Annotated in this window: 43 protein-coding genes (2 of these 43 cut by a window edge); 30 read left to right on the plus strand and 13 right to left on the minus strand. The window is 52.0% G+C overall.

Annotated elements, in window-relative coordinates:
* The 3 genes in view from B5X72_RS15785 to B5X72_RS15795 are tightly spaced (each overlapping or abutting the next) and all read right to left on the minus strand, a layout consistent with a single transcriptional unit that may run on beyond the window.
* Positions 1–413 carry the 5' portion of a hypothetical protein gene (locus tag B5X72_RS15785; protein WP_079717890.1) on the minus strand. The gene continues 364 nt to the left of window position 1, outside the view, so 413 of the gene's 777 nt are visible here — the first part of the coding sequence; its start codon is at positions 411–413; its stop codon lies beyond the left edge, outside the window.
* A complete protein-coding gene (locus B5X72_RS15790) occupies positions 413–1,120 on the minus strand; it encodes a hypothetical protein (RefSeq protein ID WP_079717891.1) in 708 nt (235 codons plus the stop codon). The genes B5X72_RS15785 and B5X72_RS15790 overlap by 1 nt, the downstream gene beginning before the upstream one ends.
* The gene (locus B5X72_RS15795) at positions 1,117–2,868 is read right to left on the minus strand and encodes a HEPN domain-containing protein (protein WP_079717892.1); all 1,752 of its coding nucleotides are present in this window, start codon (positions 2,866–2,868) and stop codon (positions 1,117–1,119) included. Before B5X72_RS15795 ends, B5X72_RS15790 begins: the two co-directional genes overlap by 4 nt.
* 108 nt (positions 2,869–2,976) lie before the next feature.
* Between B5X72_RS15795 and B5X72_RS15800 the strand changes: the two genes are divergently transcribed.
* The 19 genes from B5X72_RS15800 to B5X72_RS15895 all read left to right on the plus strand — a co-directional run bounded on the left by B5X72_RS15800 (position 2,977) and on the right by B5X72_RS15895 (position 30,555).
* The gene (locus tag B5X72_RS15800) at positions 2,977–3,204 is read left to right on the plus strand and encodes a helix-turn-helix domain-containing protein (RefSeq protein WP_079717893.1); all 228 of its coding nucleotides are present in this window, start codon (positions 2,977–2,979) and stop codon (positions 3,202–3,204) included.
* Positions 3,205–3,710: 506 nt separating this feature from the next.
* Positions 3,711–3,914, plus strand: a complete 204-nt coding sequence (locus B5X72_RS20640; protein ID WP_139378734.1) for a hypothetical protein — start codon at positions 3,711–3,713, stop codon at positions 3,912–3,914.
* 155 nt (positions 3,915–4,069) lie between these two features.
* Entirely contained in the window at positions 4,070–4,822 is a 753-nt protein-coding gene (locus B5X72_RS15810; RefSeq protein ID WP_176146237.1) for an ABC transporter permease, read from the plus strand.
* Between the two features lie 68 nt (positions 4,823–4,890).
* Positions 4,891–5,145, plus strand: coding sequence for a DUF6364 family protein (locus B5X72_RS15815; protein ID WP_079717896.1), 255 nt, complete (start codon positions 4,891–4,893; stop codon positions 5,143–5,145).
* Complete coding sequence (locus B5X72_RS15820) at positions 5,142–5,549, plus strand: PIN domain-containing protein (RefSeq protein ID WP_079717897.1); 408 nt, start codon at positions 5,142–5,144, stop codon at positions 5,547–5,549. The genes B5X72_RS15815 and B5X72_RS15820 overlap by 4 nt, the downstream gene beginning before the upstream one ends.
* A 203-nt stretch (positions 5,550–5,752) precedes the next feature.
* Positions 5,753–8,203 (plus strand): FtsX-like permease family protein, encoded by a 2,451-nt coding sequence (locus B5X72_RS15825; protein WP_079717898.1) that lies wholly within the window; start codon positions 5,753–5,755, stop codon positions 8,201–8,203.
* A 58-nt stretch (positions 8,204–8,261) separates the two neighbouring features.
* Positions 8,262–10,712, plus strand: a complete 2,451-nt coding sequence (locus tag B5X72_RS15830) for an FtsX-like permease family protein (RefSeq protein ID WP_079717899.1) — start codon at positions 8,262–8,264, stop codon at positions 10,710–10,712.
* 30 nt (positions 10,713–10,742) lie between these two features.
* Positions 10,743–12,200 (plus strand): ABC transporter permease, encoded by a 1,458-nt coding sequence (locus B5X72_RS20645; protein ID WP_139378736.1) that lies wholly within the window; start codon positions 10,743–10,745, stop codon positions 12,198–12,200.
* Positions 12,197–13,150, plus strand: coding sequence for an ABC transporter permease (locus B5X72_RS15845; RefSeq protein ID WP_176146238.1), 954 nt, complete (start codon positions 12,197–12,199; stop codon positions 13,148–13,150). Before B5X72_RS20645 ends, B5X72_RS15845 begins: the two co-directional genes overlap by 4 nt.
* Positions 13,151–13,211: 61 nt before the next feature.
* Complete coding sequence (locus B5X72_RS15850; protein WP_245826959.1) at positions 13,212–13,445, plus strand: type II toxin-antitoxin system Phd/YefM family antitoxin; 234 nt, start codon at positions 13,212–13,214, stop codon at positions 13,443–13,445.
* A gap of 8 nt (positions 13,446–13,453) precedes the next feature.
* Positions 13,454–13,840, plus strand: coding sequence for a type II toxin-antitoxin system VapC family toxin (locus B5X72_RS15855; protein WP_255539781.1), 387 nt, complete (start codon positions 13,454–13,456; stop codon positions 13,838–13,840).
* 197 nt (positions 13,841–14,037) lie between these two features.
* Entirely contained in the window at positions 14,038–16,401 is a 2,364-nt protein-coding gene (locus B5X72_RS15860) for an ABC transporter permease (RefSeq protein ID WP_176146239.1), read from the plus strand.
* Between the two features lie 67 nt (positions 16,402–16,468).
* Positions 16,469–18,931, plus strand: a complete 2,463-nt coding sequence (locus B5X72_RS15865; RefSeq protein WP_176146240.1) for an ABC transporter permease — start codon at positions 16,469–16,471, stop codon at positions 18,929–18,931.
* Positions 18,932–18,940: 9 nt separating this feature from the next.
* The gene (locus B5X72_RS15870; protein ID WP_079717906.1) at positions 18,941–21,322 is read left to right on the plus strand and encodes an ABC transporter permease; all 2,382 of its coding nucleotides are present in this window, start codon (positions 18,941–18,943) and stop codon (positions 21,320–21,322) included.
* Positions 21,323–21,504: 182 nt separating this feature from the next.
* Positions 21,505–23,841 (plus strand): ABC transporter permease, encoded by a 2,337-nt coding sequence (locus B5X72_RS15875; protein WP_079717907.1) that lies wholly within the window; start codon positions 21,505–21,507, stop codon positions 23,839–23,841.
* A gap of 69 nt (positions 23,842–23,910) precedes the next feature.
* Positions 23,911–26,310 (plus strand): ABC transporter permease, encoded by a 2,400-nt coding sequence (locus B5X72_RS15880; protein WP_079717908.1) that lies wholly within the window; start codon positions 23,911–23,913, stop codon positions 26,308–26,310.
* Between the two features lie 20 nt (positions 26,311–26,330).
* Positions 26,331–28,766 carry an ABC transporter permease gene (locus tag B5X72_RS15885; RefSeq protein ID WP_079717909.1) on the plus strand — a complete coding sequence of 812 codons (2,436 nt, stop codon included), beginning with the start codon at positions 26,331–26,333 and terminating at the stop codon, positions 28,764–28,766.
* Positions 28,767–28,887: 121 nt separating this feature from the next.
* Positions 28,888–29,091, plus strand: coding sequence for a hypothetical protein (locus B5X72_RS15890; RefSeq protein WP_139378737.1), 204 nt, complete (start codon positions 28,888–28,890; stop codon positions 29,089–29,091).
* Complete coding sequence (locus B5X72_RS15895; protein ID WP_079717911.1) at positions 29,092–30,555, plus strand: hypothetical protein; 1,464 nt, start codon at positions 29,092–29,094, stop codon at positions 30,553–30,555.
* Positions 30,556–30,607: 52 nt separating this feature from the next.
* Here B5X72_RS15895 and B5X72_RS15900 read toward each other — a convergent pair whose 3' ends face one another.
* The 5 genes from B5X72_RS15900 to B5X72_RS15920 are packed head-to-tail and all read right to left on the minus strand — an operon-like array spanning position 30,608 to position 35,459.
* Positions 30,608–31,525, minus strand: coding sequence for a phosphate/phosphite/phosphonate ABC transporter substrate-binding protein (locus tag B5X72_RS15900; RefSeq protein WP_176146241.1), 918 nt, complete (start codon positions 31,523–31,525; stop codon positions 30,608–30,610).
* Entirely contained in the window at positions 31,512–32,666 is a 1,155-nt protein-coding gene (locus tag B5X72_RS15905) for a serine hydrolase domain-containing protein (RefSeq protein WP_079717913.1), read from the minus strand. The genes B5X72_RS15900 and B5X72_RS15905 overlap by 14 nt, the downstream gene beginning before the upstream one ends.
* Positions 32,666–33,268, minus strand: coding sequence for a hypothetical protein (locus tag B5X72_RS15910; RefSeq protein WP_090974364.1), 603 nt, complete (start codon positions 33,266–33,268; stop codon positions 32,666–32,668). Before B5X72_RS15910 ends, B5X72_RS15905 begins: the two co-directional genes overlap by 1 nt.
* Positions 33,269–33,308: 40 nt before the next feature.
* A complete protein-coding gene (locus B5X72_RS15915) occupies positions 33,309–34,124 on the minus strand; it encodes a hypothetical protein (protein ID WP_139378738.1) in 816 nt (271 codons plus the stop codon).
* A 6-nt stretch (positions 34,125–34,130) separates the two neighbouring features.
* Positions 34,131–35,459: an OmpA family protein gene (locus B5X72_RS15920; RefSeq protein ID WP_176146243.1), complete on the minus strand. Its 1,329-nt coding sequence runs from the start codon at positions 35,457–35,459 to the stop codon at positions 34,131–34,133.
* Between the two features lie 220 nt (positions 35,460–35,679).
* On the opposite strand from B5X72_RS15920, the gene B5X72_RS15925 reads away from it, so the two are divergent.
* Positions 35,680–37,002 (plus strand): hypothetical protein, encoded by a 1,323-nt coding sequence (locus tag B5X72_RS15925; RefSeq protein ID WP_217698154.1) that lies wholly within the window; start codon positions 35,680–35,682, stop codon positions 37,000–37,002.
* A gap of 24 nt (positions 37,003–37,026) precedes the next feature.
* Positions 37,027–37,791 (plus strand): carboxypeptidase-like regulatory domain-containing protein, encoded by a 765-nt coding sequence (locus tag B5X72_RS15930; protein ID WP_079717918.1) that lies wholly within the window; start codon positions 37,027–37,029, stop codon positions 37,789–37,791.
* Here B5X72_RS15930 and B5X72_RS15935 read toward each other — a convergent pair.
* Entirely contained in the window at positions 37,786–38,502 is a 717-nt protein-coding gene (locus B5X72_RS15935) for a LytR/AlgR family response regulator transcription factor (RefSeq protein WP_079717919.1), read from the minus strand. The two genes, B5X72_RS15930 and B5X72_RS15935, sit on opposite strands and share 6 nt — an antisense overlap.
* 229 nt (positions 38,503–38,731) lie before the next feature.
* Here B5X72_RS15935 and B5X72_RS15940 point away from each other — a divergent pair, with 229 nt between their 5' ends.
* Together B5X72_RS15940 and B5X72_RS15945 are read left to right on the plus strand one after the other, a co-directional pair.
* Positions 38,732–40,666, plus strand: coding sequence for a tetratricopeptide repeat-containing sensor histidine kinase (locus B5X72_RS15940; RefSeq protein ID WP_079717920.1), 1,935 nt, complete (start codon positions 38,732–38,734; stop codon positions 40,664–40,666).
* A gap of 80 nt (positions 40,667–40,746) precedes the next feature.
* A complete protein-coding gene (locus tag B5X72_RS15945) occupies positions 40,747–41,376 on the plus strand; it encodes a response regulator (RefSeq protein ID WP_079717921.1) in 630 nt (209 codons plus the stop codon).
* A gap of 2 nt (positions 41,377–41,378) precedes the next feature.
* On the opposite strand, the gene B5X72_RS15950 is transcribed toward B5X72_RS15945, so the two are convergent.
* Entirely contained in the window at positions 41,379–41,972 is a 594-nt protein-coding gene (locus tag B5X72_RS15950; RefSeq protein ID WP_079717922.1) for a Crp/Fnr family transcriptional regulator, read from the minus strand.
* Between the two features lie 133 nt (positions 41,973–42,105).
* Here B5X72_RS15950 and B5X72_RS15955 point away from each other — a divergent pair, with 133 nt between their 5' ends.
* Entirely contained in the window at positions 42,106–42,834 is a 729-nt protein-coding gene (locus B5X72_RS15955; RefSeq protein ID WP_176146244.1) for a LytR/AlgR family response regulator transcription factor, read from the plus strand.
* Here B5X72_RS15955 and B5X72_RS15960 read toward each other — a convergent pair.
* A complete protein-coding gene (locus B5X72_RS15960) occupies positions 42,831–43,637 on the minus strand; it encodes a hypothetical protein (RefSeq protein WP_079717924.1) in 807 nt (268 codons plus the stop codon). The two genes, B5X72_RS15955 and B5X72_RS15960, sit on opposite strands and share 4 nt — an antisense overlap.
* Positions 43,638–43,867: 230 nt before the next feature.
* Here B5X72_RS15960 and B5X72_RS15965 point away from each other — a divergent pair, with 230 nt between their 5' ends.
* Complete coding sequence (locus B5X72_RS15965; RefSeq protein WP_079717925.1) at positions 43,868–44,635, plus strand: hypothetical protein; 768 nt, start codon at positions 43,868–43,870, stop codon at positions 44,633–44,635.
* A 91-nt stretch (positions 44,636–44,726) separates the two neighbouring features.
* On the opposite strand, the gene B5X72_RS15970 is transcribed toward B5X72_RS15965, so the two are convergent.
* Together B5X72_RS15970 and B5X72_RS15975 are read right to left on the minus strand one after the other, a co-directional pair.
* Complete coding sequence (locus B5X72_RS15970) at positions 44,727–45,296, minus strand: PhnA domain-containing protein (RefSeq protein WP_079717926.1); 570 nt, start codon at positions 45,294–45,296, stop codon at positions 44,727–44,729.
* A gap of 138 nt (positions 45,297–45,434) precedes the next feature.
* Entirely contained in the window at positions 45,435–46,208 is a 774-nt protein-coding gene (locus B5X72_RS15975; RefSeq protein ID WP_079717927.1) for a DUF4197 domain-containing protein, read from the minus strand.
* A 353-nt stretch (positions 46,209–46,561) separates the two neighbouring features.
* Between B5X72_RS15975 and B5X72_RS15980 the strand changes: the two genes are divergently transcribed.
* The 5 genes from B5X72_RS15980 to B5X72_RS16000 form a co-directional block, all read left to right on the plus strand.
* Positions 46,562–48,967 carry an ABC transporter permease gene (locus B5X72_RS15980; protein ID WP_176146245.1) on the plus strand — a complete coding sequence of 802 codons (2,406 nt, stop codon included), beginning with the start codon at positions 46,562–46,564 and terminating at the stop codon, positions 48,965–48,967.
* Between the two features lie 48 nt (positions 48,968–49,015).
* A complete protein-coding gene (locus B5X72_RS15985; protein ID WP_079717929.1) occupies positions 49,016–51,496 on the plus strand; it encodes an ABC transporter permease in 2,481 nt (826 codons plus the stop codon).
* Positions 51,497–51,551: 55 nt separating this feature from the next.
* A complete protein-coding gene (locus tag B5X72_RS15990) occupies positions 51,552–53,426 on the plus strand; it encodes a CocE/NonD family hydrolase (RefSeq protein ID WP_079717930.1) in 1,875 nt (624 codons plus the stop codon).
* Positions 53,427–53,606: 180 nt separating this feature from the next.
* Positions 53,607–56,012 carry an ABC transporter permease gene (locus B5X72_RS15995; RefSeq protein WP_079717931.1) on the plus strand — a complete coding sequence of 802 codons (2,406 nt, stop codon included), beginning with the start codon at positions 53,607–53,609 and terminating at the stop codon, positions 56,010–56,012.
* A 248-nt stretch (positions 56,013–56,260) separates the two neighbouring features.
* Positions 56,261–57,671: the 5' portion of an ABC transporter permease gene (locus B5X72_RS16000; protein ID WP_079717932.1), read on the plus strand. 1,004 nt of this gene lie beyond the right edge of the window; only the first 1,411 of its 2,415 coding nucleotides appear in the window; the start codon lies at positions 56,261–56,263; its stop codon lies off the right edge, out of view.

Raw genomic sequence — 57,671 nt, forward strand, 5'->3', positions numbered from 1 at the left:
ATTTTGGTTTCCTCGTCATAATAAACCACGTCCTTTATTTCCAAGCCGGCAGAAAAAGTGTCAAACAGCTTCTCGGCAAGCACTTTGCCTTTTTTCCTGCGCGTGGATTTACTGTAATTGCGGTTTGTGGCTGTTCCCACCATTTGCCTTAACAACCGGATGAATCGTTCACGCTGACTTTCGGACAGGTGCGTTGCCGGCTTAATTTCCTTTTCGCCCAATTGGCGATCTGCCTCCAGAAATGCCTTCGTTGCCATGTCAAATTCGGACGTATCACCCATATGTGCGTGGATGAAACAGCAGTGATCGACAATCAATTGTAAGAATCCGGGTACAGGTATTCCGAACAGCCCACAGGCCACTTCAAAGTCCCGCGGAACGTCCAGGTGTGCCGTCTCGATGTTCATGTTCATTATTTGTTGAATTTATCCGTAATGAAATCCAAAGCCGCCGCCAGATTTACACCGGGATGCAACACATACCGGTAGCCGAAACTTCTGCGCTTGGTGCGTTTGAGCGGTGCTTTTCCCTTACGGCCGACCAGTTTGTCGAGTTCGGTCTTGAAATGGACGGGGTCGACCCCAACTCCAATTAAAGATTCCAGCTGCCGATAGAGTCTATGCGGCTCGATGGGCTTGTCGAAACACTGATGAACAAACATTTCGGTTATCCCGTCCTGAGCTGCTTGCTGGCGGTCCTTGACCGAATTTTCGTAACGGTACTTGCTCACTGCCGGATCCTCTTCGCATAACTGGAACAATACAATGCTTTCATAATCGCTCTTGTAACACTCCATGCGGTAAAAGATCGTGTCACCCGCTTTCCAGCTATGCATTTCATGGCGGAGCGACGGCTCCCCGTGGTGTTGGTGCTGTAGAAAATTCGTATGGCAAAAAACCCTGCATAGCTGCCCATACAGTTCAATGCTGAAATCCATCACTTCAAACCGTTCCATATTTCGGATAAAATCATCGTCCTGCCCTAAAAGGAAAGATAATTCCAATGCAGAATACCCACGGCTGAGCCGGTTCAGCATCATGCAGTAGATAAAACTGGAATACGTAAGGGAGCATTCGGCTGTGTATTTCTCCACGTTGCTGTCTTCAAACAACACACTCATGCCTCAGTCCCCTCTTTAATAGCCGTGCCCGCCTTCCCCTCCAGTTCCTTCACCGCCCCCTCGCAAAGCGTTTCGAAAAAGTGAACCATTTCCTTCGCCCGAGTTCGGTAAAACGCTTGAGATTGACCCGACAGACCGATCTCCATATTCTGCCACCATACGGCATGCGGACTCAGCATCAACCTCATTCTCGTTTTTTCAATTTCACTCGTCGGATATAAAACGTCTAAGAGTTGGCGGCCCGCTACGCCACTCCAATCAATCAACTCCGCCAGATGCACGTCAAAAGGCACAAAGCCCACGGCACACCGCAAATAGGTATTGACACCGATTTCCAATAGGTTACCCAGCAGCAACATGCAGGTGTCGAGCTTCAACGATCCGGCGTTTTGGATCAGCTCATTCAGATTACCCATGCAGGCTTTAGCATTCCGCCACGTCTGCTCTGCCCGTTCATATTCGGCTTTCCAGTCCACGGAAGCCACCTCGAATGATGGTTCAAAGGTTGCCTTCCTGCGCAAGGTGCGCCCCTTGGTCCACATCGTATGGAAAAAGCGGTGGCCTTCCGCCAGGTTCCTCTGCACGGTTTTCACGTTGAGGTACACCACCATGGCGCTGGCTTCCCCTACCTCCATGCAACGGAAGTGGAACGGCCCTTTGTTTTTCATCAGTACGACCAGGTAAAGTTCAGTTTTCGAACCTTCCCGTTCTTCCACCTGTTCTTGTTGGAACGGGCTCACTCCCGAAAAACCGCCTGTGTGATAATTCAGCATCATCACCTGCTCAGGCCGGTGCGTTTGATGGATACGATCCAGCAACGCGTTGACATCCTTTTTGTATTGCTCCGGCCATGGAAAGCCGGAAAAATCCTCGCAGATAAGCTGGGTAGAAGCCATTGGCGGAAGTGTGGCAGCATTGGGAGCCTGCCGTGCTCCGTCAGCCGCCTGCTGCGCCGCCGCGGCCTCCAGCTGCCCGCGATACGCCGTGATCCGTTCAACCATAGCGGCAACCATGCCGTCCATCACCGTCCGCGCACGCTCGCATTGCTCCAGGAGAAGGTTAAAATCGTCCAGGCTGATAGCAATCGTCTCCTGCTTCTTGGCTTGGGTATATGCTTGATCCAGCATGCGGAAAAGTTCAGCTGACGGTCCGTCACAGGGAAAAATTTCCAACAGCTGCGGCGCCACATTCCGCACGGATTTCATCAGCTGCTGAACGTTATGGGATTTACCGCCGTTCATGCCCAAAGCAGCCTGGAAGCCTTTGAGGCGGAGCTCCATGAATTGGTGTAGCATGAACGTGGCTTGGCTGTAGTCGTCTTTGGCAAGGAAGTTATCGGCCGCCTCCCGGAACTCGTCTGACTGTTTCCGGCTTTTCTTGTAGTTGAGCTGCGAGAGTTCCAATAAGCCGGTAACGGTTTTCCGGGAAAACAGCGGATTTTTTTTCGTTGATGCGGCATGTAGCTGGTGCGGTGGCAGTGACGCATACGTGTAGTACAGACTCCCCTGCTTCAACTGGTTCTGCCATTCACCGGTAAGCACCATGTCAAACGGGATTTCGGCGGTATCTGACATGCAGAGGGAGACAATGGGTGCCATAGCTTTGGGGGAAAGCCCTTTAACTGGATTGACCACCAGCAGGAGCTGCTGCTTCTCCTTTTCAAGGAAAGGATATGAAAACAGAAAAATGCGATCGAGATCCATACGCTGGACCAATCGGTCGACCAAAAGTTGAATATCAGTATTCATATTGTATAGATTTTCTATACAAACGTATACATAATATTTAAATTATCAAAAACTTATGCATAATTTCTTTACATATAGTAATTTTACCTAAACAAATGAACAGCATATATGACCAAACTGGGTGAAATTTTGGCCAAACGGTCGGTCAATAAGTCGATGGTGGCCAGACGGACGGGATTGAGCAAAGCCCGGATCAATGAACTCACGCTTAACCCGTCGGCCAAACTACGCGCGGATGAGCTTTACCTCATCGCGAAAGCGATAGACATGGAGCCGTGTGACCTGCTTAATCTTTTGTACGGGCATTTGACCTTACAACACGATGCATCGCACTAAAATCTTCGTACATATTTATCGTTCTTAGCGGCAAAGCTACCCGAGCTGGTGCAGGTGCTGTACCTCATTGATGGTTCTTGGTACCCGTCAAATATCAACTTTTTACAGCTAAAAGCTAATTGCTTTTTCTTCTTTGGTAGCGTATCAGGTTAAATGATTTTGGACGGATAATGCCATTGCCGATTTGGATGATATCGGCGCGGCAGGTGGTGAAACTTAAACAAAAGGCTCCCTGCTTGTATGAAAATGGAAACGACAAAAACCGTGTTCAGGTTGTCGTCGAGCCAGTAGATGATGACAAATGGAAACTTTTTCAGCAAGGAAAACGTAGGTTTCCATTTCCCCGTATTTGATACAGTTTAGCGGGCTAATCAGCTCGATGCCAACTCAAAGCCAGCTCCTACTGGACTCGTACTGGCGCGGCCAGTACGAGTCCAGTTCAAGTCCAGTAGGAGTGCAGTACAAGTCCGGTCTGAGCTTCGAAGCCATCTCCGGAAAAACTTACGATGTGTGCAGACCCTTGCGCAGGCCCTCGCCCTCCCCGGGCGGGGCCGCGCAATTGGGGTAGTAGGCAAAAGGGGGTGGAGAAAGATATCAGCAAAGGGTTGTCACTCACCAAAATCGCCAAGCTCGAAACCGTGGCTACCGAGCTTTACCTCATCGCGAAAGCGACTCCGGCAAGCCAAGACATGCTGCTTCACATTTTTTAACATCTAGGCATCCATTTACCGGGTAGTTTTGTATGAATGATCAGGAACTACCTCAAAATCGCTTGGCGAAACTTGTATAAACACAAGCTGTATTCGCTTATCCATATTGCAGGACTGTCCACAGGGGTAGCTGCTTGCTTATTGAGGCTGAGTTGTTGGAAGGCAGAAATTTATCAGACAGCCTCCCGACCGACAAAAAGGCGGCCTTTCTGGTGAATGAAGCATTTGTACATACCATGGGCTGGTCAAACGCCGGTGCGATTGGCCAGCCTATTGAAGGGTTTGACCGTAAGGGGAACGTAGTCGGCGTGGTCAAAAATTTCTATTACAAGTCGATGCACAACCTTGTGGAGCCGCTGGCGATGATTTACCACACCGGCGCCCCTTGGTTTATTTCCGTGAAAGTATCGCCCAGCCACCTTCCGAAAATAAAAGCGCTATGGCAACGTTTTTTCCCCGACAAGGTATTTGACTATTCGTTTCTGGATGAGGCCTATGCCGCTCAATACCGCAAAGACACCGTTACGATGTACCTATTTAGTTGCTTCACGGCATTAGCCATCCTGATCGCCTGCCTGGGCCTGTATGGACTAGTGGCACTGATGACGGCCAGACGTACAAAGGAAATTGGTATCCGCAAGGTGCTGGGCGCGTCGGTGCAGGGCATCGTGAAGCTGCTGTCCAAGGATTTTGTGAAGCTGGTGTTGGTGGCGGTGGTTGTAGCCTCCCCCATTGCGTGGTGGGCGATGGACAAATGGCTGGAGAATTTTGCGTACCGCATCGACATCGAATGGTGGATGTTTGCCGCGGCAGGTGTGGCGGCTGTAATGATTGCGTTAGCGACGGTAAGCTGGCAGGCCATCCGCGCGGCGGTAGCTAATCCGGTGGAGTCTTTACGCGATGAGTAAATCGCGTAAAAGTGATGGATTGCATGTTACGTATCTTTTTATTATCTTTGTACGTACGGAGGTTAACTATGCCAAGCACGAAACTTACGTTGAACATTCAGGAAGACGTCATTAGCAGGGCAAAGGCTTATGCCAATCAGCGGCATACCAGTTTATCTAAGATTGTGGAGAATTACCTCGCCACGCTTACTGATCGAGAAGAAACAAATGCCGAGGTTTCTCCTTGGACGAAAGAATTAATCGCTGTAAAAAAACCAACTCCAGATTTCGACCATAAAGGTGAGTACCGCAATGCGATATTGAAAAAATACGCAGACCGATGACACTCTTTATTGATTCGGATATATTGCTTGATGCCGTATTAATGCGTGACCCCTACCATGATTTTGCCCTCAGGACATTGTCGTTGGTAGACCGGGAAGACCACTCCCTATGTATTTCTGCCCACAGCCTCCTCAATGTATATTACTTTACTCGAAAAATTGCCGGCAAACCCGCAGCTACTAAATCAGTGAATCTCCTGGAAAGTAGATTACTTGTTTTGCCCACTACCGCTGAAGCAATCCGAACGGCCATCACTACAGCATTTACAGATGTAGAAGATGCTGTTCAGTACACAATAGCGCTGGCCAATCACTGTGATATCATCATTACCCGAAACTTGAAAGATTACAAGTATTCGCAGCTTCCGGTAATGACTGCCGAACAATATCTTAAAACTCATTAACCATCCCCCGATAGCTATCATTGCCCGCTTTCGAACAAAAGGTGTTCGAAAGCGAACACCTTTTGACAGCAAACGCTCCGGCATCTTTCTGAATATAAACAACTTATAGTTTTGGCGCAATTACTGTATTTGGAAATCGGAAGTCATAAGCCGAAAGCCCGGGATCGTGGATAAAAGAGCGACGAATTAGGAAGCAAGAAAAAATGATCAAACACCACCTCAAAACCGCTTGGCGTACGATGGTCAAGGACAAGACCTACGCCACCATCAATATTCTTGGGCTCACCATCGGCCTTGCGGCCTGCATGCTGGTCTTTACCGTGGTGATTGACGAATTGTCGTATGATAAGTTTTGGAGCCGGTCCGATGATTTGTACACCGCCTATGAAGATCGGAAAATGGGTGATGGCTTATACCAAAAACATCCCCATACGACCGCCCGGCTTGGCAAAGCCTTGAAAGACAATTTTCCAGAGGTAGAACAGTTTTCCGAAATCTCGGCCCGCGAACAACGCTTCCGCATCGGCCCGGAAAACCCAGATGGCATTCTTGCAAGGGTACTGGAAGCCGATACCAATGCCCTTGCGATGTTTGACTTCGAATCCGTCGACGGTCGCCTGCCAACCTTCGTATCCGGGCAAAAGAACTTACTAATTACCGAAAGTTTCCGCGACAGGCACTTCAATGGCCAGGATCCCACCGGGCAAATCATCGACGATGTACCCTCATGGAGTGACGAAAAGGAATCCTTCCTCATCACGGGGGTCATTAAAGACATTCCCCAGAATACGCACCTCCGCGCAGACGCCATCGCACTCACCAAACCCACCAGCACCCAATTAAGCAAAGACGGGGTTTGGGGAGGCCAAAAGGTGTACTACCTGCTCAAGCCCGGAACGGATGTACAGGCATTTACCCAAAAAATGAATGATTGGGTACAGCAATATATCGACAATCCGAAACAAAAGGAAAAAATATTCGGTTTGCAACCGCTCACTGAGATTTATCTCAACTCGGACCACGACAGCAATATCGCCGTAAAGGGCAACCGCAATACCATCTATATCCTCACTGGGGTGGGTGCCTTACTCCTACTTATCGCCTGCATCAACTTCGTGAACCTGAGCACCGCGCGGGCGATGAAACGGCTCAAAGAGACGGGCGTACGCAAAATCCTTGGTGCACAACGTGGTCAACTGGCGGGGCAGTTCCTTACGGAATCGCTCCTGTTTTTCTTGGTAAGCACGCTACTGGCTATTGGACTGTATGCACTGGGGCTGCCCGTAGTGGAAAGCTTCATCGGACACCCGTTGGTGCATTCGCTGCTGGCCAGTCCGGGCATCTTCGGCGCCACATTGCTGCTCATTTTCTTTATCAGTATCATTACCGGCGCCTACCCCGCCTGGTTATTGTCCGGCTTCAACCCTTCGAACACCTTGAGAGGCAGACTCTTCCAGGGCACCATTGTCAGTGCAGGCAGTCTGCGGAAGGCACTCGTGGTGATTCAATTTGCTATCGCTGTGGTGGTATTGATAGCACTGCTGGTCGTAACGAACCAGGTAAATTACTTAGCCAATAAGCCGATTGGTTATAACAAGGAAAACTTGCTACATATCAGTATGCGCAATTGGGATAACAAAGGAGAAACATTTAAGACCGAACTGAAAAAATTGCCCGGTATAGAGGCCGTAAGCTTCGCCGGCTGGAATCCCGCAAACGGCAATGCGACCATCACGTTGCAACAACTGGATCACCCGTTTAAAGACGGTGAAAAGATTGATATACAGTTTCTGGTAGCCGATTTCGATTTTGCGGAGACCATTGGCCTCGAATTGCAGTCTGGCAGGTACTTAGATGCAGCTTTTGGAGCTGACGTGTATGACGTATGGGCCCCGATCAAAAAGAACATGGATCGAGCGGAGACAAGCACGTACATGAATTCACGTTCGTCTATTATTACAGCTACTACGGCAAAGATGTTCGGTGTCCAAGAAACGGGGGCTCTTATTCCGAAAATCGGATTTCCACCTGTCGGTATCGTCAAGGATTTCCACCGAGAGTCGCTACATCATGCCTTAGGCCCATTATTCATTGTCGGGCGTGACAGCTCGGAACACTCGCTGCAGATGTTCATCCGCACCACACCCGGCATGGAACGACAGGCACAAGAATCTTTGGTGACATTGTACCGAGATTTTTATCCTGATCGCCTACTAGGTGCCGAATGGGTGACGGATATCCTCGACAGGCAATACGAGGCCGAGCAGAAACAGCAAACGCTGTTTTCCTTTTTCAGCGGACTGATGCTGTTCCTTTCGACCATGGGGGTATTCGGATTAGTCGTACATGCCGCCCAGCAACGCGTGAAAGAAATTGGCATCCGTAAGGTGCTGGGCGCTTCGGTAGCCGGTATCGTGCGGTTGCTTTCCACGGATTTCGTCAAACTTGTACTGATCGCCGTAGTGGTGGGCTCACCCATCGCATGGTGGGCGATGAACAAATGGCTGGAAGACTTTGCCTACCGCATCGAGATCCAGTGGTGGATGTTTGCGGCGGCGGGACTGGTGGCCGTAGTCATTGCCCTGCTCACGGTAAGCTGGCAGGCTGTGCGGACGGCGTTGGCGAATCCGGTGGACTCGCTGAGGGATGAGTAATTTTAAGTCGGAAATCAGAAAGTCTAATATCTGTTGTCTGTCGTCTAATGGCTAAACAATGATACGAAATTACCTCAAAACCGCTTGGCGTACGATGGTCAAGGACAAGACCTACGCCACCATCAATATCCTCGGGCTCACCATTGGCCTTGCGGCCTGCATGCTGGTCTTTACCGTGGTCATCGATGAGCTGTCTTACGATAAGTTTTGGAGCAGGGCCGATGACCTATACAAGGTAAATAGCTCGAATAAAATGGCCGATGGCTTATACCAAAAGAATCGCTATACCCCGTTGGGATTAGCGTATATGTTGAAAGAACGTTTTCCGGAAATGGAGCAATTTGCCACCATCAATTCTTCGGAAGCACGTCTGCGGATTCGTAATGACGATCTGGACGGCATCGCGTTAACCGTAATAGATACCGATACAAATGCTTTGGAGATGTTTGATTTCCAAGTGGTATCCGGTCAACTCACCCCATTCGTAGCCGGACAAAAGAACCTGGTGATTACCGAAAGCTTCCGTGATCGGCACTTCAAGGGTGAAGAACCCATCGGCAAAATCATTGAGGATGTGCCTACTTGGAGCAAAAGCCCAACGTCTTACCTCATAACGGCAGTTATTAAAGACATTCCCCAAAACACGCACCTAAGGGCCGATGCTATTGCATTGACAAGCCCTCCAGCGGATAACGGCGAACTGACCAAAAAGGGTATTCGGGGCGGACGCAATATCTACTACATGCTTAAGCCGGGGACGGATGCAGTAGCTTTTAATGACAAAATCAACAGCTGGTTTCGGGATTTTATGGAAAATCCGAATGAAAAGAAAAATGTCTCATTTGAATTGCAGCCCGTTACTGAAATATACCTTGATTCGGACTTCGACAGTGAACTCACCGTACGGGGCAACCGCAACACCATCTATATCCTCACTGGGGTGGGTGCCTTACTCCTACTTATCGCCTGTATCAACTTCGTGAACCTCAGCACCGCACGGGCAATGAAACGGCTCAAAGAGACGGGTGTACGCAAAATCCTTGGCGCCCAACGCAGCCAATTGGTGGGGCAATTCCTCACCGAATCGCTCCTGTTTTTCTCCGTCAGCACCATATTGGCCGTCGGCCTGTACAGATTGGCTTTGCCGGTGATCGAAAGCTTCATCGGGCACGGGCTTGCTCATTCGTTACTGGCCAACGTCGGTACATTTGGCGTTACGTTGGCACTTGTTTTTGCCATGAGTATCGTTACCGGAGCCTATCCCGCTTGGTTGCTTTCGGGCTTCAACCCATCGAACACCTTGCGCGGGAAATTATTCCAAGACCGCATCGTCAGCGCGGGCGGTATGCGGAAGGCATTGGTGGTGGTCCAATTCACTATCGCCATTGTGGTGCTGGTGGCGCTATTGGTGGTCAGGTATCAAGTCGACTATTTAGCCGACAAACCACTCGGCTACGACAAGGAAAATCTCCTGCATATTGGCGTTCGCAATTGGGAGGGCAAAGGCCAAACGTTCAAAACCGAGTTAAAAAAGCTACCGGGCATTGAGGCCGCCAGCATTGCCGGATGGAGCCCGGTGGATGGAGCCGTCACGTTCAGAACGCTCCCATTTGATCACCCCCTAAAAGACGACGAGAAAATCGAGATACAATGTATTGTTGCCGATTTCGACTTTGTGCAAACGCTGGGTTTCAAACTCCAAGAGGGGCGACACCTGAATGCCGCTTATGCAACGGATGCTTTTGAACTAAATGCTACCTGGCAAATGGACAGTCTTGAACGTCATCAGTATATCAATTCACGCGCTGTACTGATTACGGCGTCTACGGCCGAAATGCTCGGTGTTCAGGAACTGGGCGTACCCATCCCTAAACTTGGCTACCCGCCCGTGGGTGTCCTTCAGGATTTCCACCGGGAATCCCTACACCATGCGCTTGGACCGGTGTTCATCCTGGCAGAACAGAACCCCGATTACACCCGGATGTTCATCCGCACCACGCCCGGTATGGAAAAGCAGGCGCAGGAATCGCTCATGAAGCTATGGCGGGAAATCTATCCAAACCGCCTCTTGGACGCCCAATGGGTGACGGATATCCTCGACAAGCAATACGAGGCCGAGCAGAAACAGCAAACGCTGTTTTCTTTCTTCAGCGGACTGATGCTGTTCCTTTCGGCCATGGGCGTATTCGGCCTGATTGTGCATGCCACACAACAGCGCGTAAAAGAAATCGGTGTCCGTAAGGTGCTGGGCGCTTCGGTAGCCGGTATCGTGCGGTTGCTTTCCACGGATTTCGTCAAACTTGTACTGATCGCCGTGGCGGTAGCCTCGCCCATTGCATGGTGGGCGATGAGCAAGTGGCTGGAAGATTTCGCGTACCGAATCGACATCCAGTGGTGGATGTTTGCGGCGGCGGGACTGGTGGCCATAGTCATTGCCCTGCTCACGGTAAGCTGGCAGGCTGTGCGGGCAGCGTTGGCCAATCCGGTGGACTCGCTGAGGGATGAGTAATTAATTGAATAAAAGCGAAACACCATTAATATGCAACACGGCATAAAAATAGCCTTCCGCTACCTGAAAAAAGGAAAGCTGTATACGTTTATCCATATCTTCGGAATCACCGTGGGTCTCACCGCGTGCTTGTTGATCGGAACCGTGGTGATCGACGAATGGTCGTATGACAAACAGTGGAGCCGGTCGGCCGACACCTACCGCTTACTGTCCATCCGTGAAGGCGGCGGAGCCTACCATCGGAAAGGAGGTACAGTTTACGGCGGTCTGGGCCCCTCCCTTAAGAAGAATTTTCCCGAAGTGGAGGATTACAGCGAAATCTATCCGATGCCCATCCACCTGAAAATCAACAAAACGGACGATCTTCCGCTCAAAGCGACCGTACTCCACGCCGACACGGCGGTATACAAGCTGCTGGACATCAGGCTGATTGACCATGCAGACCTGAGCCCGGCCGGAGATATCAACAAGATCATCATCTCCGAATCGTTCAGCAACACGCATTTCGGGACCGCCGACCCGCTGGGCAGACGTATCTATGACGTGCCCAAATACGAAGAAAGAGCCAACGAGTACATCATCGCCGGGGTGATGCGCGATCTCCCGGCCAACACCCACTTGCGCGCGGACATGCTCATGCCCATACCGCGGAAAACGGCCGAACTCACGCCGGATGGGAACGGGCCGGGTAGCATGTACGTGAGGCAATACATCCTGTTGCGCAAGGGGGTAGACCCCGCGCAATTCGAACAGAAAGTAAACGGTTGGTATCGCCGGTTTACGGAGGTCGACAGCAAACTGACGTTCGGCCTGCAGCCAATGGAAGACATTTACCTAAGGACGGATTTCCCCGCATACCAGCCTGTCATCGGCAATGCACAGCACAGCTACATCTTCGCCGCTGTGGCCATCCTGCTCTTATGCATTGCCTGTATCAATTATGTCAACCTCAGCACTGCCCGTGCAAACAGCCGTCTGAAAGAAACGGGGGTGCAGAAGATTCTGGGGGCTTCGCGCAAGGATATCATGCTGCAATCCCTATCGGAGTCAGCCATCATCTTCTGCGTAGCCGCCATGCTGGCGCTACTGAGCTACCAACTGGCATTGCCTGCGCTTGAGAATTTTGTAGGCCATCCCCTGACTTTCAGTTTTCTGGGCCACTGGACGTATTTCGCCGGTGCAATCGCGACCCTCGCCCTGGTTTGCCTATTCAGCGGCTGGTATCCGGCATGGCTGGTATCGGGCCAGCACATGGCAAGCAGCATGCAACGCATCCTCAGCGGCGGAAAAAGGAACGGCTGGCTGCGCAAAAGCCTTATCGTCTTGCAGTTTACCATTTCCGTAACCATCATGGTGTCCATGCTGGTCGTGCTGAAGCAGGTCAACTTCCTCAAAACAAAGATGTCGGGTTTGATCCCGATGGTCTTCTCAGCGTCAACTATGTTTCCTGGGACAATAAATCGAACGCCCTGCGCAACGAGCTATTGAAAAATCCCGCTATCCAGTCGGCCAGCTTCGCCAATTGGCTACCCACTGCCGGAGCCGGGTACAGGGTTGATGAGGTAGCAGATCCCCGTGATGAGAACGAAAAAGTCGAACTGTGGTACATGGACGGTGAACCCAACATGGCGCAGACCCTGGGGCTCCGGTTGCTGCAAGGCCGTTTCCTTGAAATGGATAATATAGGCGATGCCATCCGGCACAACGACTTCGAGGCGGAGGAAGGTTTAAGACCCTGCCTGATGACGGCCAGCACAGCGAAGCTGTTTGGCATTAAGGAATTAAATGTGCCCTTTCGGCAAGCCGGCGTTATACCCGTTGGCATTGTAGCTGATTTCAACAGCGAATCCCTGCATAAACAGATGGTTCCGACCATAATCGTAGGCCATCGCGACCCCGAGTATGGCGCCCTGCTACTGCGTGTACAACCGGGGGAGGAAGCAGCGGTGATGCGCTACGTATCGTCGGTATGGAAGACGATATACCCCGACAAGCTGTTCGATATCCAGATCGTGCAGGAAACATTGGCCGCGCAGTACGCCGCCGAGGAAAAACTGCAGCAGCTATTTAGCCTGTTCAGCGCGCTTACCCTGCTGCTCGCGGCACTGGGGATCTTCGGCCTAGTTGTCCATTCCCTGGCTTTGCGTGTCAAGGAAATCGGCCTCCGCAAGGTGTTGGGCGCTTCGGTGTCTGGTATCGTGGCCTTGCTCTCCAAAGATTTTGTCAAACTCGTACTGTTTGCCGTGGTCGTAGCCTCTCCCATTGCCTGGTGGGCCATGAACAAGTGGCTGGAAGACTTTGCCTACCGCATCGATATTCAGTGGTGGATGTTTGCTGCCGCGGGGCTGGCGGCCGTGGTGATTGCGTTAGCGACGGTAAGCTGGCAAGCGCTCCGGGCGGCAGCGGCTAATCCGGTGGATAGCCTGCGGGATGAGTGAAGGAAAAAATAGCGGTAGGTATTTCTTGACAACTTGACAAGAAATACCATATCTTTGTTGTATGGAGACTATGACAGTCGGTGAATTCAAGGCACATTTCGCAAAAGTGCTTGAGCAGGTTAAATCGGGAGTAGGATTTGCGGTGACTTATGGACGCAAAAAAGAAATTGTGGGTTATTTCCTTCCGGAGTCACAAGTCACTAAATCTGCACGCAAGCTGGGATTGTTGGAAGGAAAGGCGAAGGCCGTGTTTAAACCCGATTATAAAATGACAGAAGAAGAGCTGCTCGGATAAGTTACCTTCTGGATTCGCATACGTTCATTTGGGCGGTATTGGACCGCAAAAAACTTTCGGCCAAGGTTTCCCGTTTGTTGGAAGACGCCACTAACCGTGTATTTATCAGCTCGGTGAGCTTTTGGGAACTTTCATTGAAACATAGGTTGGGCAAGCTCGACCTAATAGGGGTTTCCCCGGAGGAGCTGCCGATAATAGCCCAAGAAAGCGGCTTTGAGTTTCTTCCGCTCATCCCATCAGAAGCCGCAGGATATCATCTTCTGAAAGCCGACTGGCATCGGGATCCTTTTGATCGGATGCTTATCTGGCAAGCGATTACCCATGACTTAACCTTGCTGAGCAAAGACAATACCATCAGTCAATACCGATCTGTTGGATTAAAGCAACTATGGTAACTCGTTAATCAAACCGAGTAATTCCTGCCCACTTTCGAACTATTGGTGTTCGATATCGAACACTAATGCCACACAACATACCAATAAAACACTAACCATCAATCAGTTGAATTTATGGCGCAGAAAATGTACTGCGTCACCTATCATATTGATTCGTATATACAAAACTGACGGCTGATAGCCGAATGCTGGTAATCATGATTAAGAGCTATTTCAAGATCGCGTGGCGAAATATCCTCAAAACCAAAAACTACACGCTCATCAACATAACGGGCTTGGCTATTGGTATGGCCGCGGCGGCTTTAATTTTGCTGTGGGTCGAGAACGAATGGACTTTTGATCGATTTTATAAAAATACTGATCGCATATACGAGCTATACAACCGCGGCGAATTTAGCAACGACACCCATGCGTGGCCGGGCGTGGGGAATCCGCTGGCACCACTATTAGTAAGTCGGCATCCCGAATTGGAAAGCGTTGTCAGAAGCACTCCAGCCAACCTATCGGTAAGTGTACAAGATAATCGATTCAACAGTGAAGGCCTATATGCGGATCCCGATTTTTTCAACCTATTTGACCGACGCGTTATCCGGGGAGATTTACACAAGGCTCTTTCAACACCCGAAGGCATTGTTTTAACGGCATCAATGGCAAACCGGTTGTTCGGAACGGATGATGTTGTAGGCCAAACCGTCACCATTGATTCGGCTGACCATTTCAGTGTCACGGCCCTAGTGGAAGATTTTCCTGCCAATAGCCGCTTTAAAAATGCCGGATATTTCCTCCCTTGGGAATACTTCGAGCATAGCATAGGCCAAAAAGCCGCGGCGTCATGGACAAATTTCAAGGTTGCCACGTTCGTTATGTTAGACCCTACTGCCAACCATCAACACGTGGAATCACAAATCAGTGCCATTTTAACCGAATTGCAGGTCGCCGACAATATGTTATTCCTGCATCCAGCAGAAAAATGGCATTTGTATAGTAAAGCGACGCACGGCTATTTCACCATAGGCAACATCCAAAAAGTACGGTTATTTAGTATCATCGCTTTCCTCACCCTTTTGACAGCCTGTATCAATTTCGTAAACCTGAGTACCGCCAAAAGCGAACAGCGCGCAAAGGATGTGGGCATCCAAAAGATACTTGGAGCACATCGAAAAAGCCTGATCGTACAATTTTTGGCAGAATCCCTCATCCTATCCACCTTTGCCGGCTGTCTGGCATTCTTACTGCTTTCATTGGCTATAAATCCCTTCAATCACCTATTCGGCTACGAACTCGACATACCGTATCACGAATTTTCCTTTTGGTTAGCGACATTGCTATTCATCCTTTTCACCGGGCTGTTGGCCGGGTCTTATCCGGCTTTCCTGTTATCGGGCTTTAAACCGATGGCTATCTTGAAAGGCAGCGCACCCACTACCCGGCAGCCGCTATCGGTTCGCAAGGCATTGATTGTATTTCAGTTTTCGTTCACCATCGCCTTACTGATTGCTACGTTGGTCATCGTCAAACAAATACACCATGCAGAAAACCGGGAACAGGGTTATGACAAAAGTAACCTAGTCTACCTCCCGCTCAACACCAAGTTAAAGATGCAATATGAACAAATCAAACATGACCTGATCCAATCGGGAACTGTCCTTTCCATGACCCGTTCTTCCGGCACCATCACGCGGCAGACATTCGGTGCGCTGAATTTCTCATGGCCGGGCAGTAATGCCGCAGATGCGCAACAAGCATTTGTAACCATCACCACCGATACCGATTTTAAATCAACCATGGGTACGCAGCTTGTGCTCGGGCGGGATATCGATATCGAAAGGTATCCCACAGATGAAAATGCGGTACTGGTGAATGAGGCAGCGGTGGAAGCGATGAAGTTGGATGATCCGATAGGAACCATTATCAGAAATGGCGAACAGCAGTGGCACGTGGTGGGGGTAGTCAAGGACTTTATCTTCTATTCGCCCTATACCGCGATCAGTCCGCTATTTATCATGGGAAGCGGGGATTGGTTCAACTTTGCCTACCTCAAATTGGATGCCTCCCGACCGTTGCAACAAAATCTTGCCCGTGTTTCGTCTGCCATTCAAAAATATGCGCCTAACGAGACATTTGAATACCACTTTGTCGATGAAGCCTATGCGGTGAATTTCAAAAGGGAAAAGCAAACGGCCAATCTCACCCAGGTATTTTCAGGACTTGCCGTCTCTATTTCCTGTTTAGGATTGTTTGGCATGATGGCATTTGTTGTCCATCAACGGCGTAAAGAAATCGGAATCCGGAAAGTTCTTGGCGCATCCGTTTCGGGCATCGTATCCATGCTCTCGGGTGATTTCGTGAAGCTGGTGCTGGTTGCGGTGATCGTCGCCTCTCCCATTGCTTGGTGGGCCATGAACAAGTGGCTGGAGGATTTTGCCTACCGCATCGAGATCCAGTGGTGGATGTTTGCCGTGGCGGGTATAGTGGCGGTAGCTATTGCACTACTTACCGTAAGCTGGCAAGCGCTCCGGGCAGCGCAGGCCAATCCGGTGGATAGTTTAAGGGACGAATAGTTTTTGCTATATAAAGACAGGCATTTTCATCATAAGGCACGATCCAAAGCAAATAAAAAACATGAACATGAACGATCTCAAGCTCACCCTCCGCCACCTGTGGCGTAACCGACTGTTTACAGCGTTAAATATCCTGGGGCTGGCCATCGGCATCAGCGCGTGCTGGGTCATTTACCGGATCATTGATCATGAATTCAGCTACGATGCCAACCTACCGAATAGTGACCGCATTTATAAGGTGATCAGCGTATTCAGCCGAGAAGGCAGGGAATCAAGGATGGGCGGGGTGTCGGCGCCGCTGTATCAGGGCATCGAAGAAGAGCTCGCGGGGGTGCAGCATGTGGTGCCGGTATTCGGCCAATGGGTAAGCAGCGTTGAAATCAAGCGGCAAAACCAGGCCGCTTTTATCCAGGAAGACCCAAGTGACATTGTAGCCACCAATGCTTCTTATTTCAAGATGCTTCCGTACACCTGGCTGGCCGGTAATAAGCATACGGCATTGGATGCCCCGGAAAGCGTGGTACTCACCCAAAGCCGGGCAGCCATATACTTCCCGGATATCCAAACGGAGGACATGCTTCATCGGACCATCACCTACTGCGGGCAGGATACTGTGGTGCGCACGGTTACGGGAATAGTGGCCGATTATTTTACGCCCTCGGAGTTTACGGCACAAGAGTTTGTCGTACTGCCGAGAGTGGCCTATGATACCTACGTATGGACCAACACCAACGGGAGCGACCGGCTTTACCTGCAACTCCAGGGCGGCGTGGATGTTCGCACCAAGCTGGATCAGATCAACGAACTGGATGCGAGGCATTGGAAAGCCTTTGAAGATGAACGGAAAAGCGGGGGGAATGCCAATATTCCCCCCCGGATACGGTCATATGAACTCCTGCCCATCAGGGACGTCCATTTTTCGACCAACGTGTCTGATGGTGCAAACGTAAGCAAAACCAGTAAACCCGTGCTATATGGACTGCTCGGTATCGGGGCGTTCCTGCTCATCCTCGCCTGCATCAACTACATCAACATGAGCGTTGCACAAATCCCGCAACGTGGCAAAGAAATCGGCGTGCGGAAAACGCTCGGCGGCGGCTCCCGGCAACTGATCGGCCAGTTTCTCAGTGAGACGTTGCTGACGGCCTTGATTGCCTCAGTAATGGCTTTCGGCCTCGGCCGCCTGGCGTTCTGGCTGCTGGACGACATCATCCCCGCTGGCGTCACAGCGGCAGACAACATCTTCCTGTTCACGGGATTTATGCTGGGCCTGGTGCTCCTGACCACCCTGCTGGCCGGGCTATATCCCAGCTGGCTGATTACCAAAGTAAAGACGGTAGATGTATTCAAAAACTTCTTCGCGTCTCCATCAGTCCATCGCTTCAGCCTACAGAAGGTCCTCATTGTGTTCCAGTTTACCATTGCACTGATATTCATCATCTGTACCATTATTGTCGGGGCGCAGCTCCGGCATACCATGAAGGCCGACATGGGTTTTGATAAAGACGCCACCGTGCTGGTAAACGTGCCGTGGAAATACCTCTCCGACCCGCGCTACCAGGACAAGCAGTTCACGCTGTTGAACGAGCTCCGGAACCTGCCGGGGGTTGATCAGGTAGCCATGGGTACCGCCCCGCTGTCATCGGGCTATTCGTCCAGCCCTTTCGGGTATACGCCCCAAGGTGAGGCCCCCGTGGAAATCATCAGTTTCAAAAAGACCATCGATACGGCTTATCTGGCGTTGTACCGGATGGAGCTGCTGGCGGGCCGGAACATCCGTGCCTCGGACACCACTTCCGAGTATATCATCAACGAAACCGCAGCCCGGGCCTTCGGTTTCACCACTCCTGAAGAAGCCCTCGGTCAATTCATCGGCCAGCGGGGAAACAGTAAATACCCCGTTGTCGGTGTTGTCAAGGATTTTCACACGCAGGACTTTTACACATCGATCACGCCGACAGTGCTGTCGACCTATAAAGGAGATCTTTCTTCATTCAACATTAAACTGGATGGCCACGATCCTGCACGGTGGCAGGCCACATTGAAGCGGATCGGCGAAAAATGGGCGCAGTTTTATCCTGCCGATACTTATCAGTACCGTTTTTATGATGAAATGCTGGAAGCGATGTACAAGCAGGAACGGCAGATCGGAAAACTCATCAACCTGGCAACGGCGATCACCATCCTTATCAGCTGCTTAGGCCTTTTCGGCCTGGCTACGCTCACTGCTTTCCAGCGCACCAAGGAAATCGGCATCCGGAAAGTGCTGGGAGCAACGGTGTCGGGCATTGTAGGGTTGCTTTCCAAAGATTTTGTCAAATTGGTTTTGATAGCCGTGGTCATTGCTTCGCCCATGGCATGGTGGGCAATGAACAATTGGCTGGAGGGTTTTGCCTACCGCATCGAGATCCAGTGGTGGATGTTCGCGGCAGCGGGATTGGTGGCCGTAGTCATTGCGCTGTTCACCGTGAGCTGGCAGGCGATACGGGCAGCGATGGCCAATCCGGTGGATTCATTGAGGGATGAATGACTTTTTGCTATGATAAAGAACTATTTCAAAATCGCATTTCGCAACCTTTGGCGTTACAAAGCGTATTCGCTCTTAAATATTTCCGGGCTATCCATCGGTCTGTTATCAAGCATCCTGATACTGCTATGGGTTGCCAACGAACGGAGCTACGACCGTTTCCACGAAAACGCGTCGAAAATCTACCGGATTACAAGCAGTCTATCCGAAGACTTCAGGGCTGCAGTGGCGCCTCCCCCGCTTGCTCCGGAGCTGCTCGAAAAGCTGCCCGCTGTCGACAATTACTTGCGGTTTAGCCATCCGGTAAAGTACACGTTTGAACATGAGGGCAATCGCTTCGAGGAAAAAGGGGGCTTTTACGTCGACAGTACATTCTGGGACTTTTTTTCATTCGCATTGGTAGACGGAGAAAAACAACACTCGTTCAACATGCCAAACGCCATCCTGATCACGGAAAGCATGGCCAGAAAGTATTTCGGGCATACCGAGGTCGTTGGCCAATCCTTGATACAGGAAAATAAACGGCCGTTGACCATCACGGCAGTACTCGCCGACCTTCCCAGCAACTCCCACCTGCAATTCGACTACCTGCTCCCGATGGAACAGATCGAACACGACAGCTGGATGCACGATGCGAAACAGGATTGGCGGAATTTTGTCAACTATGCATACCTCAAGATGGATGACTCGTTTGTCCATACTGAAGCTTCCGTTGATCATATCGAGCGGCAAGTACAGGAAATCTTCTGGGCACACGTGGATGGCTCGATGCTAAAAACAACGTTCAAACTTCAGCCATTGGGCGACATCCACTTGCACTCCACCAACCTGCAGGTAGACTTGGCAGGACGTAGCAACAGCCGGTATGTGGATACCCTGTTCATGGTCGCGGTCTTCATGCTGGTCGTTGCGTGCATCAATTTCATGAATCTCTCCACGGCGCGATCGGCCCGCCGGGCAAAGGAAGTAGGACTAAGGAAAGTCGTTGGTGCCGAACGGGTGCAACTCATCGCCCAGTTCATGGGTGAGTCACTCCTGATCACGTTCGTGTCTCTTTTCATTGCAATAGGGTTGGTGTGGTTGGCATTGCCCGGCTTCAATACACTCATCGGCAAGACGTTGGAAATCCGCCTGTTTGATATCAACATATTAGCCGCTATGTTAGGCATCGCGCTGCTCACGGGATTGATCTCGGGAAGTTATCCGGCTTTGTACCTATCGGGCTTTGTCCCTGCGAGCGTACTCAAAGGCGCGCCGACTGCGGGCAAAAATGGTCATGTCGTGTTTAGAAACACGTTGGTGGTTGTGCAGTTTGTCGTGTCCATATTCCTCTTGGTTGGAACAATCGTCATCTATAAACAGCTCAGCTTTGTGAAGAACCGAAACCTTGGTTTTGACAAATCCAACCTGGTCTATGTAGAAATGAACGGTGAAGTGTGGGGTAAGCAGGCTGCCTATAAAGATGCATTAGCCAACCATCCGCTAACATCGGATTTCACCGTCATTGATATGCTGCCATCGAATCTGAAAAGCGGCACCGTAGACTTTCAATACGAGGGAAAGGATCCCGATTCGGAGCTGATTGTGCCCATGATGGACGTAGGGGAGAACTTTATCGAGGTATTTGATATGGAAATGGTGGCAGGGCGGCCTTTCTCCAAACAACACAACGACTCGAGCAATTACATCATCAATGAAAAATTGGCGGGCATTATCGGATATGCTCCTGAAGAGGCGATCGGCAAGCCGTTCGCTTTATGGGGGAACAAAGGGCAGATCATCGGGGTGGTGAAGGACTTCAATTTCAAGCCCGCTACCCAAGCCATCGAACCCCTGATACTTTCTTATAACAATTGGGGCGGAATGTTCGTGGTCAAGGCACAACCGCAGCAACTGGAGGCTACCCTTAGCGCATTGGAGAAAATCAACGCTGATATCAATCCCAATTTCCCTTTTTCGTACGGGTTTGTTGACCAGGAGTTGGACAAACTATACGAAAGTGAACACCGGCTGAGCAACCTGTTTTACCTATTTGCCGCGTTGGGTGTTTTTATTTCCTGCCTTGGCCTATACGGGTTATCTGCTTTCATGGCCGAAAAACGCATCAAGGAAATAGGCATCCGTAAGGTATTAGGGTCGTCGGTCACTGGCATAGTCTATTTGCTGACAAAAAATTTCATCGGCTTGTTGGCTTTGGCCGTGGCCATCTCGATTCCCTTGGCATGGTACGGTGCATCCAAGTGGTTGGATACCTTTGCCTATCGGATCGACATCAACTGGACGATTTTCGGCGTAGCAGCTTGCTTGGCTTTCATCGTCGCGCTGGTGACTGTCAGTTATGAATCCATCAAAGCTGCAACGGCCAATCCGGTGGATTCGTTGAGGGATGAGTGATTGGTGACGGCCGGCCAGCGGTGAGTGATGGATTGCCGTTGGCTGGTGAGAACGGAGAACGATACTGGAACAACGGTCGAAGGAACAAGGATAAATGAACAAAGACGTTTGCGACTAATGACGAACAACGGCAGGTCACGGAACACTGTTCATTGACCACCGAACACTGAACACTGAATAAAATGATCAAGAATTATTTCACAATCGCCCTGCGAAATCTCTGGAGGACCAGGGGCTACAGCGCACTCAACGTTTTCGGCCTTGCCGTGGGCATAGCCGCGGCATCGCTTATTTTCCTTTGGATTGCCGACGAAATGGGATACGACAACCATTTTCTCGACAAGGAACATATCTACATCACCAAATCAAAACAGGGCGGGGATGCCCACTCCGGCCTCTTAGGTCCGGCAATGAAGGCCGATATCCCCGGAATCAAACACGTTGCACGGGCAAATTGGAGGGGCTCATATTTATTCACGGTAGGCGACAACGGCATTTACCAGAACGGTCACATTGCCGACCCCGAATTTATGGATATTTTCTCTTTGGAATTTGTAGAAGGCAGCAAGGCCACGGCCATGGATAGCCCCAATGACCTGGTCATCTCGCAATCTGCCGCCAAACGTCTCTTCGGCGACGTGCCCGCACTTGGCAAATCGGTGCGCGTCAACGGGAAGGAGGACTATATGGTCTCCGGCGTGGTAAAAGACTTGCCTACCAACAGCACGATCCAGTTTGACTGGCTTGTGCCATTCGAAACGTTTGAAAAAGAAAACGCCTGGGTCAGGGATTGGCGCAATGCCGTGGTCATGACTTATGTCCGGCTGGAACCCACAGCAGCTATAGCTGACGTAAACCGCATGCTCAATGATTTGGTCTCGCGTAAAACAGGTAATGCCGATGCTGGCAATTTCCTCTATCCGATGGAGCGCTGGCGGCTGTACAATAGTTTCGACGAGGAGGGCAACGAACAGGAAGGCCGCATGAAGTATGTCCGGCTGTTTAGCCTGATTGCGTGGGTGGTACTGGTGATTGCCTGCATCAATTTCATGAACCTTGCCACCGCACGTTCTGAAAAACGCGCCAAGGAAGTCAGCATGCGCAAGGTCGTCGGTGCATCAAAAGTCTCGCTCATCGGCCGTTTTCTGGGAGAGTCAATTATTCTGGCGGCGATAGCCGGCTTGCTGGCGATTGGACTCATTTTTTTGACTATCGGTGCGTTCAACAGCCTGGTCGAGAAGGAATTGGTGGTCGACCTGCTTAAACCCTCTCACCGCTACTTCCTCATCAGCATCGTTTTGGCCTGCGGCATCCTGTCGGGCATATATCCCGCATTTTACCTTTCCGCATTCAATCCGATAACGACGCTGAAAGGGGCCAAGCAAAATGTGGGCGCGACAGGGTTTATACGGCGTGGGTTGGTGATATTGCAATATACCGCCTCGATTACACTCATCATCTGCACGGTCGTCATCTTCCAGCAGATCCAGCATGTGAAAGGCCGCGACCTGGGGTTTGAACGCAGCCAGGTGGTCACCGTGCCGTTACGTGGCGAAATGACCAAGCGCTACGATGCCATTAAACAACAACTCATGGCCACGGGTAATGTGGAAAGTATCGGGTTGAGCAGCGGAAGCGTCCTTCATATCGGGGTACGGACCGGCATGGACTGGGCAGGGAAGGACCCAAACGAACAGGTGACGTTGTACTACCAATGGGCCGATGATGGTTTTATCCCGACGATGGGCATGGAACTGGCGGATGGCCGTAACTTCCGGCCGGGGATGCTGGGCGACAGCAGCAGTATCATCATCAACGAAGCTTTCGCTAAACATATAAGCCCTGACGGCAAGGCCGCCGGGAAAACGGTCTATTGGGACGGCGATCCGTACCTCGTCGCCGGGGTGGTGAAAGACTTTATATACAATGATGTTTATGCGCCTGCGGCACCGGTTTTCTTCCGTCCTTTTAACCTATCGGGAGGGCTATTGAACATCAAGACAAGTGTGGGTGCGGATCTCCCGAAAACCGTTTCCCAGATTGAAGAAATCATGAAGGTGAATAATCCGGGTTATCCGTTCGAATATGGTTTTCTGGATGAACAGTTCAATGAGATATTCAAGTCCGAGATGCTTATCCAGAAACTGGCGGGCGTATTTGCCATGCTGTCCATCATCATCTCCTGCCTCGGCCTGTTCGGCCTCGCGGCTTTCACTGCCGAACGGCGTACCAAGGAGATGGGCATCCGCAAGGTGCTCGGTGCATCCGTTGCGTCCTTGGTGGGATTGCTCAACCGTGAATTTGTCGTGCTCGTACTGATTTCGTGCACCGTGGCATTTTCGGTCGCGTGGTGGGTCATGAGCGATTGGCTGGGCAACTACCAATACCGCACCGACCTGCATTGGTGGGTGTTCGGGCTGGCAGGCGTGGGTGCACTGCTTATTGCCCTTGTTACCGTGAGTTCGCAGGCCGTCAGGGCGGCACTTGCCAATCCGGTGGAATCATTGCGCGATGAGTGATGAAATGGGATAAAGAATAGGAAAACCATCCGCCAAAGCGGATAGCTAAAATCTCAAAAAGTAAACAAAATGCTTACAAACCACTTCAAAATCGCCTGGCGCAACCTCGTGCGGGGCAAGGTATTTTCTGCCATCAACATTATGGGCCTAGCCCTTGGGCTAACCGCCTTTCTCTTGCTTGCGCTATACGTAAACGACGAGCTGAATTATGATCGCTTCCATGAAAAGGCCGATCGGATTTACCGGGTGTCTCGGGAGTTCCTGTCCGACGATGGGTCGACAAGCCTGCACCTGGCCCAACTGGCCCCACCTTATGGGCCGTTAATTGCGCAGGATTTCCCCGAAATAGAACGCGTAGTGCGGACGCTGCAGACGAGTGCAACCATTCGGTACGGCGAAAACGTGTTCAACGAAGATCGGATATTTTTTGCCGAGGATGGCTTCTTTGACGTTTTCACCGTGGATGTGACCCGAGGGGATGCCCATACGGCCCTGAAAGATCCGTATACTATACTCATGTCGGCTCCCACGGCCAAAAAATATTTCGGCGACACGGATCCTGTAGGTAAGACCGTGCGTGTAAACAACCAGGCGGAATTCATGGTATCGGGGGTATTCGCCTCCCTGCCGTCCCAGTCGACCATGCACCCTGATATGCTGATATCGTTCGCTACACTGAACGACGAGGCCATCTACGGCACGGAGAACCTTCGGACCAACTGGGGCAATAACGCCTTCAACACCTACCTGCTGCTCCCTGAAGGGTACGACCCCCAGCGATTAATCGATGCCTTTCCGGCCTTTCAGGACAAACATATGGGCGAACATACGTCGAAGTATTCGTTATTGCACCTGATGAAGCTAACGGACATCCACCTACATTCGCATACCGACTCGGAAATCGAACCGACATCGGATATCCGGTACGTATATTTCTTTTCGGCCATCGCGCTTTTCATCCTCATCATCGCCTGCATTAATTACATGAACCTCACCACGGCCCGTTCGGCCAAGCGGGCCAAAGAGGTGGGCATGCGCAAGGTGGTGGGCGCCCTACGCGGCCAACTAATTCGGCAGTTTCTGGCCGAATCGCTCTTGTACACGATTATTGCCACTGCGCTGTCGGTTGCGTTGGTGGCGATTGGCTTGCCGTTGCTGAATGACCTTTCGGGGAAGAGCCTTTCCTTTGCGGAGGTGCTGACACCTACCTTTGCGTTGGTCCTCCTGGGCATCTCGGCGTTTACCGCACTGGTGGCGGGCAGCTACCCTGCTTTTTTCCTCACGGCTTTCCAGCCCATCAAGGTGTTCAAGGGCAAAGTGGCTACGGATGTCAAGAAAGGCGTGCTGCAGCAGGTACTCGTCACCGTTCAGTTTTCCATAGCCGTGCTGCTGATTAGCTGCACCATCATTGTATACCAACAGATGCAACATATACAAGATTTCAAGCTGGGCTACTCCAAGGAACAGGTGGTGCTGATGCCTGCTGCCGGCGACTCAACGTCCTTTGCGTCCTTCAGGCAGCAGTTGCTCCAGCATAACACCGTTATGGATATCGGCCGTTCTTCACGCATCCCCACCAGCAGGTTGCTGGACGGCCAGGGGGCCTCGGTAACGCGGGGCGGCGAGCTGGCACCGGTAGGTGCCATCATCAAGGGATTGGCCATCGATGAACGGTTTATTCCTACCTACCAAATCGAGCTAGCGGCTGGGCGCAATTTCTCCAATGCGCGTCCGTCTGACCGAACCGGCGCCTTCCTGCTCAACGAAGCGGCTGTGAAAATGCTGGGATGGGCTACTCCCGAGGAGGCCATTGGGAACACGTTTGCCTATGGCGACGCGAAGGGTACGATTATCGGCGTGACCAAAAATTTCCATTTTGAATCGCTGCACCAGCAGGTGGTGCCGTTGACGATGGGTATGCAGACGGCGGGCTATTCCTGGTGGACAGTTCGTCTCACGGAGGGTGACGCCAGAACCGCCCTGAGCCATCTGGAAGCCGTCTGGAAAGCCCACTTTCCGGACAACCCCTTCCGCTATGAATTTCTGGACGACCGGTTCGGCGCGCTGTACGAGCGGGAACAGACACAGCAACTGCTTTTCGGTATTTTCGCCGGTATCGCCATCTTTATCTCATGCCTGGGGCTTTTGGGACTATCCATGTACATAGCCGAACTGCGCACCAAGGAAATCGGCATTCGCAAGGTGCTGGGCGCTTCTGTAAGCAGTGTCGTGCAATTGCTCTCGAAAGATTTCCTTAAGCTGGTGTTTTTTGCCATCGGCATCGCGGCCCCTCTGGCTTGGTGGCTCATGAACAAGTGGCTGGAAGATTTTGCCTATCGTATCGACGCCCAGTGGTGGATGTTTGCCATGGCCGGAGCCGTGGCCGTGGTGATTGCATTGGCGACAGTTAGCTGGCAAGCCATCCGCGCAGCGGTGGCCAATCCGGTGGACAGCCTTAGGGATGAATGATTTTGCAATAAGCCAGAAAGATGATCAAGAACTATTTCAAAACCACATTGCGCCACCTCTGGCGCAACCGTCTCTTTACCGCATTGAATATGCTGGGCCTCGCCATCGGCATCAGTGCCTGCTGGATGATTTACCGCATCGTTGACCACGAGTTCAGCTATGATGCTAAATTACCCAATAAGGAAAACATCTATCAAGTCATCTCCGCTTTTTCAAGCGATGATAAAATGGGCGGGGTAGGTGCGCCGCTGTACCAAGGAATCAGGGCTGAAATCCCGGGATTGGAACAGGTGGTCCCCGTATTTTACCAATGGGTGAACAGCGCTGAAATCAAACGTGATGGCAATGAAATTTTTGTAAAGGAAGATCCGCAAAAGGTGATCGCCACGGATGTTTCTTATTTTAACATGCTGCCGTATACGTGGCTTGCGGGAGACAAGGCAACAGCGCTGAATGCACCGGGAAATGTGGTGCTTACCCAAAGCCGGGCCAAAGAATATTTCCCTGGAGCCAATCCGGAGCACATCGTGGGCCAAACCATCCAGTATTACGGACGGGATACCGTGCGGCGGACCGTAACCGGCGTGGTGGCCGATTACGACATGCCTTCCGAATTTACCGCGCAGGAATTTTTTGCGCTGCGTGAGCAAACGTACGAAATGTATATGTGGACCAACACCAACGGCAGTGATAAACTTTTCCTGCAACTCAAACCGGAAACGGATGTGGAAGCCACATTGCAACTGATCAACGAGCTTGATGCGCGGCATTGGAAAGCTTTTGCGGAAGAACGGGGAAGTGAGCTGCAACGGGGTAAAACCTATGAGCTGCTGCCCGTAAATGACATTCATTTCGCGACCGGTGTAAGCGACTACTTCGGTGTCCCCAAGACGAGCAAGCCGGTGCTGTACGGCCTGGTCGGTATCGGCGCCTTTCTGCTGATCCTCGCCTGCATCAACTACATCAACATGAGCGTGGCGCAGATTCCTGTACGGGCGAAGGAGATAGGCGTACGGAAGACGCTTGGCGGAGGCCGGTCGCACCTGATCGCCCAGTTTCTAAGTGAAACAGCGGTAACCGCTTTTATCGCCTCCATCCTTGCTTTCGCGTTCAGCCGATTGGGGTTTGTGGTATTGGATGACATCATTCCGGCAGGCGCGACACCCTACGGTGGCGTTTTGCTATTTTTTGTCTTCACGCTCGGCGTGGTGTTGTTCATCACCGTGTGCGCCGGCCTCTACCCGAGTTGGCTCATTGCGAGGGTAAAAACCGTCGTCGTGTTGAAAAATTCTAAACTGAGCGCACTGCCGGGCCGGTTCAGCCTGCAAAAAGTGCTGATTGTTTTCCAGTTTTTCATTGCGCTGGTCTTTATCACGTGTACGATTATCGTCGGTGCGCAATTGCGTCATACACTGAAAGCCGATATGGGGTTCAACAAAGACGCTATTGTGCTGGTGAGTGTCCCCTGGAAATACCTGAGCGATCCACGCTACCGCGACAAGCAATTCACGCTATTGGGCGAGCTCCGGAACATCCCGGGGGTCGAAAATGCTGCATTGGGAACAATTCCGCTCGCTCCGGGAGGTTCATTTGCGCCGTTTCAGTATGACGCCGCCGGAGAGCATATGGTGGAAAGGAAATGGATAGACTCGGCCTACCTGGGTTTGTATGGGATGGAACTGCTGGCCGGGCGCAACATCCGCCAGACCGACACCGTCAGTGAATACATCATCAACGAGTCTGCTGCCAGACTCTTTGGCTTCGCCACGCCTCAGGATGCCATCGGCCAGCCATTCGCGCAACGAGGCAACAGCCAGCACGCCATCGTAGGGGTGGTGAAAGATTTCCATACGCTGGATTTTTATACACCGATCGGGCCACTGGCATTGATGTCGGAAAAAAGCCAGCTGTATACGTTCAACATCAAGCTGAACGGCCGGAGTCCGGGGCAACAATGGCAGGCAACGCTAAATGCCGTGGCGGAGCAATGGAGCAGTTTTTATCCGGCCCATTCGTTTCAATACCGCTTCTATGACGAAGCACTGCAGGCGCTGTACCAGCAGGAACGGCAGATCGCCAAACTGATTAACCTGGCCACGGCAATTGCGATCTTTGTCAGCTGTCTTGGCCTGTTTGGCCTGGCTACGCTCACGGCCTTCCAACGCACCAAAGAAATCGGTATCCGCAAGGTTCTGGGCGCGTCCGTAGCAAGTATCGTCCGATTATTTTCGCTGGACTACGTAAAACTGATTGCCATTGCGCTGGTGATCGCTTCACCCCTTGCCTGGTGGGCGATGAGTGAATGGCTGGAGGATTTTGCCTACCGAATCGACATCGCGTGGTGGATGTTTGCCTTGGCTGGTTTGTCCGCAATAGTGATTGCCCTACTCACGGTGAGCTGGCAAGTGATACGGGCGGCCGTGGCCAATCCTGTGGATGCACTGCGGGATGAATAAATGGGTCGGCAGCGACCATTTATCTTCACCATGAAGGCTTTATCGGCTCTCCTTGCATATTGTCGAAAAACGCCGAACCCGTAGCAATATCCCTTTAGCTTTGCTAAAAATGGATACGATAATGAAAAAGAAAGCTATTGACTCGCCCAGCGATTATATGGAAATGTTTGCGCGCTTGGCTGAAGCACGTGCGTCCATGCATAAGCAACAGGAGGCATCAGCGATGCCCAAGCACGATGTCCCCGTTAAGCAAATCAACGCAGAGCGGTTCCACGACTTCCCGCCATTGGAAGCTCATTTATTTTCTTTGCTTGCCCTCGACTAGATGAGACACTTCATAAACGTCTTGGCTTCGTTGGCGAGGGCGACGAAACCGGTTTGGGCTGGCCTCTGCCTATTGCTGCCCCTTTTTGCCGTGACCGGGTACGGGCAAACGAAGGAACAGGGCACCAGGGGAAACTATCCCATGCAAATTGACCTCCCCTTGCTGGATATGCCTTTCCAACGGGATGCGGCACTGGCCGGGGAACTGTTTGATAGCTACTCCATGCAGCAGGCACTTGCCGTAACCCAGAACCTGCACCGTGTAAACTACCACTTCAACAACAAGCTCTGGCACGGCATCATCCGCCCTGACAGCAAACGGAAGCATGTGTATAACCGCATTGCTGCCAATGTTACTTCGGGGTTGGTTGACTATGTATTCACTTATTACGGGGTGGTATTTTCAGCCCAATGGCTGCATGAGGAGTTTCATCGAGCCGGATTGACCATACGGGGCCTTTCCTCGTACGACGAAACGTATAACCGCCTCAACGGTGGATTGGCCAACGGCTCCGTAAGCCGCGTAAAAGACGAAGACCTCATCCGGATGAAAAAAGATGCTCCCCAAGAGTTGGTACGTAGTTTTGCTGCTGGAATCGAAAGTGAATTTTTACTGTTACGGGGGCTGCAAAAGGATAATTTTTTCGGTGGCGCTAAGCATGCTAACATTGCACTGAACATCCTACTGACAAAGCACGCCATCGACTATGTAAACCAGTTCAAACGGATCGGCTACAATGCGAGCATCGACAGTATGAACGCTCATGGGCTGGCGGTGGCCGACCGCGACTTCGTGGGATGGGACTTTACGCCGTGGGTGTACGACCTGCACCGCCCGGACGAACCATATGAAGCACGGGGACGGCACCCGAGCGGGGTGGGAATAGACCGCGCTATCAAAACGACGGCGCTGACCGGCGAAGAACTCCGGTATTTGAAGCGAATGGGCAATCTGCAATACCTCAACTTCGTCTCACCCTTCATGATCGGCATTAACCGCATCCGGTTAAATGACCAGACCGCATTCAACGTTGCGGTAAGGCACTACCTCAATTCGTTTGGATATGACCTGACGGCCGACTTTTTTATCGACCACCGGGATAAACAATATCTCTTCAGCCTGCATGGGTACCGCAATAAACATCGCTTACTACCGGGCATTGAGATGGAACGGAGCCCTCATGCGTTTGACCTAATGGGTGACGACCGCTTATTACTGCAGCCGATGGCAATGCTGTGGCTGCAACCAGGTGATTTTTATGACCGTAGGGCTAGGCCGGGCGGACTGCTGCGGTTGCAGGGGGCTTATTCGCTTGGCAACACCTGGCGTGTGGTCGCTACGGCCGAAGCCAAAACCGCGGGCTGGGTGGCGGGCAATCCTTACCTCGATGCGAAAGCGAGCCTCCGCCTCGGGATAGCGGCCTTTTTCCATGCCAACAACAGGCGCACTACAGTGTTGATGTGATACGTATCGCTTCGAATCCGGGTGGTCGTCCAGCCAATATTACGAGGCGTCTTTATCCACCAGTCAGAAATTTGGCCAAGATACGTTTCAGTTCAGCAATATCGCCGAATTGCCGCATCAGCCGATCGAGATAATCCGCAGGCACACGCTGATAGGTTTGAACATGCTGGGCTTCGGACCAACCCTGTTTTGCCGTCTCGAATGCTGCGGGATGGCTTCGGTGCAGGTTGGTAAATGCGGCAGCCATCTGCTCCCGCTCCGGATCAGAAAACCGGCTACTCACCAACACCGGACCCAGCGGTATCTCCGGAGATTTCCAGACCAGCCGGATAGGGCGATTGGTGGTATCGCGCACAAAATCGGCATAAGCAATGCTACCGATTGCGCCAAGATCGGCTTTGCCCATGGCTACTTGCCCGGCTGCGGCCTGATGGGTGCCGCCGTATACCACCGTCTTGAATTGCTGCTCGGGGTACGCGATGCCCAAGGCAGATAGTGCCATACGCGGCACCAGGTTGCCTGAGGTGGAGCCTTCGCTGACCAACAGCAGCGAAAGTTCGGAAGCATAACGCACGATATCGGCCGAGTCAGCTATAAGACCGCCCTGCGGTGCGATGAAAATGCAGCGGTAATTGTCTCCCACGCCACCCGTGGGTGGCTGCCACACGACCAACGGCGGCATGCCTGTCGCAGCCGCGGAATCGGCCGCCAGCAGCAGGTACCCGAACGTATTGATAAATGCCAGATCCACTTCATCCCGCTGGATGGCATCCACCAACTCGCGGACGCCGGCGTAGCTGGCCACCTTTGCGGTCTGGCCGATGGCTGCGGCGACGACATTAGCCGCCGGACGGATGTTGTTCTCCCGGCTGTTGCCGGCATATTGATAGGTTGCGACGCGCAATTGGGCGATCCCCTGCATGGGGGTTAAACACCACAACAGAAACAGTAGGTGACTAATCCGTGACATGTAACAAATCTTCAATGACATCCTTGCGGTTCCCACCGCCATAATTGGAAAACAGCACGACAGCCATCTGCCGGTCGGGAAAATAAATCAGATTGGCATCTACGCCCAGCGAGCTGCCATTCATCCCGTAACCGGAAAACGGCCCCACTTTCCACAGCTCGATACCCAAGCCATATCCGCAATCATCGCAACCAGGAGCTTCAGCAATCGTGGTCATCGCCTCCAGCGACGGCGCGCTTAGCAACCGGCCGTCAAACAGGGCTTGGCCGAAAGTGAGCAGATCTGCCGCCGTGCTGATAATGCCGGCGGCAGGATCACCGTCGCCGTCGGCCGCATCCCAACGTGTGACGTCATAGATGCGGTTTCCACTGCGATTATATCCCCGGGCGACATTGGGGTCGGCTCGCCTGGCCAGGTAGGTATCCACAAGCCCCAAGGGCACGAATACTTGTTCCTGCAGGTTTTCAGCAAACGGCTTGTCCGTAGCGGCTTCCACCATCCACTCCAGCACCCAATATCCGGCATTGCTGTAATAAGTGCTGCTTCCGGGGGGATGTTTAAGCGGCTTGCCATAAATAAACTGCTGCAGGCGTTGCCGTGTGGTAAGATCTGCAAAATAACCCGGATTATTGATCAATCCCAGCTGGTAGTTCATGTCATCATCGGTGGGGTGTCCTAATCCGCTGGTATGGTTCAGCAGCTGCCGGATGGTTATTTCATCTGCCCGGGGAAGCTGGCCGCGCAATCCAGGCAGGTGCGTAGTGATCTTGTCGTCCAGCCCGAGCAGCCCGGCCTCCGCCAGCTTTAGGACAACAGTGGCTGTAAACAGCTTGGTAACGCTACCGATCCGAAACGGTGTACAGGCATCCATCGCCGACTGATGGGCCAGGTTGCTGTATCCCGCTGCGCCTACCCAAGGGGCTTGGCCGATTTGCTTGACACCGACAATACTTCCGGGTGCTGCCGTCTGTTCTTGATATGTATGTAGCAGCTGGCTATACTGCTGATGCTGGGGATGGTTGGTGTATCGTGCCGAGCATGGGCTGTAATCCGGCAGCGGAATCTCTTCCTGCTGGCAGGACATAACCCCAAACACCGTACAAGCGACCATCCTCCATGAGTTAAACCGTCGGATATTCATTATAGGCTATTCATTTTTAAGCCGACCTGAAAAAGCTGGTGCGGCAGGATGGTGGAACTGGAATTAATGAATGGCGAATCGACATAAAATCCGTAGCTGGCATAAGGCACAAATTTCCCGAACCGATGGCCATAGCTGGCGGCGGCGGCCCCGACCCATTTTCCCTGGAATATCTTTGCGTGATAATGGCCTCCGCCGGTACGATAGACGGGGCTGGCAGGGCGGAATAGGTTATATCCCCCGCCTACGCCTAAGCTGACGACGGCGTTCCCGTGTACATACTTAGGGCCAAATTGCGTGGTCAACATGTTGCTCGTGCCGAACGATCGGTTCGTTGAAAGTGCATAATCTACCGAATGGAAAAAGGCGATACGTCCCCGACTGCCATAATGATATTCTGCGCCGATTTGTATTCCGGGATTAATGCCGTACTTGAAGCCGGAAACTCCGGGCAAGGCAATCTGTTCCATGAACAGTCCGACCTTCAGCCAGACTCCCCTTTGGGACATTGCTTGACCTGAAGCCCCTGTGCCGCTGATCAAGCAAGCCAGTACAGAGGCTGTCATTACCCGGATGCAGCGGCTTATGCGGTGATATCTCATCGTATTAAATCATTCCGGTTATAACGATGCCGAGATTTGCTTACTTGTAAGGCTCCAGCGCCGCAACCAATTCGCGGTAGTCTTTTCGCGTCAGCCCCGGCCCATCGGTAATTTCCCATAGCGCACCCTGAATCAGCGTATAGATAAGCTGCCACTCGGGAGTTTCATAATCTTCGTCGAAGAGTTCCTGCGGATTGTAATGCTGGGTAAGCCGTAGCTTGGGGTAGTCTTTCAGCAAATCCAGCAGCTTGCGGATATTCGGGTCTGTGGTGACCACGCCGGGTTCGTACATATCCTTACCGATGGGATAGTCCTGCGTGTCCCACTGCTGGTTTTCTTCCCACGGGAAGGCCATGGAATAGTTGAGGCACCCCAAGCCGAGGTATACGGTGGTGGTGTCTGCGGGCGTGCTTACGTCTACATAGGTGGGCGGCACCTGGAGACGCACAGTGGATGTGAGGATACCGTTTTGCGTGCGTCCTTCGTGTTTGAACAGGCAAATGAGCCCTCCCGGTATCTCAACGGTCACCGTTACATTCAAGCGGTTAATAAAATTTACGTCTGCATAAAACGTGTTCAGGCTGCCGTGCAGCAGTCCGAGGTCCGGATTGAACGGCTTGTCCGGCCGGGCTACCACCTCGATGCCTTCGGGCAGCTGCCAGGGCGTCCCTGCGGGAATGCCTTCCGTATCGCCGAATCCCGGCTGGTCTTTCGATGAAGGGATGACGATATCCCAATCGTTTCCCTCTTCCAGTGGATCAGGCAAGTCTGGCCCCTCCCCTTTGCTGCACCCTGCCAGCAGCAACAGTACCAAAAGATAATGCGGCACCCTATTCATCTTCATTAACGTAATCATGCTATTTTACAATTTGATAAATTCTACCCTTCTGTTTTGTGCGCGGCCCGCTGCGGTTTGGTTGTCAGCTACCGGCTCCACCTCGCCCTTGCCACTGGCTTCCAGCCGGGCGCCGTCTATTTGGTGCTGGGCCTGCAGCGCTTCTTTCACCGCGGCAGCTCTCCGCTCACTCAGCGCCTGGTTGGCGGCGTCGTCACCCACGGCATCGGTATGGCCCACAATGTGAACACGGATATCCGGGTGCTGCGTAAGCACCGCAGCGATGGATTTGAGCACCCCGGCGGATTCAGGCTTGATGGTGGCCGAACCGGTGTCAAACAAAATGCCTGTGGTGCTGAACCTGCCCTCTTCTACCAGCTTGTGCCGGGTATCTGGCAATCCCCTGGCTATTTTGATGTTGCCGACGTATACGCCTATCTGTTCGTCTTCATACGGGCTGCTGCCCAGTTGGAAAAACAATTGGTTGAGCTGGCCATCTTTCGGAATGCCCTTGGGTACATCGTATAACTTCTCGCCATCCACCCAGAGGCGCAGCCGCTCCTTTTGCACCTGAATCGCCACGTGCGATGATTTGCCGTACCAGCTGCGGGCGACCTTGTTCTTGTTAGGCGGACTGTAAAAGTGGCGGGTATACTTCTCATAACTCTCCAGCATCAGGTTGGCGGCATCCGACAACGGCGATATTTCCAAGTAAAATGACTTGTCGCCCTTCGGGTCGGACAGCAGCTTGTTGGCTGTTGTCGACTCGGCCCCGGATGCCAACAGACCAAGTTTGAATGAGGGAGGCAGCCAGCCCTTGAAATCAATTTGCAGCACCATGTCAAACTCCACCGTAAAATCGGGCCCGAATGCCTGCTCGTTGTCCGTCAATACCACGGTGCGCTGCGCCATGCGCAGCCATTGGCCCGGCAGTCCATCCAACGAGACCACCACCGAGCTGCCGTTGCTGTTCCATCCGGTAGGCAATTCGCCGATGGCCTCGCCGCTGAAGTCGTTGGCGTACAATACCGAGTCACCAGGCACGAAATCGTACCTGCTGAAGGCGTGGATGGCAGTCTGCTTGTTGGCAGCCGTATCCGGCCCGGGTGCAGCGGATGCGCCGTCTGTTTCGGGGGTATCTCCATCCGGCTTAGTCGTTGCCGATTCGATGGCTTTATCCATCCCTTTCGATACCGCCTTGTCGGTCTCGTTCAATACTTTCTGGGTGGCGGTCTGCTCCGCTCTGTTCTTTATTTTGTTCAGGATAGACTGGGCCTGTATAGGAAGGGGCATGATGCCGAATACGATTCCTATAGCTGCGGCAATCGCCGCTGTTGTTCGTTGTAAACACTTCATAACACGGATCATTAATCGGCACAAAGTTACCTCCGCTGCCTTATCGCCTTTGTCCGTTTCGATGAACAGCAATATAGCGGCATGAATGCACCATAGCTTCGACGAAAGTCATGGGATTTTCTATCGCGGTTTAAAGCGGTTCATCGGCGCTATCGGCGATTCGTCGAAAGTGTTGTTCAGTAAAGACAAAAACCGGCGATACTTGCGCCAAAAATTGATCATGGAACGACATAAAACATCCTTGCTCACCTTGGCCGGGTACCTAACACTTGTGTTGGCTTTGTCTTGCAACAAGGATACCCCTGCGCCGGCAGATGATGAGGCGCCGCCGGTTTTCGGCGAACCGGTAACCAAGCCAAAAGGTCAACCTTCGGCCAGTGCCGCTTCAGCGATTATCGGGCCCGCTGGTGGCGTTCTGCAATATGAGCAAGCTGTACGGCTGGAGGTTCCGCCCGAAGCGGTGGCGCAGCCGACTACCTTTGCCATCCAGCCCATTAGCAACACGCTGGACGATGGTTCTGCTGCACAAGCGTTTAGACTCATGCCGGAAGGTGTCCATTTCAAGAAACCCATCAAGGTATCTTTCCCGTATATACCCGGCAATGGCGACAACCCGACAGCCCGCATGGTGGCTTTCCAACGGAATGACGGTATATGGTGTGGCGTGCCTACGGCACTCGATGCGCAACAGCACCTGTTGACCGTAGAAACGCACCACTTCAGCGACTGGGTGTGGTTCGACATGCTGTCGCTACGTCAGGACAAAGAAACCGCACGGGCGGGGGAAACGGCGAACCTCAAGCTGATGGAACAGGTGCTTGGCGCATTGATGCCTGCAAGCACGATCGATAGTGTGCCATTGGCCGCGATGGACGACATTGGTTTTTCAAAGGATGTCACGGTAAGCGGCTGGCGGATTGTGTCTGGCCCCGGCACGCTGGAACCGAAACTCAACACCAATCTGTTGCTCGGCGACGCCATTTACACCGCCCCTACAACCGTCAACGAAGCAGCGAACGTGGAAATCCAGGTGGAGGTGGAAAGCAGGAACGGTTACATCAGCGACCCCACCGCCCCCAACGGCCGGCGTAAGCTGGGCAAAATGATCCTCTTGACAACCATCCGCCTGATGCCCGAAAACTTCGTGCAGCTCAAGCTAAACGGTGCCGAACAAGACTTCGCCCATTTAGGCAATGCCCGCGTGGTAAACGGCACGCTGTACATCCGCACGCACAACGAGCAGATAAACCTGACCTTGCAGTGCAACGGCGCCGGACGGGGCACGTATCCCGGTGGGTTTGGAAATGGCCAGTCGCTCTTTTCGCTGACCAGATCCCAGGGACAGACCCGCCGCAGCTTCGCCAATTTCTATCGCTCATGTGATACCAACAAAGAGGTCTTCAACGGCTCGGCCGTCATCAGTACGGTGGAGGATTATGTCGAAGGAACGTTTACGGGCAACCTGTATCCGGTTGACCACCAAAGCTGTGATCTTCCGGAAGCAACGGCCGTGGAGTTTAAATTCAGAATTAAACGTAGTTGATAATTTTTAAAAAAGATAACCACCATGAAACAAATGAGCACGCAGATGAAATGGACTTTCTTTGTGCTGACATTCAGCTTTGTCATTCAACTATTTACCAACTGCTCAAAGGCCAACGATGGCCCCGAAGGAGATGACGATGGCACGCCACAGCCCGGCTACCTGACCGGAACGGTGAAAGACCAGGCGGGCAACCCGCTGCAAGGCGTGCATATCCTTGTGGACCACAGCATTTTTTTCAATTCGAATCTCTCGACATATACCGATGCTGAGGGCAGGTATAAAATTAAGTTACCCAACGGTTCCTGGTATGCTTTTGCTATGCATGATGTCAGCTACCAAGGCAATACGTTTTCATTGTACCTCCACCCGGAGAATCCGGCTGGATTTGGCGCGGAAGGCGGTGTCCGCAACTTTGTATGGAAGCTTTCGGGTACCATGCCACAACCGCTATCGGGAATTTACGGAGGATGGGTGACCATTGACAATTTCCCCGGAGTGTACATAGAGGAAACGGCAATTGACTTTGTCTTTACGCCGGTAGGCCCGCTCATTGACGGCAGCGCGGGGGAAGTCATACGCCGCCGTGCGGAAGATGCACATAACATCAAGGATATTCCCATCGGTCGATACCAACTTACCGCCACTTACGAAGGGCGGCCCGTAAAATTCAGGGCGTGGAACTCGGACGCGGAATTCCGTGAAACGTACGATCTGCAGTTCAAGCCGCAAATCGCTGAACAATGCGACAATTGCGCGATGGTGGAATACTATTGGGAACCACTATAAGATTAGCGACTTGATGGGATTCATGTAGTGCTTGCCAACACTGATTTCCTGGCCGTTTTCCATAACCAGGTATAGCTTACCAATGTCCCGGTAGCAGGCATCGATACGTTCTATATTGACAATAAACGACCGATGCACGCGGACAAATAGCGCGGGGTCGAGCTTCCGCTCGATAGACCCGATACCTGATGAGCTCAGGAATTCCCCTTGCTCCGTGAACACCACGGTGTAGTCGCCGGCGGCTTTGAAGTACCTCACGTCATTCACGGCAATACGCCGCAAACGCCCACCATCTTCCACAAAAAGGTTTTTTGGATAAGGGTGAGAAGCAAACGTATGGTCCGGCAGCCTATCCGCCGGAGGGCGGCTAACCACTTTTTGCAGGGCAGCATCGAGCCGCGCGGCGCCGTAGGGTTTCAACAGGTAATCCAGCGCTTGATGGTCAAACGCCCGCAGGGCATGGGATTCGTTGCGGGCCGTGAAGATGATCTTGGGTAAATGGTCGGCCTGCTGTATCAGATCAAACGCTCTTTCCCCTCCGAGCTGTACATCAAGAAAAAGTACATCCGGCTCCAGCGCATTGACATAGCGGATGGTCTCGTAGGGGCTACCGCACTCGCCAACCACACGAAATCCGGGACGGCCGCCGATATGTTGCCGGATTTGCTGGCGGCATACCGGCTCGGGGTCGGCAATTAAAATGGTGTTCATGTTATCCTCCTTTTTTCAAATGCTACGTGCGGTGCTCGTAGCGCACCGCAGGCACACAAAAGTAAGCGGCAGGCCTTGCGCAATTCATCGAAGTTATGCGATAAAGCGCATTTACGTAGTACTACGCAAGCCCGTCAAGCGTCTTCGCCGCCACGCAAACGGCCAGTGTAACATTCCGCATCGTTCTATCGTCTACTCTGCGTATTTTTACGGAAATGACTGACTAACCATGAAACAGCTTAGCTTTCTGTGCTTTTTGATTTTCGTACTTGCCAGTACCAAGGGACAGGTAGCACAACAGGATACGGCCAGGGTGTTCCAGCTTATTGAAGCTGCTAACGAAAAACAACAGCAGGGGCTGGCCGATGCTGCGGAAAGGGATTTCCGCAAAGCGGGAGAATTAGCGAAGCGGCTGAATTTCGACCGTGGACTTCTGATGTTTGCGGGCTACTATTGTGTATTTCTTTACCACCAAATCCGGTACGAGGAGGCGATGACAATGGCTGAATTGCAATTGGAAGTAAGTGAACGCATAGGCGATAAGCAACGCATAGGATATGCCTACAACAACATATCCTTGCAACACCAAGCACAGGGGAAGTTGCAGCAAGCCGCCGAGTCTTTGATGAAAGCACTGGAAATTTCGTCGGAAATCGAAAGCCCCACCCCTCGCGATCTCTCGGATCGCCGGAAATACTACAACAACCTCAGTTCGCTGCTGCTGGATATGAACGATCTGAAGAAGGGTAAGGAATATGCCGTGAAAGCGCTCGAAATCGCTGAGCAGCTGCAAGACACCTTGGCTATCGGATGGAGCCTGATAAACCTACTGGTAGCCGAAGCGATGGCCGGTGAGCTGGCTGACGCGGAGAAACATGGCATGCAATTGCTGGCCGTCGGCCAATCGCAGGGCGACGCCGAGATGGAGCTGAAAGCTTACAATAACCTCGGCGATATCTATCGTATGCAAAAACGGTATCCACTCGCGCTGGAAACCTTTAAAAAAGCCCAGCGGCTTCTGGCCAAAGCGCCTCCCGGCAACGAAGTGTATATCCTCATGGGCATTTCCTCGGTGTACAACGGCATGAAGCAATACGGCCAAGCCAATACGTATTTCGATCGCGCACGTATGCTGGCCGAACGGGAACTAGCCAAACCTCAGCTTATTGAACTGTACCTTTCGGGCGCGGAAATCAAGGAAGCTATGGGTAACTATAAAGAAGCGCTCGCGCTTCGGAAGCAGTATGAACAAATCAACGATTCGCTACGCAATCAGGAAACCCACAATGCCATACAGGAGCTCGAAGTGAAGTACCAGACTTCCGAGAAAGAGAAGGCGCTTGCTGAACGCGACCTGCAAATCAGCAAACAGCGCGGCGAACTGGAACGCAAGAATAAGTGGGTGATTTTATCTGTCTCCCTGGTTGCAATATCGGTCCTGTTATGGGTATTCAACCGTCTAATCAGCCGACAGAAACGGAAAACTGAGGCGACGGAGCAGGCCAACCGCCTGCTGGAAGCGCAACTGCGCGGTGAAGAAAAGGAGCGGGCGCGCACCGCCCGCGAACTGCACGATGGCGTTGCCAGCATCTTGTCCGCGGCTAAACTCCACATTAACGCAAGGCCGGGAGGAGACACCAAAACCGACCTACTCGTGGGGCAGCTGATCGAAACCGCCGTACAGGAAATCCGCAACCTCTCCCACAACCTGGCTCCGGAACGGGTACTTAACGACGGGTTTGAGCAGGCCGTGCAGGAGTTTTGTAGGCGTGTGAACCATCCGGGGTTGCAACTGGAGTGTTATGTGGTAGGAGTACTCCCGAAACTGGATAAAGACGCCGAGCTCTTGCTATACCGAATCATCCAGGAAGCCGTGACCAATATCGTGAAGCATGCCGAAGCCACCGAAGGTATCGTGCAGCTCGTGGGCGACGGCCCACGGCTCTCCATCACCATTGAAGACAACGGCAGGGGATTTGAGCATGATGCCTCGAAAAGCACCGGCCTGGGACTGAAAAACCTCGCCTCCAGAATACAATTACTGAAAGGCAGCCACGAAGTACGTTCCGCACCCGGAAAAGGGACGTCCATCTACATCGAAATTGATGCGGCTACTGCGATGCAACTTACAGATACCGGATTGGAAACGCACTTTTCCGGATAACGCAATCTTCCGTAGTGATACGGATACGACAGCGCGATAATTGCTTTAAATTTGCATAAAACTTTAGGAGATATGCACTTATGATTACCATTGGAATCGTGGACGACCACTCGCTGATCATCAGCGGACTGGCCCATATGCTGAGTGATCAGCCGGATTGCCCTATCCTGTTTACCGCCGGCAATGGCAAACAGCTCGTCGCCGAATTGGAGCGCCAGCTGCCGGATGTCTTGTTGCTTGACATCGAATTGCCGGACAGTAATGGGATTGAGTTATGTGCAGAAATCTTGAAAAAATACCCTGCCTTGCCGATTATTGCGCTCACAAACCATGACGAGGTCGTTTACGTCAGGAAGATGATACGCAGCGGTGCAAAGGGCTACTTGCTCAAAGGAACCGACAAACAGAACCTCCTGAATGCCATCCAGGCGGTATACAACGGCCAGCAATTTTTAGACCGCCAGATTGAACAGGCCATCTTGCAGCAAGCCATCTCGGGCAAACGGCCATCAACAATCATTAAACTAACCAAGCGGGAGAACGAAATTCTGGCGTTAATAGCCAATGAGTATTCCAATCAGGAAATCGCTGATAAGCTGTTTCTAAGCGTGCGCACGGTGGAGTCGCATCGGCACAGCCTTAATCAGAAGCTGAACATCAAAAACCCAGCAGGCTTGGTCAAGGAAGCGTATCTACGCGGGCTGATTTAGCTTTACTTCTGGCCGAGGGTCTTCCGTATCCGGCTGAGGCTATCCTGATGAATGCCCAATAATGAAGCAATATATTTTAAAGGAACCTGCTGGATGACCTCCGGCTGTTCGGCCATGATTTTTTGATAACGTTCTTCCGCAGTCATGCACGCCGCATCGATTTGGCTATCTTGTATCCAATTGAGCAGCCTATCCATAATTGCCAGCTCCATGTCGTACATTCGGGGAATCCGCTGCTTCATCGCCTCTACACCGGGCCTATCCCACACCAACACATCGATATCGGTGAGCGATTCCAACGCACAGGAGGACAGCTCGCCATTCAGCAAGTATAGCGGGGTAGACAGGAAATCATTCACCGAGACGATACCCAGTGTGTAATCCACGCCGTTGTGTAGCCGGTACAAACGGGCAATGCCGCTGTTCAGAAAATAAAGTGTCCTGACAACCTTACCTTGTTCCATGATTACCGTATGGGGCGGCAGTAACTTATGGCTGGTAAACGATTTGATGATCTCGAACTCTGCAGGCGTAAATAACACACCTTTACGCTGCGCGTAATGACATACCTTTTTAAAATGGTCAGGCGGTATCATGATAAAGCGAGATCTTAACGGCCAATCCGTTACGAAAATAATAAAAAAAACCAAGGCAACAATTTCTGACATATGTCAGTTGAACTCGAGGCGCTGCCACACTAATTTTGCTTGCCATGAAAAGAATAGGGTTATGAGAAAGTCTACATTACTGATTGCGGATAAGGACGGCGATTTCCGTGAGGAACTTCAGCGCTTGATCAGACAACAGGGATATCCGGCTGTATTTTGGACGTGCTGCAACGGACTGGAAGCCCTCAAATACATCAATGCGCTGCAACCCGACCTCGTCTTGATGAACGTTGAGTTGCCTGGTAAAAGTGGATTTGAAGTATTGGATGCCGCCATTGAAACCCCTGCCGCCATTTTACTTGCCGATTCGCCTGCATATGCCGCCAAGGCGTTTGAGTACCATGCCGTGGATTACCTCCTAAAGCCGTTTACCGCGGAACGCCTGGAACTGGCGCTGGGGCGCTCAGCGTTGCGAAGCAGCTCAATGGCTGCAATCCGCCATCTCCATACCCCAAATAACGGCTTTCCCACCCGCATATTGGTAGAAAAAGGGAAACGCCTCACCAGCATCCCGGTCGATAAAATCACCCATTTTAAAGCAGACAAGGATTACACGTGGATTCATACCATCAATGGCGAGTCGTACCTCAGCACGAACGGCATCGGCCAACTTGAGCGCAAGCTAAACCCAGTGCACTTCATCCGCATCCATCGCTCCTATATTGTCAATATTGATTATATCCAGGAACTTTACCGCGATATCAGCAGACTTTTTGTAGCGCTGCCCAATGCCATCGAAATCAATGTCGGACGAAACTATATGCCCGCCATAAAAGAGCTGATGTTCTAACCACCACTTGATGGGCTGACCGGCCGCTCAACTGGATAGCCCAAAAGGTAACTGACAGGCATCAAGCCGCCCTTGGCCTTGCCAACTTCCCAAATATAGGACCTGTCTAAATCAGCACCGTAAGCCAAGTCAAGCATTTCATTGAGCGTATAAGTACGGCATACGCTGACCAACCCGTCCCACAGCAGATAAGCCGGTATGAGCGGTATGAAATAGGTAAAGAATATTCTTTTCCACCGAAACGGGCGGATGCCCGGTGTGAGCAGCCAAACGCATAGTGGAGAGAGCACCAAAAATTTCAACAGGTTGAAAGCGTTCCGTTCCTGTGCTTCCACCACCAGAATAGGCGAACGTTGCTCCACGGCGTCTGCCAGCAAACGTTGCGCTGCTCGCGGGCGGAAGTGATGGAACGACATGAACTGTGTACGCACTCCCCGCAGGTGCGAGGGCACATTCAATGCATCTACCGGATAGGCACAGAAGGTCACGTGCGCGGGAAACCGGCTCGCCAGCTTGGCAAACGCCTCCCGGTTTGGGAAAATGTCTGTAAGCGTGACGTTCATGTCCGGTCTTAAGGGAATCATCCGTTGCAGGATTTTCTCCCAGCCACCGCCTCCTCCCGCCGCAATATCGACAAATGCGGACCGGCGGCTCCTATCCAACGCATCCAGCAGGACGGGGATAAGCTGTTCATAATAGTCCGCGCGGTCGGCGATGGCACGCAGGAAATCCGTTCCATAGTCTCGAAGCCAAGCGGGGAACCAGGGCATGTCTTCAAATTCAAATAAATGTAATCGTTTCATTGGCCCGCAAATCTAGCGGTCAACGTAATCGATCCGGACCAAAGCCGTCCAACGATTATATACGGCGACAAACGGCCGGATAAAGGAGATGAAGAGAAAACTGAGCTAACATTTGCGAGCAAAAGGATACGTATTACTGCCTAAACGTTCATTACCGTACTTCCGCGGTGGAATGGCTAAACAGCCAAAGCTAACTTTGCCTTCGCATTGAAAACATAATATACTGTAGAATGAAACAACGATTTTTTATAGTAGGGCTTGCCTGTATCGCATTAGCCGTGGGCTGCAAAAAAAATAGTCCAAAAGACGACTCGCCGTCAAACGCAACCAAATACCTTCAACGTTATGTAACGACCTCGGATGGCGAGTCGGTTACCTATACGTTGGCGTATGATACCAAAAACAGGTTGATAGCCTACAACAGTGAGGAGGACGATTATCGTAGTCGGATAACATATGACAACAATGACAATCCAATCAGATTTGAGCTTGAGTCGACGGGAGCGAAACAGGTATTCGAGATCACCTATAACAGCACTGGGGTACCCTTGCGTGCGACTTCTGTGCTGTCAGATCTGGATAATCCCGGTGAGGAACTTGAAACGGAGATTACTTACGAAGTAACCGACGGCAAAATCAGTAAAATGTACTTCGCCGATGAGGCAGGCAACGAAGCCGTTTACACACTCAGCTACATGGGCAATAACCTAACCCGGGTGGCTTATACGGCGAGCGAGGGCGAACTAGTACTGACATGGAACTATGGAAACAAAAAATCTGCATACAGCGCAGCCCGCTTTAACTACCTGGTTATTCCGGACCTCTTTTCTGTTTTTTCGAGCGAAAACGAAATCACCCAAAGCCGTCTGGAAATAACCGGGCTAGGGGCGTTTATCACGACTTACACCTATCAATTTGACGCGGCAGGATATCCTACTGCGGCTACAGAGAAGGATCAGGACGGCAACGAATCGCAAATCAGCTTCTTTTACGATTAATGCTTTCGGCTGGGTAAACTGCGGTAGCGATCAGACCGAAAAGGGCATCCTATGCGTGCCCTTCTTCATTTACCGGGAACTTCTTTCTCAACTAACTTTGTTTCCGCAGATACTTCGTGAGGATAACGATTAGCTGCCCTTCTACCCTACCTTCTATTTGTTCGGGGTTGTCCTCGACGAGCCGAATGTTTTTGACCACCGTGCCGAGCTTGGCACTGAGGTTGCTGCCTTTCACATCGAGCGTTTTGGTTAGCACCACTGAATCGCCATTTTGAAGGGTATTGCCATTCGAATCTTTGTGCACGATGGCTTCACCAGCTTCTGCTTGCTCACCTACTGCCTTGGCCCACGCAAGGGTCTCGTCGTCAAGGTACAGGATATCCAACGCTTCTGCTGCCCAGCTTTCACTTTTCAAGCGGTTGAGCATGCGCCATGCCAGTACCTGTACAGCACGAACTTCACTCCACATCGCTTCCGGCAAGAAGCGCCATTCATCAGGGTTAAGCGGCTCAACGCCTTCGATTTGACTAACCAATGTCTTACAAACCGCCACTTCATTGTCGGCATAAGCATCGGGCGGTACGGGGTAGACCGCCAGCGCTGTTTCTTTCTGGCACAACTCGCATCTGCCGCCACTGCGGGCCATCAGCTTTTCGTTCATGGCCCAAAGATACGGTTTTGGCATTCCGTTTTAGGCATTTTTCATGCCAACCTTACTGACCACCTCCTATCACTGAAATTCCTTGGCGTTGATACTAAAGCCGGGGCAGTCTCGTGTGTGCTTGGGGCCAGCCGCCGATTAATCCACCGCCCCGAATACTTTTTTCAGTAACGATGTGGTACGGAATACCGAGTTGTCGCGAATGGCGCTCTCCTTCTCGGCCACCATCTTGAAGACACCGTTGACGGTCTCCTGCGTCACGTAAGCGTTTAAATCGGTGTCGATGGATTGCCTGGTGAGCCCATTATACCTGCTGATGATCTGCTCCCAAACACGGTCTGCACCGACTTTGCCCAGCGAGCCTTCCACCTTGGGCCTGAAAGCTGCAAACAATTGTTCTGACGTCTTACCTTTGAGGTAGTTCGTGGCAGCTACGCTATCACCCAGCAGGATGTTTTTCGCATCATCAAAGGTCATCGTGGTGATGGCATTTGCAAAGATAGGCACCCCTTCTTTTACGGCGTCTTCCGCAGCGCGGTTGAGCAGCAACAATCCTTGATCAGCCAAGTTGCCCAGGCCGACACCACGCAGGGCGGCGTCCACTTTCCGCAACTGCTCGGGCAGCAGGATCCTGACCAGTTCATTCTTGAAAAAACCGTCTTCGGCACCGAGTTTTTGGATCCCTTCTGTAACGCCTATATTCAAGGCTTCTTTCAGCGCACTGGAAACTTCGCCGGTAGACAGTCCCGACAAGTCTATATTCCGCTTTTCATCACCACTCCGAGCCTGGCTACCCGAACGTTCGGCCATGGCGTCCTTTACCCGATCGAGTAAACCCTGCGCGGAAGCGGTTGAATAAACCAGCATGCCCGCCAATAGAAGTACGCCTATAAACTTCTTGCTTAATCCCATGATCTGCTATTTAATGAAACAACTGCAGCAAAAATAGCAATATCTTCGGGTTGTCGGCCGAAACGGGCGCTAAATCTCGGCACAACGGAGAATGACATGGGTAGCGCCGTCCCGATCGATTTGTGCGCACAACTGTGGTTTTGCTGGCGTTGAATAGCCGTCTCAGGCTCTCTTGGTCAGCCCCTGCATTGGCCCGGCGTCGGTATTACAACTGTACGTATCTGGACAACCGGTGTACGGAATCGAACACCCGTTGCGACTGGAGGTATCGCAAAAAACTGACTATCAAACAATTGTTTTTTTGGCGCGTAACGTGCTGCGTACTACGGGTTATCGTTTAATGCCAAATGGCCATGATCAGAAACTACTTCAAAATCGCTTGGCGAAACCTCATCCGCGATAAGCGGACGTCCCTTATCAACATCACCGGCTTGTCCCTGGGTATAGCAGCAGCATTGATACTCTTCGTCATCATCCAATACGAACGGAGCTTTGACAGGTTTCACAGAAACTACAAGCACGTCTACCGCGTCGTCACAGAAACACAATATGGAAATTCGTCGGATTATAACCAAGGGGTGGCGGCTCCGCTGGCTAAGGCGCTCAGCATAGACATGCCACAGCTGAAAGCCGTCGCTCCCTTATACGCTTCAGGCGGTCAAATCAACGTCACCAAGAGCACCAACCAGGTAGACAAATATTCGGAACTGGTCCTCTTTACATCGGCCGATTTTTTTAAGCTCTTTGATGCCACTTGGCTGGCGGGCAACGCGGACGTATTGGCCGATCCTAACCTTGCCGTGCTGGACCGCAAGACGGCGGCACGCTATTTCGGATCATGGCAACAGGCTATCGGTCAAGACCTTCTGTTTGCCAACGAGATCCCGCTGAAGATAGCCGGCGTGGTAGAAAACGTACCGGAGAACAGCAACTTCCCTTATCGGTTGCTGGTTTCCTTTCCCACACTGGAAGCAAACGCCCACTTATTTAATTACGGGCCTGACGACTGGAAAAGTGTGAGCAGCAGTATGCAACTCTATGTACTGCTTGATCCCCAAGACGCCAATACGGCGACAGGACAGTTAGCGGCGCTCTCCAAGAAGTATTTTGACAATCAGGGCGCCTCCATCCGGATACTTCATCTCCAGCCACTCAGCGACATTCATTTCGATGCGCGTTATGGAACCGTTGACCACCGTCAAATCAATCGGTCAACATTGACGACACTGGCGCTTATCGGCGTATTCATTTTGCTGATGGCCTCCATCAATTTTGTGAACCTCACTACCGCACAGGCGATAGGAAAGGGTAAAGAAATTGGTGTGCGCAAGGTACTGGGTGGCAGCAGAAGAAGCTTGATTATACAATCTTTCGGCGAGACATTTCTGCTGGTCTTTATAGCCTTGCTGGTGGCTGTGGCCTTGGCTTATGGTGCCTTACCCCATATTCACCACCTTTCCAACATGCCGGACGTTCCGCATGTGCTACAGGCGGATACATTGACTTTCTTATTGCTTTCGTTACTGGGACTTACCTTCCTTGCGGGGCTTTATCCTGCTTTGGTTATCTCCGGTTTCAAGCCCGTGGTAGCGCTTAAAAACAAAATCAACACCGCCCAAATCGGTGGGGTGCCGTTGCGCAAGGGACTCGTGGCCGTACAGTTTGTCATTGCCCAATTGCTCATGATAGGTACGCTGGTAGCCGTCAAGCAGATGGTCTTTATCCGTGATGCCGATCTGGGTTTTGACCAGTCTGCACTGTATACAATACAGGTACCGTCGGACGGTAAGCAACAGCGTATGTCGGTATTCAAGCAGCAGTTGCTGCAACTCCCCGGCGTTAAATCGGTAAGCTTCGCCAGCGATGTACCATCGTCAGACAACAAATGGTCGTCCAATTTTTACTTTGACGGCGATACATCGGACAACATCAACTTTCCTGCATTCCTGAAATTTACGGACGCAGATTATTTCGAAAGCTACGGCCTGTCCATGGTTGCTGGTCAAGCTTACGCAGACAGTGATACCCTCCGAGAAGCCGTCATCAACGAAACCATGGTCCAGAAGCTGGGGCTGGCTTCGGCAGCGGACGCTATCGGAAAACGTATCCGCATCGGTTTTGCCTCGCCATGGATGACGATATCAGGCGTAGTCAAGGACTATACTCCTAATTCCCTACGCGAAGAAATCAGCCCCATCATCATGGGGACGGACAAAAGCCTCTATTACGTTGCTGGCATAAAGCTCGGTGCAGGTACGGGCAAGAAGACGCTGAACGAGATTCAACAGCTATTTGAAGCGCTCTATCCGGAACATTACTACGAGGCGTCCTTCTTGGACGAAACTATCAGCGAATTTTATAAGCAGGAGGAGAAAATGGCCACAGCCTATCAGTTTTTTGCTGCCTTATCTGTTGTAATCTCCAGTATTGGCTTGTATGGCATGGTCTCGTTCATGCTGGGGCAAAAGGTTAAAGAGATAGGCATCCGGAAGGTGCTTGGTGCAAGTGTTGCGAGCATTGTATACCTTTTCTCAAAGGAGTTTATTTACCTCGTGGGCATTGCCTTTTTCATTGCGGCCCCGTTGGCATATTACTTCATGCAAGATTGGCTCAATAGCTTTGCTTACCGCATCGATTTATCGGCAGGGTTGTTTCTGGCCGTCATGCTGGCCGCGTTGGCAATCGCCCTGGCCACCATCGGCATGCGGGTGTACAGGGCCGCCATAGCCAATCCGGTTGAGTCATTGAAAGATGAATGATTGTATTGCGATAAGCGGTAGAAGGCAATAAGCATAACGCACAAAAACATGATAACGAACTATTTTAAAACCGCTTGGCGAAATGCCGTTCGGAATAGCGCGCAGGCCCTCATTAATGTGTTCGGCCTGACCTTGGGCATGGCCTGCGTCATGCTGATTGCACTTTTCATCAAGCATGAATACCAATATGACCGGCATTTCGCGGATGCCGACCGCATTTTCCGTGTAAACATGAATGGGAAAATGGGCGAAGAGGAGTTCTACGCTGGCTATACCCCGCCGCCTGCCGGCAGGACGTTGATGGAAACATTTCCCGAAATCGAAAGTTATACCCGGCTCTATCGCCCCGGACAAAAGATCGTCCACACCGGCGAGGGGGGCAATCGGGAAAACCGGTTCAATGAGCACGGTATATTGAGCGTGGATTCTAACTTCCTGCAGGTGCTCAACTATCCGCTACGGGCAGGAGACCGGAATACCTGTCTTGCCGATCCGCATAGCGTCGTGCTTACAGACGCCATGGCCAAAAAATATTTCGGTGATGCCAATCCGATAGGGCGTGGACTATTCATTGAGGGTGACGAACAACCCTATACGGTCACCGGCGTGGTGGACTTCCCGTCTACACCCAGTTCGCTTACGTTTGACTTTCTCATTCCCATCTCCAATGCTCAAAATGTCCGTTATTTTGACTGGAGCTGGGTATGGCTGAATGTGGCCACGTACGTCAAATTCAAACCCCAAGCAGCCATCGATGCAGCGGCCATCAAGCGCTTGGAGGCTAAATTCCCGGCGATGATGCGCCAGCATGCAGTCAGCGCCTTTCAGCGCATCGGCCAGCCCTATGATGAATTTTTAAAGAAAGGGGGCAAATGGGATTTGAGCCTCCAGCCGTTGCTCGATGTCCATCTGTATTCTGCTGATATTATTTCGGCGGTCACCGATCAGGGCAGTATCAAGACCGTATACTTCTTTGCCGTCATCGCGCTGTTTATCCTGTTATTGGCGTGCGTGAACTTCATGAACCTTTCTACCGCCGGGGCTTCCAAACGGGCAAAAGAGATTGGGGTGCGTAAAGTCATCGGCTCCACTCGCCAGCAAGTGGCCCGGCAGTTTCTCGCCGAGGCAGTGATACTAAGCACTTTTGCCTGCTTGATGGCATTGACGCTGGTCTATTGCACGCTGCCTTATTTCAATCAAATATCCGGCAAAACAATCGTTTTTGAAACGTTGTGGACAGCAGGCAACTGGCTGTACGTGGCACTGCTCGTATTAATGTGTTCATTGCTTGCGGGCAGCTATCCCGCTTTTTACTTGAGTGCATTCAAGCCGGTAGCAGTACTAAAAGGGCAAAAAATTCCAGCCACTTCGGGAAGCAACGGCAATATCCGAAGTGGTTTGATTGTGTTCCAGTTCACGATTTCCATCGCGTTGGCCATCTGTACGCTCGTAGTCTACCAGCAGCTAAAATACACACAACTCCACGACCTGGGGCTGAACAAAGAAAACGTGCTGGTGATTTCAAATAGCGAGCGTCTTGGCAATCAGCAGGATAGCTTCAAGGAGGAATTGAAACGCCTTTCTGTGGTGAACAATGCTTCCATCACGTCCAGCCTGCCTGGTAGAGGCGGCCATGGCGATTTCTACGTGCCGCTGCCAAGTGCCGGCGATGAGCCGGCAGTCAAGGACATCACACTCAATTCGTACCTGACGGATGCTGATTTTATCGAAACCATGGGCATCTCGTTGATCGCTGGCCGGAACTTTGCGGATGGTTATGACGACTCCCGCACGGTGCTTATCAACGAGACGGCCGCCAAACGCATGGGATACAAACAACCGGTGGGCAAATTTATCAACTATCCCGGGGGTAATGCCGCGGAATCGTATCAAATCGTGGGGGTAATGAAAGACTTTCATACGGAGTCGTTGCACGTCCCCATCCAACCGTTTGCGTTATTCCATGAATCTTCGCACACGTATGAGAAGTCTACTTCTAACATTGTCGTCCGCATGAAGCCGGGGGATTTATCGCCGGTACTCCAGCAAACCGCCCACCTATGGCGGTCTTTTTCGCCCGACCTGCCTTTTGAATATAGCTTCCTTCGGGAGGAACTGGCCATGCAATATGCCTCGGATCAGCGCACGGCCGAAATCATCGGCATCTTCAGTGTGCTATCCATCGTGATTGCCTGCATCGGTTTGCTGGGATTGGTCATTTTCGCGACGCAACTCCGCACCAAGGAAATCGGCATCCGGAAAGTGCTGGGAGCCACGGAAGGCAGCATTGTCCGTCTACTTTCGAAAGACTTTATGAAACTGATAGGCTTGTCCGTCCTCATTGCCTCGCCCATTGCGTGGTGGACCATGAATAAGTGGCTGGAAGATTTCGCCTACCGAATCGGCATGGCATGGTGGATGTTTGCCCTGGCGGGATCGATGGCGCTGATCATTGCACTGGCAACAGTAGGCTTTCAGGCGATGAGGGCGGCAACCGCCAACCCGGTAGACGCGTTGAGGGACGAGTGATTTTGCTTTTTGGATATAAAAGCGAATTTAGCTAAGTTTGTCGAAAAGCCTGACTATGCGCAATTTATTACCCACTTTGTTCTTCGGGATTACGATGTTATGGGGCTGTACAACGGCCGATCAATTGACTGAAGCCGAATACATCCAGCGGCATTACACAAAAATCGAACGGCAGATCCCGATGCGGGATGGAGTAAAACTCTTCACCGCCATTTACATCCCAAAAGATACGAGCCAGCAATATCCACTGCTCATCAACCGGACACCCTATGCCGTTGCCCCATACGGGGAAGACAAATTCAAGGCGACCCTGGGGCCGGACTCCAATTTTGCCCGTGAAGGTTATATCTTCGTCTATCAAGACGTACGAGGGCGCTGGATGAGTGAAGGCGCATTTAGAGACATCCGGCCACACATGGCTGATAAGAAAAGCGACCGCGACATCGACGAAAGTAGCGACACGTATGACACCATCGACTGGCTCATCAAGAACATACCCCACAACAACGGGCGAGCGGGGATTTATGGAATTTCATACCCCGGCTTCTATTCCACGGCCGCCCTGCCGGATGCTCACCCGGCATTGAAAGCGGTGTCGCCTCAGGCTCCGGTGACCGACTGGTTTCGAGGTGACGATTTTCACCACAATGGTGCATTCTTCCTGATGGATGCGTTTAATTTTTACAGCCGCTTTGGTGTACCCCGGCCCAAGCCGCTTACACCGGACGAATTCAATAACGCTGTACCGTTTTCGTACCGTGACAACTACCAGTTTTTTTTGGAACTCGGTGCTTTGCCGCATGTCAACGAGCGGTATTTCGGCGATAGCGTAGCGTTTTGGAATGACCTCATGCGGCACGGCACGCTGGATACCTTCTGGCAGGCCCGCGAAATTGCCCGCCACCTGCACGATGTAAAGCCCGCTGTGATGACCGTAGGTGGGTTCTTCGATGCCGAAGATGCTCTGGGCCCTTTTGTCGTTTATGATAGCATCAAGGCCAATAATCCCGATGCAGCCAATCATCTCGTGATGGGCCCGTGGTTCCATGGGGGCTGGGTACGTAGTACGGGCGACTTTTTTGGCGACATCCAATTCCACCAACCCACCAGCGCTTGGTATCAAGAACAGCTCCAGCTCCCTTTTTTCAACTATTACCTGAAGGACAAAGGGACGTTCGATGCTGCGGAGGCCACCATTTTCTTAACGGGAAGCAACGAGTGGAAGCACTTTGATAGCTGGCCGCCAAAAGCAGCAGCACCACGGCAGCTGTATCTCCAAGCAAATGGTCGACTGAGCTTCGAAAAGGCTCCCGCCGAAGGCTATGATGAATATGTAAGCGATCCGGCTTCACCGGTGCCGTACCAAGCCGGCGTACACGAGCGACGTAGCCGTGAATACATGATAGACGACCAGCGTTTCGCTGCGCAGCGCCCGGATGTAAAGGTCTACCGTTCAGACGTACTGACAGAAGATATCACCTTGGCCGGTCCCTTACTGGCCAACCTATTTGCATCGACCTCCGGGACGGACGCCGACTATATCGTGAAACTCATTGATGAACATCCCGAGGATACTACCTCCGCAGGGCTGGGCTATGAAGGAAAAAACCTGAGCGGCTACCAGATGCTGGTGCGTGGCGAGGTGCTGCGCGGCAAGTTCCGAAACAGTTTCGAGCATCCGGAGCCGTTCGTGCCGGGCAAGGTAACACCCGTTAATTTCAGTCTGCCTGACGTGGGCCACACCTTCAAAAAAGGCCATCGTATCATGGTGCAGATTCAAAACTCGTGGTTTCCGCTCGTTGACCGCAATCCGCAGCAATTTGTGGACATCTATCATGCGAAGGACTCGGATTTCGTCAAAGCTACTCATCGCGTCTATCACGGTGGCGACCATGCTTCGCACCTGACGGTGCACGTGCTGGAGCCATAAGGGTGTTGCCCATATGCGAACAAGCGGTGTCCGATATCGGACACCCACCGGACAATACAGACAACAACACTGCTGATTATAAACAAATTGTGTTTTTGGCGCAGTTACTGCACGTCCGTTGGCAGGGGCCTTGATAGGACACTTGAGTGACTTGCAAGGCCACCCGCAAAACGCAAGTTCATGGTTTATCATTCCTTCAAAATCGCTTGGCGCAATTTGCTGCGCAACCGGATATTCGCGGCCATCAACATCGTTGGCTTGGCCATAGGCCTGGCCGCATGCCTGCTCATCGGCCTTTATGTGTACGATGAATGGAGTTATGACCGCTTCCACGAAAAAGCAGACCGCATTGTGCGGGTGGTGTTCGGCGGAACGGTGCCCGGAGGGGAAATTAAAGAAGCCAACGTCATGCCGCCCACGGCCCAAGCGATGGTGGCAGCGTTTCCGGAAGTGGAAATGGCTACACGCTTCCGTACCGCCGGTCGGCCCATTTTTGAAATCAATGGCAAGCTGTTTCAGGAAGAAGAAATGGCCTTTGCCGATGCCAACTTCTTTGATGTCTTCAGCTTTCAGTTGATACAGGGGAATCCGCAGCAGGCACTGGCTGCGCCCTACACGGCCGTTGTTTCTGAAGATGCGGCCCGTAAATTTTTCGGCACAACTGATGCACTGGGCAAGGAAATAGCCGTCCGTGACGACGCCACCCCCATCAAAGTGACGGGAATCATGGAAAACATGCCCCAGAATTCGCATTTCCACTTCGATATTGTCGTTTCAATGGCCAGTTTCACTGGATCAGCATCTACGTCCTGGATGGAATCGGGCTACTACACCTACCTCGTACTCCGACCAGGGACCGACTACCGTACGCTCGAAAGCAAACTGCCTGAACTGTTTGAAAAATATGCCGGCCCGCAGTTTCCGGCGGCCTTCGGCATGACCTATAGCGAACACCGGAAGGCGGGCAACGACATTGGCCTGCACCTACAGCCCCTCACCGACATCCACCTGCGCTCGGACGTCGCCGACCACCTAAGTACTCCCGGAAACATCCACTATGTGTATATTTTCGGAGTTGTTGCCCTATTCATTCTCCTCATCGCCAGCATCAATTTCATGAACCTCGCTACAGCGAGTGCCTCCAAGCGGGCCAAAGAGGTAGGCATGCGCAAGGTCCTTGGCTCCACGCGGGCAGCCCTGACCGGCCAGTTTTTCGTGGAGTCACTGCTCCTGGCGTTTCTCGCCATGGCATTGGCCATCGGACTGGCCTATGGGACGTTGCCGCTATTCAACCAACTTGCGGGGAAGGCCTTGTCATTTGACTTCCTGCTCCACTGGCAGGTGTGGCCGGCAATCCTGCTGGTGGGAGTGGCCGTGGGCCTGCTTGCCGGGGGCTATCCTGCCATTTTCCTATCGGCTTTCAAACCGGCGGCGACCTTAAAAGGCAAGTTGACGCCTGCCGACAATCACCTCGGGTTGCGGAGTGGCCTGGTCATCTTCCAATTTTTTATCTCCATCGGGCTGATGGTCGCCACCACGGTAGTGTACCGTCAGCTCCACTATATGCAACATAAAAACCTCGGATATGACAAGGAGCACTTGCTGGTGTTGCAGACCTGGCCATTGGGCAAAAATGAAGCGGTGTTCCAACAACAGCTCCTACTGGATCCGCATATCGCGCAGGTGACCAACTCTCCCTTTGTGCCTGCGGGAGCTTCTTACAGCAACAATTTCTTCGTGCACCCGCTGGATGCCCCGTCCCAGTGGGTCAAAACGCTGCGCTACGACGTAGACGAGCATTATATCCCCACGCTGGGCATCGAATTGGCGGCCGGCCGGAATTTCTCCAAAGCGTTTGGTACCGACTCCCTGAGCGCTATCGTCAATGAAGCGGCGGTCCGCGCTTTTGGCTGGGCGAACGGCGCACTGGGCCAAATACTGGTCAATGGCGATAACAGGCACCTACGGGTAGTCGGTGTCGTCAAGGATTTCCATTTTCGGTCGCTGCATGAACGCATTACGCCGCTGGTCATGGTGATGAACGATAACTTCGGTAACCTCATCGTGAAAGCCAAGCCGGGCAACCTGGCAGGGCTGCTGCAGACCATGGAAGAACGGTATGATGCACTTCACCCCGATTTGCCTTTTTCGTATTCGTTCTTGGATGAGCGGATAAATAACACGTATACCGTAGAACGGAAAACGGGCACCGTACTGGGCGTATTCGCAGGCCTTACGATTTTCGTGGCGTGCCTGGGGCTGCTGGGACTGGTCACCTTCATGGCGCATCAGCGGACCAAAGAAATCGGCGTCCGCAAGGTACTGGGCGCGACGGTCGGCGGCATCGTCCGCCTGCTAATCAGGGACTTTGCGAAGTTGATTGGCATTGCATTAGTCGTTGCTTCCCCCATTTCGTGGTGGGCAATGAACAACTGGTTAGCCGATTTTGCGTATCGTATCGATATCCAGTGGTGGATGTTTGCCGTAGCGGGACTGGCCGCAGGGGTGATTGCACTGCTCACCGTAAGCTGGCAGGCCATCAGGGCAGCGATGGCCAATCCGGTGGAGTCTTTACGCAATGAGTAATCGTATATAAGGAGGTACCGATGCATCGAGCCTACCCTTTAATTAACGGCTGTTTCTTGGCCCGATTGATGTGTACTTCATGGTTGTTTTGCAGCATATCCTGATCAGCGGTATATTCATGCAATAGATTGTCCGGTATGGAACAACCGGTGTTCGATATCGAACACTTTTATCCGCCAACTTCAACATAAACAACTAACAATAAACAACTTATATGTTTGGCCTAATAACTGCAATTATTGCGTACTATGCTTAGAAACTTTCTCAATATCACCTTCCGCAACTTACGCAAGCGCACGGTATTCACGGCTATCCACATCCTCGGGCTGAGCGTGGCTTTTGCCGCCGCCATCCTGCTGTTTCTCACGGCCATGTTTGAATTGTCTTTCGATGACTTTCACGAGAACCGCGACCGTATCGGACTGGTCTATGATGTGTCCAACCCCACCAGCGGAAAGGAATACGGAGAAACGAAACCCGTGCCCTTCGGTCCGGCGCTGAAAGCCGAACTTCCCGCTGTGGAACGCATGAGCCGGTTCGGAAACGGGGGCGTCGTACTCCGCAAGGGCGACAAGCAGTTCGCTGCGTCGACGAAATTTGTTGATCCGGATTTCCTCCACATGTTCAGCTTCCGGCTGCATCGGGGCAGTGCCTCAGCATTGGATGCTTTGGATAACATCGTCATCAGCGAAACCATGGCCAAGAACCTTTTCGGCCGTACCGACGTGGTCGGCGAATCCGTTGAAGCACAAATCAACGGGCAATGGCAAAATAAGGTCGTGGCTGCGGTCATGGCAACCCTTCCTGCCAATTCCAGCCTCACCTTCAACACATTGCTGCGCTTTGAGCACATGGTGCCCGACTACCATAGCTATCTGGATAAATGGGGGCATGCCAACCATAGCGTGTTCATTCAATGGGCGGGCGATAAACTCGATCCGGTGGCTTTCAACAGACAGGCGAGACCCTTTATGGCCACGCATTACAAGGGCGAAATCGCCAACCTGAAACGCGACGGGGCCGCCCCGGATGAAAATGGTGAGTACCTGGCATTGAAGGTGCTGCCAATGAGCGAATACCACTTGAATAGCCTGGGTATCGGCGGGGGTGGTCCGCCAATGTTTCCATGGATGCTGCTGCTTATTGCTGGGCTGATCCTCTTCATCGCGGGTTCTAACTTCGTCAACCTTTCGTTGGCGGGCTCTTTCATGCGTAGCCGGGAAATCGGCATGCGCAAGACGTTGGGCGGCCGGCCCTGGCAGCTGATGGCCCAACTTTGGGCCGAGTCGTTGCTCGTGTGTATCTTTGCGTTGACCCTGGGCGGCGTGCTGGCATGGGCATTGCTGCCGCAATACAACGCCAACATGAACTATTCGCTGGCCATCGGCCAACTGTTTACCGGATGGAACTTTCCCATATTTTTCGTTGTATTTCTCCTCCTTACCGCCATTGCGGGTGGGTATCCGGCTTGGTCCATGGCGCGCGTCAACACCATTCAGACATTGAAAGGCAAATTACAGCTTAGCACGGGTGGTGGCTTGCGCAATGTACTCACGGTGGTGCAATTTGCCATCGCCGTGGTGCTCATCATAGGCACCTTGGTGATGAGCAGCCAATTACATTACCTCCATACCCGCCCACTGGGATTTAATAAAACGG

The sequence above is a fragment of the Parapedobacter luteus genome (assembly GCF_900168055.1).
In the GTDB taxonomy this organism is placed as follows: domain Bacteria; phylum Bacteroidota; class Bacteroidia; order Sphingobacteriales; family Sphingobacteriaceae; genus Parapedobacter; species Parapedobacter luteus.

Excerpts from the sequence above, each read along its gene's own strand:
- B5X72_RS15790 (WP_079717891.1), bottom strand. The coding sequence starts at position 1,120 with ATGAGTGTGTTGTTTGAAGACAGCAACGTGGAGAAATACACAGCCGAA.
- B5X72_RS15795 (WP_079717892.1), bottom strand. The coding sequence starts at position 2,868 with ATGAATACTGATATTCAACTTTTGGTCGACCGATTGGTCCAGCGTATG.
- B5X72_RS15800 (WP_079717893.1), top strand. The coding sequence starts at position 2,977 with ATGACCAAACTGGGTGAAATTTTGGCCAAACGGTCGGTCAATAAGTCG.
- B5X72_RS20640 (WP_139378734.1), top strand. The coding sequence starts at position 3,711 with ATGTGTGCAGACCCTTGCGCAGGCCCTCGCCCTCCCCGGGCGGGGCCG.
- B5X72_RS15815 (WP_079717896.1), top strand. The coding sequence starts at position 4,891 with ATGCCAAGCACGAAACTTACGTTGAACATTCAGGAAGACGTCATTAGC.
- B5X72_RS15820 (WP_079717897.1), top strand. The coding sequence starts at position 5,142 with ATGACACTCTTTATTGATTCGGATATATTGCTTGATGCCGTATTAATG.
- B5X72_RS15825 (WP_079717898.1), top strand. The coding sequence starts at position 5,753 with ATGATCAAACACCACCTCAAAACCGCTTGGCGTACGATGGTCAAGGAC.
- B5X72_RS15830 (WP_079717899.1), top strand. The coding sequence starts at position 8,262 with ATGATACGAAATTACCTCAAAACCGCTTGGCGTACGATGGTCAAGGAC.
- B5X72_RS20645 (WP_139378736.1), top strand. The coding sequence starts at position 10,743 with ATGCAACACGGCATAAAAATAGCCTTCCGCTACCTGAAAAAAGGAAAG.
- B5X72_RS15850 (WP_245826959.1), top strand. The coding sequence starts at position 13,212 with ATGGAGACTATGACAGTCGGTGAATTCAAGGCACATTTCGCAAAAGTG.
- B5X72_RS15860 (WP_176146239.1), top strand. The coding sequence starts at position 14,038 with ATGATTAAGAGCTATTTCAAGATCGCGTGGCGAAATATCCTCAAAACC.
- B5X72_RS15865 (WP_176146240.1), top strand. The coding sequence starts at position 16,469 with ATGAACGATCTCAAGCTCACCCTCCGCCACCTGTGGCGTAACCGACTG.
- B5X72_RS15870 (WP_079717906.1), top strand. The coding sequence starts at position 18,941 with ATGATAAAGAACTATTTCAAAATCGCATTTCGCAACCTTTGGCGTTAC.
- B5X72_RS15875 (WP_079717907.1), top strand. The coding sequence starts at position 21,505 with ATGATCAAGAATTATTTCACAATCGCCCTGCGAAATCTCTGGAGGACC.
- B5X72_RS15880 (WP_079717908.1), top strand. The coding sequence starts at position 23,911 with ATGCTTACAAACCACTTCAAAATCGCCTGGCGCAACCTCGTGCGGGGC.
- B5X72_RS15885 (WP_079717909.1), top strand. The coding sequence starts at position 26,331 with ATGATCAAGAACTATTTCAAAACCACATTGCGCCACCTCTGGCGCAAC.
- B5X72_RS15890 (WP_139378737.1), top strand. The coding sequence starts at position 28,888 with ATGAAAAAGAAAGCTATTGACTCGCCCAGCGATTATATGGAAATGTTT.
- B5X72_RS15895 (WP_079717911.1), top strand. The coding sequence starts at position 29,092 with ATGAGACACTTCATAAACGTCTTGGCTTCGTTGGCGAGGGCGACGAAA.
- B5X72_RS15900 (WP_176146241.1), bottom strand. The coding sequence starts at position 31,525 with ATGTCACGGATTAGTCACCTACTGTTTCTGTTGTGGTGTTTAACCCCC.
- B5X72_RS15905 (WP_079717913.1), bottom strand. The coding sequence starts at position 32,666 with ATGAATATCCGACGGTTTAACTCATGGAGGATGGTCGCTTGTACGGTG.
- B5X72_RS15910 (WP_090974364.1), bottom strand. The coding sequence starts at position 33,268 with ATGAGATATCACCGCATAAGCCGCTGCATCCGGGTAATGACAGCCTCT.
- B5X72_RS15915 (WP_139378738.1), bottom strand. The coding sequence starts at position 34,124 with ATGATTACGTTAATGAAGATGAATAGGGTGCCGCATTATCTTTTGGTA.
- B5X72_RS15920 (WP_176146243.1), bottom strand. The coding sequence starts at position 35,459 with ATGAAGTGTTTACAACGAACAACAGCGGCGATTGCCGCAGCTATAGGA.
- B5X72_RS15925 (WP_217698154.1), top strand. The coding sequence starts at position 35,680 with ATGGAACGACATAAAACATCCTTGCTCACCTTGGCCGGGTACCTAACA.
- B5X72_RS15930 (WP_079717918.1), top strand. The coding sequence starts at position 37,027 with ATGAAACAAATGAGCACGCAGATGAAATGGACTTTCTTTGTGCTGACA.
- B5X72_RS15935 (WP_079717919.1), bottom strand. The coding sequence starts at position 38,502 with ATGAACACCATTTTAATTGCCGACCCCGAGCCGGTATGCCGCCAGCAA.
- B5X72_RS15940 (WP_079717920.1), top strand. The coding sequence starts at position 38,732 with ATGAAACAGCTTAGCTTTCTGTGCTTTTTGATTTTCGTACTTGCCAGT.
- B5X72_RS15945 (WP_079717921.1), top strand. The coding sequence starts at position 40,747 with ATGATTACCATTGGAATCGTGGACGACCACTCGCTGATCATCAGCGGA.
- B5X72_RS15950 (WP_079717922.1), bottom strand. The coding sequence starts at position 41,972 with ATGATACCGCCTGACCATTTTAAAAAGGTATGTCATTACGCGCAGCGT.
- B5X72_RS15955 (WP_176146244.1), top strand. The coding sequence starts at position 42,106 with ATGAGAAAGTCTACATTACTGATTGCGGATAAGGACGGCGATTTCCGT.
- B5X72_RS15960 (WP_079717924.1), bottom strand. The coding sequence starts at position 43,637 with ATGAAACGATTACATTTATTTGAATTTGAAGACATGCCCTGGTTCCCC.
- B5X72_RS15965 (WP_079717925.1), top strand. The coding sequence starts at position 43,868 with ATGAAACAACGATTTTTTATAGTAGGGCTTGCCTGTATCGCATTAGCC.
- B5X72_RS15970 (WP_079717926.1), bottom strand. The coding sequence starts at position 45,296 with ATGAACGAAAAGCTGATGGCCCGCAGTGGCGGCAGATGCGAGTTGTGC.
- B5X72_RS15975 (WP_079717927.1), bottom strand. The coding sequence starts at position 46,208 with ATGGGATTAAGCAAGAAGTTTATAGGCGTACTTCTATTGGCGGGCATG.
- B5X72_RS15980 (WP_176146245.1), top strand. The coding sequence starts at position 46,562 with ATGATCAGAAACTACTTCAAAATCGCTTGGCGAAACCTCATCCGCGAT.
- B5X72_RS15985 (WP_079717929.1), top strand. The coding sequence starts at position 49,016 with ATGATAACGAACTATTTTAAAACCGCTTGGCGAAATGCCGTTCGGAAT.
- B5X72_RS15990 (WP_079717930.1), top strand. The coding sequence starts at position 51,552 with ATGCGCAATTTATTACCCACTTTGTTCTTCGGGATTACGATGTTATGG.
- B5X72_RS15995 (WP_079717931.1), top strand. The coding sequence starts at position 53,607 with ATGGTTTATCATTCCTTCAAAATCGCTTGGCGCAATTTGCTGCGCAAC.